Below are 55636 nucleotides of genomic sequence, written 5' to 3' on the forward strand. Positions count from 1 at the left end.
GCGCTGTGGAGCTACCAAAGCATCACCAATCCGGTGGCCGAGGAAGCGTCCACGATGCAGCGCATTGGCGAAGCGCCGGCGGCAGAACGCAGCAGCGGATTGGCAGAGCCGCCCGCTGAAGGGGGACTGAGCGAACCGCCCGCGCAAAGTGGCTTGCAGGAACCACCGGCCGAAGGCGGATTGAAGGAACCTGCGGCCGAGGGCCTGAAGGAGCCTCCGTCTGAGGGCGTGAAAGAGCCGCCCGGCGCCGCGTCCTCTCCAGCTGCAGCAGCCGCACCGGGTGCACAGGTTCCCATGGCCGCTGCCATGGATAAAGTGCCGGCGCCAGCCTCTTACTGGATCAGCGTGGGCGTAGGAGCCGCCGTACTCGCAGCGTTCTATGCGCTGCTGAGTTTCACGCGGCTTGAAATCTTCAAGATGCTGCTGACCAGTTTCTTCCCCCTGCTGATCCTCATCATGGCGGTGCTCGGCTCCATCGTGATGGGCCTGGCCACACCAACCGAGGCCGCGGCAGTCGGCGCACTGGGCGGCTTCCTGCTGGCAATTGCCTACCGGCAACTCACTTTCAGCGTGGTCAAGGAAAGCGTGTTTCTCACGGCCAAAACCTCGGCGATGGTGTGCTGGCTGTTCGTCGGCTCCGCCATCTTCTCTGCGGCGTTCGCGCTGCTGGGCGGGCAGGAACTGGTGGAGCGCTGGGTGCTGTCGATGGACCTGACGAAAACCCAGTTCCTGATCCTGTCTCAGGTCATCATCTTTGTGCTGGGCTGGCCCCTGGAATGGACCGAGATCATCGTGATTTTCATGCCCATCTTCATCCCCCTGCTCGACAATTTCGGCGTTGACCCGCTGTTTTTCGGTTTGCTGGTGGCGCTGAACCTGCAGACGGCCTTCCTTTCGCCCCCGGTTGCCATGGCGGCTTTTTACCTGAAAGGAGTGAGCCCGCCGCATGTGTCGCTCAACCAGATTTTCCTGGGCATGCTGCCCTTCATGGGCATCCAGATCATTGCCATCGTGCTGCTGTACATCTTCCCGGGCATTGGCCTGTGGCTGCCGCAGATGCTGTACGGCCGGTGACCTCGCCGATATTGGCAAATGCAGGAAAAAGGGGCGCTTCGGCGCCCCTTTTTATTTTCCGGGGAAAGCAGTAAGATTGACGTTTACGTAAACGTCAATTAAAAGCGCCTATCACTCGCTCCGGAGACACCCATGACCGATATGTCCGCTGAATACAAGGCACTCGCCAGCTACCGCCCCACCCACAAGGTGCGCTTCATCACGGCGGCCAGCCTGTTCGACGGCCATGACGCAGCCATCAACATCATGCGGCGCATCCTGCAAAGCATGGGCGCCGAGGTCATCCACCTGGGCCACAACCGCAGCGTCGACGAGGTCGTGACGGCCGCCCTGCAGGAAGACGCGCAGGGCATCGCCATCAGCTCCTATCAGGGCGGGCACGTCGAGTATTTCAAGTACATGGTCGACCTGCTCAAAAGCCGCGGTGGCGAGCACATCCAGGTGTTCGGCGGCGGCGGCGGCGTCATCGTGCCGCCCGAAATCCGCGAGCTGCATGCCTATGGCGTCACCCGCATCTACAGCCCCGAGGACGGCCAGAAGATGGGCCTGGCCGGCATGATCGGCGAGATGGTCATGCGCTGCGACAAGGACCTGACCGGCCTCGCACCGAAGAACGTCAAGGCCATTGAAGGCCACGGTGAGATGAACTGGCGGGCCCTGGCCCAGCTAATCACCGCGATGGAGAACGGAAAAGCCGATGCCGCGCTGGTCGGCAAGGTGCGCGAGCAGGCCGCTGCCCGCAAGATCCCCGTGCTCGGCATCACCGGCACCGGCGGCGCAGGCAAATCCTCGCTGACGGACGAACTGATCCGCCGCCTGCGCCTGGACCAGAACGACAAGCTGCGCGTGGCAATCATCAGCATCGATCCGTCTCGCCGCAAGAGTGGTGGCGCGCTGCTGGGCGACCGCATCCGGATGAATGCCATTTCGCCGTGGACCGTTCCAGTTGCCGGCCAGAAGAATGCAGACAGCGGCCAGCGCGTCTTCATGCGCAGCCTGGCCACACGCGATTTCGGCTCCGAAATAAGCCAGGCCCTGCCCGACGTGATCGCCGCCTGCAAATGCGCGGGTTTCGACCTGATCGTGGTCGAGACCTCGGGCATAGGCCAGGGCGACGCCGCTATCGTCCCGCATGTCGATGTGCCCATGTACGTGATGACGCCGGAATTCGGCGCGGCCAGCCAGCTCGAAAAAATCGACATGCTGGATTTCGCCGAGTTCATCGCCATCAACAAGTTCGACCGCAAGGGCTCACTCGATGCACTGCGCGACGTCTCCAAACAGGTGCAACGCAACAAGGAAGCCTGGAGTACGCCAGCCGACAAAATGCCGGTCTTCGGCACCATGGCCGCGCGCTTCAACGACGACGGCGTGACCGCGCTTTACCAGGCCCTCAAGCCGCGCCTGGCCGCCCTGGGCCTGGCGCTCGAGGGCGGCGTGCTGCCCGCGGCCGAGGTGCGCCACAGCACCAACCAGACACCCGTTGTGCCGGCCGCGCGCACGCGCTACCTCGCCGAAATCAGCGACACCGTGCGCGGCTACAAAAAGCGTGCCCGCGCGCAGGCCCAACTGGCGCGCGAAGTGCAGCAGCTCAAAGCGGCAGCCGCCATGCTCAAGATCGACAAGCCCGACCGCGCACCCGCCGCCGAAGCCGCGCTAGACCTGGCCGGCCACCGCAAGGCGCGCATGGATGCCGACGCCCGCGCCCTGCTAGCCCAATGGCCCGACATGCAGGCCGCCTATGCCGGCGACGAATACGTGGTGAAAATCCGCGACAGGGAAATCCGCACCGCATTGACCACCAAATCCCTGTCGGGCACCACCATCCGCAAGGTGGCCTTGCCGCAGTACGAAGACCACGGCGAGATCCTCAAGTGGCTGATGCTGGACAACGTGCCCGGCAGCTACCCCTATACCGCCGGCACATTTGCCTTCAAGCGCGAGGGCGAGGACCCGACCCGCATGTTCGCCGGCGAGGGCGACCCCTTCCGCACCAATACGCGATTCAAGCTGCTCAGCGAAGGCATGGCCGCCAAGCGCCTGTCCACCGCATTTGATTCGGTCACACTCTACGGCAACGACCCGGCCCTGCGGCCCGACATCTACGGCAAGGTCGGCAACTCGGGCGTGTCCATCGCCACGCTGGACGACATGAAGGTGCTGTACGACGGCTTTGACCTGTGCAACCCGTCGACCTCGGTCTCCATGACCATCAACGGCCCGGCGCCAACCATCCTCGCGATGTTCATGAACACCGCTATCGACCAGAACCTGGAGAAGTTCAAAAAAGACAACGGCCGCGACCCAACCGCGACCGAAGCCGCGAAGATTCGCGAATGGGTGCAAGAGAACGTGCGCGGCACGGTGCAGGCCGACATCCTCAAGGAAGACCAGGGCCAGAACACCTGCATCTTCTCGACCGAGTTCAGCCTGAAAGTCATGGGCGACATCGCCCAGTACTTCGTGCATAACCGGGTGCGCAATTTCTACAGCGTTTCCATCAGCGGCTACCACATCGCCGAAGCCGGCGCCAACCCCATCAGCCAGCTGGCTTTCACGCTGTCGAACGGTTTTACCTTTGTCGAAGCGTATCTCGCGCGCGGCATGCACATCGACGACTTCGCGCCCAACCTGAGCTTTTTCTTCAGCAACGGCATGGACCCCGAATACACCGTGATGGGCCGCGTCGCGCGCCGCATCTGGGCGGTTGCCATGAAAGAAAAATACGGCGCCAACGAGCGCAGCCAGAAGCTGAAGTACCACATTCAGACCTCGGGCCGCAGCCTGCACGCGCAGGAAATCCAGTTCAACGACATTCGCACCACGCTGCAAGCCTTGATTGCCATCTACGACAACTGCAATTCGCTGCACACCAATGCGTTCGACGAAGCCATCACCACGCCCACAGAAGAATCGGTGCGCCGCGCCATGGCCATCCAGCTCATCATCAACCGCGAATGGGGTTTGACCAAGAATGAAAATCCCTCACAGGGCGCCTTCATCATCGAGGAGCTCACAGAACTGCTGGAAGAAGCGGTGCTGCTGGAGTTCGAACGCATCGCCGAGCGCGGCGGCGTGCTGGGCGCCATGGAAACCGGCTACCAGCGCGGCCGCATCCAGGACGAGTCCATGCACTACGAGATGCTCAAGCACACCGGCGAACTGCCCATCATCGGCGTCAATACCTTCCGCAACCCGCATGGCGATGCGGTACAGGACAAGCTCGAACTGGCCCGCTCCACCGAAGAGGAAAAGCAGAGCCAGCTCCAGCGCCTGGACGATTTCCACCGCCGCCACGCGGCAGAATCACCGGCCATGCTAAAACGCTTACAGCAGGCCGTGATTGAGAACCTTAACGTCTTCGAAGTGCTGATGGAGGCTGTGCGCGTCTGCTCGCTGGGTCAGATCACCAATGCGCTGTTCGAGGTGGGTGGGCAGTACCGGCGGAATATGTAAGCTGCCGGAAGTTGCCGGCCATTTGACCCATAGCCATATTTTGTCTATCACTGACCGGGTAGAAAACGAGGTCCGACCCAGCGGTCCAGCGACCACGGACCCAGGCCGTAAATGGCCAACCCCGCCAGCAGCGAGCCCCAGAATACATGCTGCTGCAGGGCAGCCGGGGCGATCTCGCCGAGAGAAATAACCGCCACGGCGTTCACCACAAACAAGCCCAGCGGCGAGAAGCGCCCGCCCAGGCCCAGCACCAGCAGAACCGGCAGGGCGATCTCGCCTGCCGTACCCATGGCCGCCGCCAGTGCGGGGGGTAGCAGGGGTACCTTGTATTCGTCGGTGAACAAGGCCACGGTGATCTCCCAGTCCCGGAGCTTGGTCAGGCCCGAGAGAAAGAACACTTGCGCGACGTACAGCCGCGCCAGCAAAGCGGCAAGCGGCTGAAGCGAATCCAGCGAACGGGTCAGCAGGCGCCACAGGCCCAGGCCGCGCTGCACAAGGCCTGCTCGACTTGCATGGGCAGATTGGATGGTGTTCATGAATGTTCCCCTGGGTTGTTATGAAAGTTGGAAGGGTTGGGCCCGGCAGAATGAGCCGGCTGAGAAAGTAAATAGGGCAGCCTGCGCACCCCTGTGACAAGGCCGTCCTGTACGGCCCGGCTTAACCAGTGTTCGAAGCTGAACGCTGCTGCGGCGCCCGATGTGCCAACGGGCGCACATGCCAATGCGTCGTCCAGTGCGGCGTCGAGCGGGCTCCCGGCTTGAAGCGCCGCCAGCAGGGCATATTCAGCCGCAGTGATCACGCACACACGAGGCTTGAAACCCTGCCGCCACACCTGTGCATGCTCTGCCGTGCCGGAGCGCAGCAGCGCACCCGCCTCAGCCAGCGCAGGCTCACCCAGCAGGTGGGCATTGACAATGCTGGCCGCCGGGTAGGCGCTGGCCAGCAGAAGAACACCGGCGCCCAGCGTCAGCGTGACCTCCGCAGGATCGACAGAGGAGAGCAGTGAAAAAGAGTGCGGGTCAGCCTGGGCATCGGCGGCCGTGGCGGCCTGGTGCAGCGCCCATTCAATGCGCGCGACGTCGCCCAGATAGGGCTCGTCCGCCAGTTGCGGCGCCGCTTCCAGAAACGCCGCGAGGCCATCGCCCCAGCAAGCGACATCGCCGCGGCCGGGAGGATGGCGCCGCCAGAAATGCCGCGCGAGCGGCGCAAAACTTTCATCCCCGATCAGCTGCGCAAGGACCGGGTAGGCTGCGCCCAGCGCCCGCTCCGCCAAAGCAAGCCCGTTAGCCTGGTAGGCCTGCAAACCCCTGCGTGTCAGCCGTCCATGGGCTCCGCCTTGCTGGAGATGGGGCCAAAGGCCGCTGTCGTCACGCTCACCCAGCAGGGCCTGCAACAACGCTTGCTGCTCCTGGGCCAATGTGTCGATCGTGTTCACGCGCCCACCGCCTGCGACGCGTCCGCGGTGATGTTGCGCGCACTGGCGGCTTCATCCAGCAACACCGCCAGCGGCGGGATATCGGTATCCCACTCCACCAGCGCCGGCACGCCGCCAAAGCGCTGCTGGGCGTGGCGGTAGATCTGCCAGACGTCGGTGCATACGCGGCCGCCATGGTCGTCGATCACGATATCGCCGCCGTCGTGGTGGCCGGCCAGGTGAAGTTCACCGACGCAGGCGGGCGGGATCTGCTCCAGCCACCGCAGGCAGGCGCCCAACGGGTCGGCCGCGCTCCCGGCAAGGCGGGCATTGAGCGCATTGACATAAATATTGTTCACGTCGACCAGCAGGCCGCAACCCGTGCGCTCTACCAGCTCACGAAGAAATGTGGTTTCCTCGCGGTCGGAACTGTTGAAGTGAAGGTAGGCCGACAGGTTCTCCACCAGCAGCGGCCGTTTCAGGCGATCCTGCACGCGCTGCACGTTAGCGCACATCACATCGAGAGCGGCATTGTTAAAGGCCAGGGGCAGCAGGTCTGCAGCGTGCAGTACGCGGCCCGGCGGCGCGCCGCGTGCAAAACAGGCGTGGTCGGAAATACGGACCGGCTCGATGCGCGCCGCCAGGCGGGCCAGCTGGTCCAGGTGCCAGTCATCGATGCCGCATGCCGAACCCAGGGCCAGTCCCACACCGTGCAAGCTGACGGGGTAGTGTTCACGCGCCTGACCCAATACAGCCAGCGCGGCACCCCCATCACCAAAAAAATTTTCTGAATGAACCTCGATGAAATCAAGGGCTGGCAAGGACTCCAGCAGTTCGCCGTAGTGGGAATGCCGCCAGCCAATGCCGCAAGTGATGGTACCTGGGGGATGTGAGGAAGACATGATGGATGCTGCTCAGGTCTGGCGTGAAGGTCTGCAGGAAGGGCGGCCGGCCATCCGGCATCGCCCTTTTCCTTATCCTGGCGAGGTGTGTGGTCAGCTCTTCTTTTCCATGGCCTTCATCTTGGCCTGCTCTGCGGTCATGCCCTTCATGCCGGCACACGTGCCCTTGGCAACATATTTCCATTCGTTGGCATCTGCGCTGACCTTGGACTGGCCGGCGCACGAGTGGGTTCCGCTGAGGTTGGCGCAGTCGTTCTGGCCAGCAGTGGTGATGCCGTAGCATTTTTCTTTTTCCTGGGCGGCTGCGGGTGTTGCAACCAGCATGGTGGACAGCAGGGAAGCGGCTGCAGCGGCAATCATGGCGCGTTGGTTCATGGTGAAAACTCCTGTTAATTCGTGAATTGTGAAAGTTGAACAACAACCACGGCAGAGGTTTTTCTGTGTGGTTGCGAGTTAGTCTGGTGAGCTCTGTTTTTCTTACGCCACTTCAAAAAAATTTGCGTGGTGGTGACCGAGCCTTTCGTCGATGCGTGTTTTGCTAGAGCAAGTCGGCGATGCGGTCCCAGGCCTCAGGAGGAATGCGCCCCACATAGCGCTCGACGACCTTGCCGGCCTTGTCGACCAGGAATGCGGCCGGCAATTGCGCGGGCTTTCCCACGTTGTCCTTGTAACCCCCGTCTCCCGTCCAGAGCTGCACGAAGCGCTGCTTCAGGGGGACTGTTCGGGAGATGATGCGCTCGTAGTCGAGGAAATCCTGCATGCGTGTGTCGGTGTTGACGGCGACCAGTTCAAAAGGTTTGCCTGCCCAGCCCTCGTAGTTGTTACGCAATTCCGGCATCTTGTCGCGGCAGACCGCGCAGCCGGTTGACCAGAACATCACCAGCACCACCTTGCCCTTGAGCGAAGACAGCTTGAAAGGAGCGCCTTCTATCGTCTTTCCCTCGATCTGCGGCATGGCGGTGAGTGCCGCCGCAGGAGGTGCGCCGGCGACCGCGGGGGCTGCCGGAACCTGCGCGAAAGCCGATGCCATCGACATCACCGACGCAAGAGACAAAAGCAGGGCCCGCGGATAAATGCCCTTGAGTCGGTAGGTAGTTTTTGACGGTGGTGTGCGTTCGGTCGGGTGCATGGCAATGTCCTTGGTAGTGATCTACTTGAGGTAGTAGTCGCCGCCCGGCAGAATTTCTTACGCAAATTTGGATTTTTGCGAGTGATGGATGCTTAGCCTGCCATTCATGGCCATTTTGAGGGGCATGGGGCGGCTCATTCCGCACCCGGTTACCGTTCAACCAAGGAATTTGAATTGCAACTCGCTCAGAAGGTGGCTTGGTTCTGAGGGTCTGCGTAGTCCAGTCTGAGGGGTTCACTCCGATATCAGACGGCAAATGACAGCAGAGTGAGCCCGTCAATCTCATGAGGCACCCAGGCGCTCCTTTGCAGCAACTCGCGCCTAATCTTTCGACTAGTTTTGAGCACGCTGCGGTAAGCGCATGATCACTGGCACGTCTACAAAGCCCAGAGCCCATGCAGGCCAGGGGCCGACTCCATTGTTGCCCGTTAGAGCTTCAGGGTCAGCCGTCTCCAGGCGCCTTCAAGCTGCTCATGCACCGGCACTCCACCGGAAAAACTGAGCGTACGTTGTTCGGCCGCCGGCAGCAGCAGGGCCAGACTGTCCTGCGCAGGCGGCCGCGTACCATCACGGAACACCGCGATATGCAAGCCTTGCGCAGTGGACTCAACATGCAGGCGCCATTGCCCAAAAGCGCCGCTGCGCCAAGCCTGGGTATGGCCGTCGTCTTCAAAACACGTGGCCTCGAAACTGCCGTCATTCTGGAAGGGAAACACCTGAAAGCCGCGCAAATCCTCGACATTCGCGAAATGGGTCTCACCGAGGTTCAGGGGTATGGCGCAGCCTTCGCGCGCGAGCAGCGGAGGCGGCCCATCCAGCGGTGCCTCCAGCGTGATCCATTGGCCGGCATTCAAGCGCCGCGCCGTGCGCATTTCGTACCAACCCCCGGTACCGGGCAACCAGACACGGCGCTGCGCCTGCCCGGGCTCGACCACCGAGGCCAACAGCAGGTTGGCGCCCAGCAGCATGTCGTCGTTTTCCTCCAGGCAATGCGCGTCTTCAGGAAAATCGTGGTACGTCGGCCGGATGATGGGCTCGTACGTGCTGTGGTAACGCCACACTAGGTCGTACAGGTAAGGTATGAGCCGGTAGCGCAGGCGGATCAACTCGCGCACCTGCGGCGTCGCTTCGGGGTACATCCAGGGCTCATTGACGGTTTTGTCGTCGTTCCATGAATGGATGCTGAAGCGCGGCAGGAAGATGCCGTGCTGCACCCAGCGCAGCAGCAACTCGGGCCCCGGCGCGGGACCTGAGAAACCGCCGATGTCATGCCCGGTGTTGGACACGCCGGACATCGCAAGGCCCAGGCCCATGCGGATGTTGTAGCGCAGGGTTTCCCAGTCCGTGTAGTTGTCGCCCGACCAGGTCTGCACATAACGCTGCATGCCGGCGGCGCCTGAGCGCGACACCAGGTAGGGCCGCTCCGCCGGCGCGAACTCGGACTGCGCGGCGTGCGAAGCCTGCATCATCAGCAGGGTCTGCAGCGGGCGCGCCTCGCGCGCAGGGCGCGGCATGCCGAATCCGTGGGCCACGGCCTTGTCGCTCCAGATCTCGTACTCGTTGTTGTCGTTCCAGGTGGCGGGGATGCCGTATTCGAGCAATTGTTCGGTGACTTGCTGCTTCCACCACGCGATGGTGGCGGGGTTAGTGAAGTCGAGGTAGGCACCGGTGCCGTCCCAGAACTGTATGGCGGTGGGCTGGCCGTCGGGGTCCTGCACCAGCAGGCCGGCCCGACTGGCCTCTTCGAAGCGCGGATGGGTGCTGAGCAGCGCAGGCTTGATGTTGGGCACCAGGCGCACGCCGCGGTCCAGGTAGCTCTTTACGAAGCGCGCAGGGTCGGGAAATTTCTCGCGATTCCAGTTAAAGACGTAGCGGCCGTTGCCGATAGAGGTGTAGCCCGACGAGAGGTGGAATGAGTCGCAGGGAATGTCATGCTCTTCGCAGCGCTCGAGGAACTCGCCCATGCGTTCCTGCGCGTTCGGTGCGTCGGTGTAGGTCATGGTCGAACCCGAATAGCCCAGCGCATAACGCGGCGGAAAGATGGGCCGGCCGGTGAGCCAGGTGTAGCGTCGCGTGATGGCGGCCGGGTCGGCGCCAGCGATGTAGTACAGGTCCAGGTCGCCGTGGTCTGCCACGAAGTAGCGGTAGTGGCCGTGGTAGTTGTCCATCTCGCGGCCCATGTCGAAGCTGCAGTCGGACAGGGTGTCGTAGAACAGGCCGTAGCACAGGCCCGCGTCCTGCCGACCACCATCACCTGATTTTCGCGTAATGTAGAACGGGATGTGCTTGTACAGCGGGTCGGTGCTGCGCGCGCTGTACCCCATGGGGTCGAGGTTGCACATGCGGTAGCGCTGGCCGGCGCGGTTGGCGTCACCGGCACGCTCGCCCAGACCGAAGTAAGCCTCGCCGCGTTCGCGCTGCAGGTAGTGGTAGACCTTTTCGTCCCACCAGCCGAAGTTGTAGCTTTGCGTGGAACGGTCGGCGGCGGTGGTCTGCCAGCGGCCCTGGCGCCGGCTTTCCCAACGGCAGAAGAACCCTTTGAGCGCGACGGTCAGGCGCACGGCGCCGGTTGTAAGTTGCAGCTGTTCGCCCTCTTCCTTGAGGTCGAACGCGGGCAGCGAAAAACCGCTCACGTCAAAACGGTCGCGTCCTTCGACGGGCACGTTTTCCAGGCCGGGCGCCACTGTCCAGCTGCGCGGCATTTGCAGTTTGCCTTGCGGCAGCAGCAGCACGCGGACGATGTCTTCTTCGAGCACCCAGATGTGGGCCACGGCGCCGCCGTCGCTGGCCAGCACAAGGTGGTTGTCGTTGCGGGATTGCAGGGCGAATACGGGAGGATGGTCCAGGCGCATGGTGGAGAGTCGAAAGGAATTGGGATCAGCCGGGCACGGCACTCAAAGGCGCAGGCCGTTCGCGTCGAAGTAATGCAGCTGCTCCGCGGGGGCGCTGACCTTGACGGTATCGCCGCGCTTGATCGTGGTCTGGCCGTTCAGGATCAGTTCAAACGGCGCGTCGGGCACCACCTTGCCATGCAGGATGCTGGTGCTGCCGAGCTGCTCGACCTGGGTTACCGAGAGCTGCAGCGGGCCGTCGTCCGACAGCTGCGCGTGCTCGGGCCGTATGCCCACGGTCTGCGCGCCGGGTTTGGCGCCCGGCATCTGCGCCGCCGGCACGAAGTTCATGCGCGGGCTGCCGATGAAGCCGGCCACGAACTGGTTGCAGGGGCGGTTGTACAGCTCCAGCGGCGAGCCGACCTGCTCGATACGGCCGGCGCGCAGCACCACGATCTTGTCGGCCATGGTCATGGCCTCGATCTGGTCGTGGGTGACGTAAATCATGGTCGCGCCCAGGCGGGCGTGCAGGTCGCGGATTTCGGCTCGCATGGAGACGCGCAACTCGGCGTCGAGGTTGGACAGCGGCTCGTCGAACAGGAACAGCTTGGGTTCGCGCACGATGGAGCGGCCTATGGCCACACGCTGGCGCTGGCCGCCGGAAAGCTGGGTGGGCTTGCGCTGCAGCAGCGGCGTGAGCTGCAGCAGAGCGGCGGCGGCGTTGACCTTGCTTTCGATGACCGGCCTGGCCACGCCCAGGTTCTCCAGGCCGAAAGCCATGTTGTCGTAGACGCTCATGTGCGGGTACAGCGCATACGACTGGAACACCATCGAGCAGCCGCGGTGCGCGGCGCTGACATCGTTGACGCGCTGGCCGTCGATGCGGATGTCACCGCTGCTGGCGGGCTCCAGCCCCGAGATGATGCGCAACAACGTGGATTTTCCGCAGCCCGAGGGGCCGACGAAGACCACGAATTCGCCGTCGGAAACGGTCAGGTCCACACCATGGATGATGACGGCTTTGTCGAAGGTYTTGACGACGCTGGCGAGTTCAAGAGTGGCCACGGGAGAATCCTTGGTTTATTTGACGCCGGCGCTGGCGATGCCGGTGGCGATGTATTTCTGCAGGAAGGCAAAGACCAGGGTGATCGGAATCAGGGTGATCACCGTCATCGCCAGCAGGTAGTGCCACTGGGTGTTGAGTTCGCCCTGGAAGGCATTGAGCGCCAGCTGCAGGGTGAAGTGCTCCGACTTGGACAGCACGATCAGCGGCCACAGGAAATCGTTCCAGCGCCACATGAACGAGAAGATGGCCAACACCGCCATCGCCGGCGCGGCCAGCGGCAGGATGATCTTCCAGTAGATGCGCCACTCGCTGGCGTTGTCCATGCGCGCGGCTTCGAGCAATTCGTCGGGAATGGTCAGCATGTACTGGCGCAGCAGGAACACGCCCGTCGGCGTGGCGACTGCGGGCAGGATCACGCCCCAGAGGTTGTTCAGCAGGTTCAGTTCCGAGATCACCAGAAAGGCCGGCACCAGGATGATGGTCGGCGGGATCATCAGCGTAGCGATGATCAGCAGGAACACCGTCTTTTGCCCGGTGAACTGATATTTGGACAGCGCGAAAGCCGCCATCGAATTGAACAGCAGCGTGAGGATGGTGGCCACCACAGTGATGAACACGCTGTTCCACAGGTAAGTACCGAAAGCAAATTTTCCGAACAGCTCGGTGTAGTTACCGCCGGCGAATTTGAGCTCATTCACCGGCTTGCGATCATTGATGTTCACGCGCAGTTCGGTCTGCGGCGCCGCGGGGTCGACCATGGTGGCGACCAGGCCGATGCGGCGCACCTGTGCCAGCACGCGGGTTTTGCCCTGCTCGTCCTTCGCCATGAACAGCGGCAAGGGCTTGTCGTAACCGGCCACCACCGCTTCCTTCTGGCTGTAGGGCAGAAAGGTCGGTGGGAACTGGCTGAGTGCGCTTTCGGTCTTGAAGGACGACATCACGAGCCACAGCACCGGGCCGAACATCACGATGAGGCCGACAAGCAGGTAGGCGTAAGAGACCCAGTCGGTCCAATGCAGGCTGGTGCCGCCGTATTTTCGGCCCCTGGTGCGGGTAAGGAAATTTGCCATTACTGCGTCCTTACTTCTTGATTTTTCCGGCCTCACCGGCTTTGGACAGCCGCAGCTGCGCGAGCGTCAGGGCCATCAGGCCGGCGGCCAGGATCAGCGAAGCCGCGGCGGCCAGGCCGTAGAGGTGGATCTGCTCGGCAAAACCGGTCTGGTAGATGTACTGCACGATGAAAGTGGTGGCCGAACCCGGGCCGCCGCCGGTGAGCACAAACACTTCGTCAAAGCTCTGCACCGCGCGGATCATCACGAGCACCAACACCACGATCAGGTTGGGCATGAGCAGCGGCAGCGTGATGCGCCTGAGCACGCGAAACGGCGGCGCGGCGTCCATTTCAGCGGCTTCGTAAACATCTTTCGGGATGGCCTGCAGGCCGGCCAGCAGGATGAGTGTGTAAAAACCCATGTGGGCCCAAATCGACACCACCACCACCCAGAAAAAAGCCCAGTGCCGGTCAAGCAGCCAGTCCATCGGCTGTGCGCCCATGGCCACCAGGCCGGCATTGAACACACCCTGGCTTTGCAGCAGCCACTTCCAGATCAGCGCCACCACCACCGGCGACAGCAGCACCGGGTAGAAGAACACGCCGCGCCAAAAACCGCGACCGATGATCTTGCGGTTCAGCACCAGGGCCGTGACCAGCGAGAAAAACACCATCAAAGCCACCTGGATCAGGCTGAACTTCACCGTGTTGGCGATGGAGCGCCAGAAGATGTCGGTGCGGCAGGTCTGCAGGTCGGTGTAGTCGCGGCACTCAAGCAGGATGGCGAAGTTCTCCAGCCCCGTAAACGGCCGCTGCATGGGCAGCAGGTTCACCCCGCCGGTCACCGCATACACCAGGTTCACCACGATCGGCAAAAAGGTGAAGAGGCTGATCACCACCAGGTTGGGCCCGACGAACAACCAGCCTATGCGCGAAGCACCCAGCCATTTCTGGCCCAGCCGGAAGACCGGTTCAAACAGGTTGAACAAAAAGCCCAGGAAGGCCGAAAAAACCGACATACAGACTCCGATCAACTGTCATGGCACCGCCTGGCCCCAGTCTTGCCCAGTGACAGCGCGGAACTGGCTCCGCCAGGTCGCAGGTGTCGCCCCCTGCAAGGGGGAGGCGTGCACGCAGTGCGCGCCACGGGGGTGTGCTTTACTTCTCGGCTTGCTTGACCGCCTCGGCCATGTCGGTGCCGATCTTCGTCACGGCCTCGTCCACGCTGATTTCCCCCACGATAGCCTGGGTGACCCGGGTCACGGTCGGCAGCATCAGGGCGCGGTTGTACTTGTAGCCCTGCAGCGCGTAGGCAGCCGGCGCCAGGGTGGGAGTGCCACTGGTAAAGACGGTCAGTGCCGCCTTGGCGGCCGGCCCTGCGCTGGTGTACGCCAAGCCCCGCTTGGCCACCCCGGCGTGGGCTGGAATGGTATTGGTGCGCGAGGCGAATTCGGCGACGTTGGCCTCCTGCGCCATGAAGTCCAGGAAGCGGCCCACTTCCTTCGGGGACTTGGTGGTTTTGAGCGCCACCCAGGCCGCGCCGCCCGGCATGCCCGAACAAGCGGCGGGGCCGCACGGATTAGGCACGGCGACCCAGTCGAAGGCGTTGCCGATTTCCTTTTGCATGCGGTTGATCTGCCAGGAACCCGACAGGATCATCACTACGCGGCCGTTCTTGAACTCGCCCACCGCATCGGCATAGCTGGAACCGCCCGAACCGCCCCAGACGTCTTTCAGCATGGTGCCGTCCTTGTGCCAGGCAACGAACTTGCCCACAGCGGTCTTGTAGCCCGCATCAACCGTGAGGTTGCCCTTGGCATCAAAAATCTTCGCGCCATAGCTGACGGCGGGACCCGCGAAGCGGTGGCCGGAGCGGTCCCAGGCCATGGCGGCCGGGGTCTGCGTGGCCTTGGCCACCTTGCGCGCCGCGTCGGCCCACTCTTCCCAGGTGGCCTTGGGGCCGGGCAGCGGCACCTTGGCCTGCTCGAACAAGGTCTTGTTAACGAAAGGGCCGGTCATGGTCATTTGCGACAGGAAACCGTAGATGCCCTTGTCGCCCGCCTTGTTGCGCATCCAGGGCAAGGTGCTGCCAAAGTTGTCTTCCCAGTACTTGCGGTCCTTCACATGGGCACTGATGTCGATGTAATTTTTCGACAGGCCGCCGATTTCGGCGACACGCGCGATGTCGGGGCCCTGGCCGGCTGCCAGCTGCACCGGCAGCTGCTCGACCACCGTCTTGTAGGGCACGGTGTCAAGGATGACCTTGGCGCCGGGATTCTGCGCCTCGTAGCGCTTGATAAGGTCAGCGGTCACGTCGCACTCATTGCCGTCCTGGTAACACATGACCCGGATGTCGGCGAAGGCGCCGGTAGCCAGCGTGGCGACGGCAACGCCCAGGAGGCCGGCGCGCGTGGCGCGGCTGGCGAGAAAACGAAGCTGGAAGTTCATGGTTGTCTCTTTCTGGAAAAAGGAAGTGGGGCCGATCGATCGCCAGCTTCACGAATGCGCGTCGGCCGCTGGCGCAGGGGACGCCGACCCGCATGGCCGGGATGGGGTAGCCGCGGCACTGTAGATCGCCGCGATCGCGAGCAGGAGCACCGGCAGGGGCCTGCCGTCGCTGTGCGTGCTGCTGGAGGTGAAAACCATGTCGTCTTGTGCCGTTGGTTTGCGATCGTTGCGGTGCTTTGGGCTATTATGGCAAACGTTTGCCTATTCTTGGCAATCGTTTGCCACACTTGTCAGCCACAGCTTTCTCGGTTATATGTTTTGTCTTGGCACGCACTGATCGCGCCGCCGGCCGGCACCCCCGCCGCCCCTTGTTTTCCCAAAATACGACCCATCGATGCTTCGCTCTTCACCCGCCGGACTCCCGCCTCGGCATCCGCATGACCGGCCTTCGCCCCAATTCAACGTTCGCTGCGGCGTCCAGACCCGGCAGGCCTGCCGCCCGCACCGATGACCGACGACATCCCGCGCAGGCGCAAGGGCGTCGGCCCGGTTTCGCTGAGCGAAGTCGCCGTGCAGGCCGGCGTCTCCATCTCCACCGTCTCGCGCATCGTGAACGGCGAGACCCGGCGGGCTTCGCCGGAAACGCTGGCGCGCGTGCGCGAGGCGATCAAGACCGTGGGCTACCACCCGAACCAGCTGGGGCGCGCGCTGCGCAACCGTGAGAGCCGCCTGGTCGCGATGCTGGCCGCCAACCTCGACAACCCGGTGATGGCCACGCTGGCAGCCTCCACCGAGGCCGCGTTGCGCGAGGCCGGCTACACGATGATCCTGTGCGACACGCACGACCGGCCGGAGCTGCAGGACGACTATCTCAACGCCATGCGTTCGCAGGTCGTGCAGGGCTACGTGATGGTCGCGGCCCAGCCCAGTGCTGGCCTGCGCGACTTCGTGGAGCGCGGTGCGCCTATGGTCTTCGTCAGCCGGCGCAGCCCGTTCGGCACCTGCGCCTTCGTGGGGCCGGACAACCTGGCGGCCGGTGCCGCCGCTGCAGACTACCTGCTCGACCGCGGCATCGACGCGCCGGCCGTGGTGTTTCCGTCGCGCGGATCGTCCACGACCCGGGAACGCGTGCAGGGCTTCTGCGAGCGGGCCGGCGCCAGAGGCGTGTCAGCCGACCAGATCCGTCGGGTGGAGGCCCCGGGCATCTCGCACCTGGAAATCGGTTACGCCGCCGGGGCCCAGTTCGCGGCGCCCGGCGCCTGGCCGCGTGGCGCGATGTGCATCAGCGACCAGGTCGCCTATGGGCTGCACCGCGTGGCCCGCGAGAGCGGGATCCGGGTGCCCGGCGACTGCGAGCTGGTCGGCATCGACGGCAACCCGATCAATGCCTGGCTCGCCCCGTGGCTCACCTCGGTCGAAATTCCGCATCAGGATTTCGGACCGGTCATCGTGGACCTGATGCTGAGCCTGTGGGGCGGCGCAGCGCCACGCGAACGCCTTATGCCGCACCGCATGGCGGCTGCGCTCGAGAGCTAAAACAGGCCCAGGCCTGAGCCGCCGTGTCCATGCTGTTCATTCAGACGGGTGATCCCAAACGGCATAAAAAAAGCGCCCCAGGGCGCTTTTTTTATGGATGCAGCTCAAGGGCCGCATCAGCAGACCGGCTCAACCCTGGTGAGGGCGCTTGCCTGGGTTCTTTTTGCTGCGGGTGTGCGAACCGCGCTCCAGGCTGATCTTCTGGCCGCGGCCGGTGGTGATGGTGTAGCCCTTGGGAGGGACTGGCTTGGGGGCGCAGATGTCGGCTTCGACTCTGATTTTCTTGGGCATGGAGGACTCCGGGTTAAAAATGGCGTAGCCCGTGATTTTAAGCCACTCCGGGCATGGGGCCGCGTCCGGGGGTTCTCAGGCGTATAAGGCGGCCGGCGCCTGCTCCCGGGCGCATCGCGCCTGGACCGCCGTCAGCGAGCGCACCACGGGCTCCCAGGTGCTGGCGTAGGCGGGTAGCGCGTCGGGCGCAAAGGCGGTGTGCGGCCAGTCGGAGCCCCAAACCAAATGCTGGCCGAATAGCCCCGCGACCTTGCGGATGGCCACGTCCAGCACCTCATAAGGTGCCGTTGCGCCCAGGCGGTACCAGCCCGAAAGCTTGATCCAGGCGCCCTGCCCGGCGAGCTGTTCCAGCGCCAGCCAGGCCGGGTGATCTGGAGAAACGCCGGCGTGCATGCCGGCGAGGTGGTCCAGCACCGCCGGTACCGGGCTGGCCACATGCAGGGCCGCGATCRCSGGSAGGTCKTSGGGCGMGGCATACCACTGCACATGCCAGCCCAGCGCGCGCAGGCGCGGCGCCAAGGCCTGGAAACTGTCCCGGGCGCCTTCACCCTCCCCGGCCTTCAGGCTGTCCCCGACGGGAGATACCAGGTTAAAACGCACCCCGCGCACGCCGAGGTCATGCATGGCCTGCAGCGCCGCATCGTCGATGGACGGCGGCAGCACCACCACACCGCGATGCCGCCCGCCACCGGCACGCAAGGCGTCGAGCAGCACCGTATTGTCGGTGCCGTAGACGCTGGGCTGCACCAGTACCAGGTGGCCGAAGCCATGGCCTTGGGCGAGTTGCTCGATGTCGGCCAGCGGCCGGTGGGCGGGCCGGTAGTGGCCCGACGCAACAAGCGCAGCGGCGTCAAACACGTGGATGTGGCTGTCCCAGCCGGGCGCCACCAGGTCAGGCGTGGAACTCTGCACCGCTTAACCCGTGGTGATCTTGCGGTCTTTGATGATGCGGCCCCATTTGAGCTGCTGGGCCTTGAGGAAAGCCTGGGTCAGCGCTTCGGGGCCCTCGGGGAATGCTTCGCCGCTCAGGCTGCGGATGCGGCCCAGCACTTCGGGGTCGGCCATGGTCTTGCGGATGGCGGCGATCAGCGCGGCTTTGGACTTGGCGTCTATGCCCGCGGGCGCCAGCACCGGGTTCCATTCGAGCACCTCATAAGCCGGCACGCCGGCTTCTTCCATGGTCGGCATGTCGGGCAGCGAGCGCGTGCGGCGCCGGCTGGTCACCGCCAGCGGGCGCAGCCGGCCCGACTGGATTTGCCCCAGCGAGGAGGCCACGTTGGCGAAGAACAGCGGCACCTGGCCGGCCATCACGTCGTTCATGGCCGGGCCGCCGCCGCGGTAAGGCACGTGCACCAGCTTCACGCCGGCCAGGTCTTCAAACAGAGCGCCGGCCAGGTGCTGGGCCGAACCATTGCCCGAAGAGGCATAGGCGATCTGCCCGGGTTTGGCCTTGGCCAGGCGTATCAGGTCCTTGACACTTTTGGCCTCAAAACCGGGCGTGCACACCAGCACGTTGGGGAACTGCGCCAGCACGGCCAGCGGCGCGAAAGCCGTGTCGGTGTCGTAGGGCAGCTTGGGATAGAGCGCGGGATTGACGGCGAAGGACGAGGCATCGACGAGCAACTGCGTGCCGTCGGGCACAGCGCGCGCCACCTGCGTCGCGGCGATCTGGCCGCCGGCGCCGGGTTTGTTGTCGACCAGCACGGTCTGGCCCAGGAACTCGGCCATGCGCGGCGCGATCAGCCGCGCCATCAGGTCGGCGCCGCCGCCCGCGGCATAGGACACGACCAGCGTGATCGGCTTGCCGCCGGCGATCTGGCCTGCGGCATGGGCGGCAAAGGTCCAGGGTGCGGCGACGGCCGCGCCCGCGGCCTGCAGCACGAGGCGGCGCGAGCGGTTCAAAGGTTGCGCTTTGCTTGCCGGGTGATTGCTTGGGTGTGACATGGGTTTCTCCGGTTTCGGGGGGGGCATTCAAGGGGTGTTCAAGGGACGTTCAGGTGATGGTGACGGTGTAGTGAAAAGCGTGGGCATCGCCCCGCGTGTAGCGCACTTCGACGCAATGGCCGGCGAGGTCGTAGGCGCAGCGCGTGACCAGCGCACACGGATGGCCGGCCGACAGGGCCAGGTGGCCGGCCTGCGCCGCCGTCAGCGCGCCGAAGCCGATTTCATCGACCGCGCGGGCCACGTGCACGCCGCAGCGCTCGGCAAACAGCGGGTAGAGCAGGTCGCCCCAGCTGCCGGCGTCGCCCTCGGCGAGCTCGGCGAACAGGGCCGGCGGCAGCCAGATTTCCTCATAAACACAGGGCTGGCCCGAGAGCGACCGCACGCGTTGCAGCCGCAGCGCCATATCGCCGCGTGCCAGGCCCAGGCGCCGCGCCACCTCGGCGGGCGCCACCAGCAGCCGGCGCGAAATGATGTGCGAGGCCGGCACTTCGCCCGTGCCCTCGCCGAAGCGGAAGAAACGCATCATGGTGCCGCCCGTCATGCCGGCTCGCACAAAGGTGCCGCGGCCGTGGATGCGTTCGATCAGCCCCTGGTCGGCCAGCAGTTCCAGCGCGCGGCGCAGCGTGCCCAAGGCCACGCCGTGTTCGGCGGCCAGGGTCTGCTCAGCCGGCAAGGCGCTGCCCGGCGGCCATTCGCCCGCCACCACACGTGCGCGCAAGGCGGCGGCCAGCGCGGCATAACGGCTTTGGCCCGGTTCGGCGGGCACCACGGTCAGCGAAGGGCTTGCTGGAATGGCCATGACTGATCTAGTCCTATAGATGACTAGATCATGTCATGCATCCCGACTTTTGTTTCCTAGGGTTTTCACGGAGCGCTGCGGCCCATAAAAAAAGGCGGCGCCCATCGGGCGCCGCCTTGCGCGGAAAAGCGTGAACCGCTTATTCGATGGTCGCGCCGGAAGCCTGCACGATGCCCTTCCACTTCAGGTAGTCGGTCTTGAGCAGCGCGGAAAACTGCTCGGGCGTCATGTTCTGCACCTCGGCGCCCTGGGCGTGAATGGCGGCCTTCATCTCAGGCGTGGCCAGCAGCTTGTTGACCTCGGCATTGACAGTGGCGACGATGTCTTTGGAGGTGCCGGCCGGCATGAACAGGCCATACCAGGTGCTGACGTCAAAGTCCTTGTAGCCCAGTTCAGCCACGGTGGGCACGTCCGGCAGCGAGGTGCTGCGGCGGGCCGACGTGACGGCCAGCGGGCGCAGCTTGCCGGACTTGATCTGCCCGATGGCAGAGGGCAGCGACGACACCATCAGGTCCACATTGCCTGCGAGTACATCCATCATGGCCGGGTTCGAGCCCTTGTAGGGCACATGGCGCAGCTTGATATTGGCGGCGCCATTGAAAATCTCTCCTGCCAGATGGATGGTTGTGCCGTTGCCGGGCGAGCCGTAGGTGATGGAGTCAGGCGCGGCTTTGGCGGCCGCCACCACGTCGGCCAGCGTCTTGAAGCGTGATTGCACACCTGTGACGATCACCACCGGCGTGTACGCCACATGGGCCACAGCCACCAGGTCTTTGGTCGGGTCGTAGCTGAGGTTCTTGTAGAGCCAGGGCGCGACCACCAGGTTGTCCTTCTGGCCCATGACCATGTCATATCCTGTAGGCGCTGCGCGTACGGCCTCGGCAATGCCGATGGTGCCGCCGGCGCCGCCGCGGTTGTCGGGAACCACGGTCCACTTGCTGGCCTCCGTCAGTTTGGTGGCCACCAGGCGTGACAGGATGTCGGTGCCGCCGCCGGGCGGGAAGGGAACAATCAGGCGTATCGGTTTGGCCGGGTAGGTTTGGGCCTGCGCGGCGCAGAGCACGAACGCGAGGGCGATGAAAGACAGAATTTTGCGAAGCATGGGGGAAAGTCTCCTGATGGGGGCTGCCAAGCATAAGGCGAATGAAGAAACACCCCCGCATGCGGCCGTTTTTGACCCTCGATTTTATTCGCCACCCTGTCTATACAACGTGGCGGTGCCGCGCGGCCGTAGCGTGATCCGCGTGGGCGGGCGTCTCGATCGGCGATGACCCGGACGGGCTGCAGCGCCTGCCATGCACCACCAGCGCCACCGCAAGCGCCGCTTATGATCAGCCCTTTAAAAAATAAGGGAGGCCTTGCATGTCATCAAACTCTTCCGCCGCGCCGTCCATGGTGCGCACAGGCGCCAAAGCCGGCATGGCGTTTGCCAGCTCCGTCGCCATGGGTGGTTTGCTGGCTTTCCTGCTGGGTGGTGGTGTGTTTTTCTTTTATCTGAGCAGGCTGTCCGGCCCTGGCATGCCTGCCGCTGCGCATGCAGGCGGCGCCGGCGCCATCCTCGCCTTGCTGTTTTCACCGCCCCTGCTGGTCAGCATGCTGCTGCTGGCCTTTGTGCCGATTTACCTGATGCTTGGCGTAGCGCGCGGCCGCGGCCGGGCCATACAGCAAGTCGTGACGGGTCATGGAGAAGCCATGTCGCAGCGCCTGACGGACGCGGTTGCCGGACGTATCGAGGCCATGCCGCGAACCAAGGGCGCGCTCGAACGGGTGTCAGAGGTGCTGTCGGCCGATGCCATTGCCCAACAGGTGGCGCCGGTGTTGGGCAACGGCCGCGCCGTGCGCGGCATGATTAATTTTGTGGTGAACCGCCTGCCGCTGGCTGATGTATTGGCGCAATGGCAGCAGGCCCGCGCCGCCGAGGCAGCACCTGTGCCAGCACCAGGTTCGCCCGACCCGGTGTTGCGCACCCTGCTCGCGCAGCGTATTGACCAGACGCTGCAGGATGCCGCTACGCCTTCCCGCAAGCCGCTCTATATCGCCATGGCCGTCCAGGCGGCGCTACTGGCGGTGGGGATGTGGCTGACGCGTTGACCTCTGGAAAAGCCTAGATCATCTCCAGCGGCGTGGCATGGGAAGGCGGCTTGAACAACGCATCCAGTTCAGCCAGCTGTTCACCGCTGAGCCGGAGTTGCGCTGCCGCGGCGTTCTCGCGCAGCCGGTCCGGATGGCTGGTTTTTGGAATGGCGATGATGCCCTCCTGGGCCAGCAACCACGCGAGCGCAGCCTGCGCAGCCGGTATGTCGTGGCGCCGCGCAAAATGCGCAAGACCGTTGTGGCGCAAGAGGCGCGCCTGCTCAATCGGTGAGTAGGCCATCACGGGCACATTTCGTTCGCGCAGCCACGGCAGCAGATCCCACTCAATGCCGCGGCGCGTGAGGTTGTAAAGCAGCTGATTGGTTTGCACGCCCTGCCCGCCCGGCACCTTCCACAGCTCCTGCATGTCGGCGAGGTCCAGGTTGCTCACACCGTAATGCCGGATCTTCCCGGCTTTTTGCAACGCCATCAGCGCCTGCATGGTTTCGGCCAAAGGCACAGTGCCGCGCCAGTGCAACAGGTAAAGGTCAATGCGGTCGGTGCGCAGCCGGCGCAGGCTGCGTTCACACGCCGCCACTGTGCCCGCCTTCGAGGCATTGTGCGGATACACCTTGGTCACGACGAAGGCCTCATTGCGGCGCCCCTGCAAGGCTTCGCCAACAAGTTCCTCGGACAAACCCTCGCCGTACATTTCCGCGGTGTCGACCAGCGTGCAGCCGAGATCCAGGCCCAGCCGCAAGGTAGCGATTTCATCGGCGCGGCGCGCCGGCGCATCGCCCATATTCCAGGTGCCCATACCCAGGCCGGGGACGGCTTCGCCGCAAGGCAGCAATACGGTTTTCATGAAACTTATCTTAGCGGCCGCCAAAGCCATGCGCCACCAAGGTCAGGCATTTCACTGATGCGCGTATGGAATCAATGGACACCGAAGAATTCATGGTTGCGGCGCGCCCGCGACGTAGCATGGCGGGGCTTTCATTGCGCTCAGGCGCTCACCCGAGGGAGACAACATGAAGATCATCCGCAGCAAGGACTTCACCGCCAAACGCGCCTGGGGCGCCGTGACGGTGGCCAATATGCAGGGCATTACCACCCGGCTTCACTGGACCGACAAGCCCTACAAGTGGCATGTCAACGAAGGAGAAGAAGTGTTTGCAGTGCTCGATGGCCGCGTGGAGATGCGCTACCGCGACAACTGCGGCCAATGTTCGGTGATGCTGGAAACCGGCGATATTTTTTTCGCCAGCGCGGGCACCGAGCATCTGGCATCACCGGTGGGCGAGGCTCGCGTGCTGGTGGTAGAAGTCGAGGGCAGTGACTGAACCGGTCCAGCTTGATCCACTAGCCTAGGAAGCCGCAGGCGGCAGCGGCAAGTTCACCAGCAGGTTCTGCGGCTTCAACCTGACAACGCCTTCCGCGTTCATCATCAGCCCCAGATACACCGGCTTGCCCGCCACATCTGCACGCATCTCCCGTGAGTCGGTGAACTCCAGGCGGAACAGGCTGACCAGGCGCTGCAGACGGTCGGGCGCAACGTCCCTTCCCTCATACAGGTCATTGAGCAACGCTGTGGCCTCCACGTCCAGCCCCACGTGCCAGCGCCAGGCTTCATCGTCCACTTTCTGCACCGGCCGGATGGTAACTTCAACGCCCAGAAAATGCTTCACCCACTTCTGCAACACGCCAGCCAGCGCTTTGAGGCCCGAACGGGCGCGCACCATTGTCAAGACCAGGCCATGGCTCAGGTCGTTGCTCACTTCGTGTGTCAGGTCCAGTAAAAAGCGGTGGCGCCCGGCCTGCTGCCAATAGGCAAAAGCGTTGTCATCGTTGAGTACCTGCAGCTCCACAACAGGCACCGGCGCCTTTGCCTCAGCGAGGAAGCGGCCGAAGTCGCCCACACCGCCGGTCTCGGTGAACATGTCGATCACTTCCTGGTCACCGCTGAGCACCTGGCCGTCCTGGGTACTGATGCGCTGCGGACGGAACAGCATTTCGGCGGCGCGCACTTCATACGCATCGGTAGAGCCTTCCAGCAGGTTGTGGACAACGGCTTGGGCGATCAGGTCAATGAACAGGGGCGGTATGTCGATACGGCCGGTTCCGTCCCGTGGAAACAGGCCCAGGTAATACGCCTCCAGCGTACCGGCGGCGAGCAGGCCATCGCGAAAACGCAAAAACAATGCGTAGTTGTCACGCGCATCCGCATCCTGCAGGGCCGCCAATTCGGCGGGCGCTACCGGTCGGGAGGGTGCAGCCACCAGTGCGGCGTGCATGGCACGTTCGGCATCGCAGGACTCCGCCACCAGCGCGAGCTCTGGCCGCGCGAGGAAGAGCCGCAGATAGTCATCAGAGGGTGCGAGCCAGCCGCGTGCGTTGCGCTGGAGCCGGGAAAAGCCGCTGGAAGGCCAGAAATCTTGCATGGGGCAATCGTCTCATATTGCACGCGCCACTTTTGCACCGCAACGTGGCTGCTCCTTTTTTGATAGCTGCTTGCGCTCATCTGCATTGGCCTGCAGGCATTTTTCTTCAGTGAAAACTTCATCGACCGACAGAGCGGCCGCTACGGGCTTTACATCCCGTTTCATTCCGGTCCTCTGTTTCGCAATCTTTACTGCCTGTTAGCACTCCATCCATCGTCACGCACGTTGTACTGGGTAAGGTCTCCTCATCAGGCTGGCGATCACGACGCGATCACGACGGTTTAGCGTCAACCCGCCTTCCAGTCCATCCATGTCCCGCAAGACAGGAAGAGAGTGTTCAACATGACAGCCATCGACACCGGCGACACAAGTTCGTCCCATACCAACCACATGGCCTTCCGGCCTTCGCACCTTTACGGCTACATCACACTGCTAGCCTTTGCCGTCCTGCTGGCACTGCTGCAGCCCGTCGCCTGGTCGCAGGAGTCCGTCTCCCAGAGCGCCCAGCTGGACCCGCCCGGCCGGGTCGCCCGGCTCAACCTGGCCGAGGGCGCCGTGAGCTTCGCACCGGGCGACAGCGGCAACCCGGCCGAAGCTTCGGCCTGGACACCCGCCGAGCTGAACCGGCCCCTGACTGCCGGTGACCGGTTGTGGACCGGCCCTGGAGCGCGTTCGGAGCTGTACGTGGGTTCCACCGCGGTGCGCATGAACAGCGAAACCAGCCTGGATTTCCAGGCACTGGACGACGACACCACGCAGCTGCGACTGGCCCAGGGCACGCTCAAGCTGCGCGTGCGGACGCTTTATGAAGGCCAGCGCCTGGAAGTGGATACGCCCAACCTCGCGTTTGTGGTGTCGCAGCCGGGCGACTACCGGCTGGACGTCGACCCCGCCGGCAATACGACGCGCGTGGTGGCACAGTCGGGCAGCGGCGTGATCTACGGGGACGGCGTCGCACCTGTCACGTTGCAAAGCCGGCAGCAAGCCAATTTCAGCGGCACGCAACTCACCCCGGCCGCACCGGGCGCTGCCCAGCAGGACGGCTTCGACCTGTGGGCCGCCGACCGCGACCGGCGCGAAGACCAGTCGGTTACGGCGCGTTACGTGCCGCGCGAAACCGTGGGCTACCAGCAGCTCGACAGCTACGGCACCTGGAGCCAGGATCCGTCCTACGGCGCTGTGTGGATACCGCGCGCCGTGCCCGCCAACTGGGCGCCCTACCGCGTCGGCCATTGGGCGTGGGTGTCGCCCTGGGGCTGGACCTGGGTGGATGACGCGCCCTGGGGCTTTGCACCGTTTCACTATGGCCGCTGGGCACAGATCGGCCCGCGCTGGGCCTGGGTGCCCGGGCGGCTGGCGCCGCGCCCGGTCTACGCGCCCGCTCTCGTCGCCTTTGTGGGCGGCAGCAGCGGCGGCGTGGCCTGGAACATTTCCATCGGCGGTGCCCCGCGGCCCGGTGTGGGCTGGTTCCCGCTGGCGCCCGGCGAAGCTTTTCGCCCAGCCTACCGCGTGAGCCCACGCTATGTCACGCAGGTGAACCACAACATCGTGGTCAACAACACCATCAACGTCACCAATGTTTACCGCTACCAGCGCCAGCCTGCGGCCGTGACGGCGGTCAGCCGCGACGACTTCATGCGTGGCCGGCCGGTGCACGGCCAGCAGCTGCGCCTCAGCAATGCCGACCTGAGCCGCGCACAGCTGGTGGCGGACCGCAGCGCGCTGCCGCAGCGTCCTGCCCAGGCCGAGCTGCGTGAGCGGCATCGGCCTGTGGCCGCGGCCGCGCTGCCGCCGCCCGCCGTGGTGGCTCGCCCCGTGCTCAGCAGGCGCGATGACAACCGCGATGCACGGCAACGGCAACAGCCAGGGCCGCAAGCCGATGAGTCCATCGGCCAGGGCGCCCTGCGCGAGCAGGCCCAGCGCGACGAGCAGGCCCGTACCGCGGCGCGCGCACAGGCCGCTACCGACCGCCATGCGGCAGAACAGGCCCAGCGCATCCAGCAGCAGGCCCAGCGCGAGGAGCAACGCCAGCAGCGGGCCCGGCAGGAGCAACTCCAAGCCCCACAGCTGGAACAACAACGCCGCCTGGGTGAAGAACCGGTTGGCCAGCGCGCCCTGCGGGAACAGGCCCAGCGCGACGAGCAGGCCCGTGCCGCGGCGCGCGCACAGGCCGCTACCGATCGCCATGCGGCAGAACAGGCCCAACGCATCCAGCAGCAGGCGCAACGCGAGGAACAACGCCAGCAGCGGGCCCGGCAGGAACAACTGCAGGCCCCGCAGCTGGAACAACAACGCCGCCTGGGAGAAGAATCGATTGGGCAGCGTGCCCTGCGCGAACAGGCGCAACGCGATCAGGAAAACGCGCGCCAGCGGCAGGCCGCGCAAAGACAGCAATTGCATTTGCAGCAACAGAATTTGCAGCAACAGCAACAACGTGCACAACAAGAACTGCAACATCGGGCCCAAGCCCAAGCCCAAGCCCAAGCCCAAGCCCAAGCCCAAGCCCAAGCCCAAGCCCAAGCCCAAGCCCAAGCCCAAGCCCAGGCCCAAGCGCAGGAGCAACAACAGCGGCGGCAACAGCAAGCTCAACAACAAGCCCAACACGAAGCCGCCCAAAACAGGGCGGCCGCACAGGAACGGCAGTCCACCCGCCAGGCCAACGCCGCCAATCCGCGCGGCCCACGCGGCGAGGGCGGACCCAACGGCAACCGCGAACAATAAAAACAAGCAGCAGGCGCGGTTTTTTATCGAAATGTGGCGCCCTTCTTCAAGCAGAGGCCGCGGAACCGGCATCGCCGGCAAACAAGCCCACCTCTGTCCCGCTCACTTCGTGCAGTCTGCCCCCGCCGTACCCTCGGCCCCGTTGAACCCCTGAACTCTTAACCAAGCAGGGGCCGCGGAACCGGCTTTGCCGGGCCGCAGGCGCAGCGCCCCCTTGGGGGGCAGCGACCACACGAAGTGGGGAGCGTGGGGGCTTTAGCTGACGCAAAACTACCTAAGGGTCTGACCGGGTACCGCCGCCGGGGGTGGATAGCTAGGATGACCACCTGTGTTTCACGGGCTCGCKCCTGCTGCCGCATCAGCCGCCGCCGCACCTTGCGCCCGTGTGAACAAACCCATCTTCCGGAGAATCAATTTGTCAGTGGAGTTCATCCTCGAAACACGCGGACTGACCAAGGAATTCAAGGGGTTCGTGGCAGTCAATAACGTGGACCTGAAAGTCCAGCGCGGGCACATCCATGCGCTCATCGGGCCCAACGGCGCCGGCAAGACGACCTTCTTCAACCTGCTGACAAAGTTCCTCATCCCTACGCGCGGAAGCATTGTCTACAACGGCAGCGACATCACGTTTGAGAAACCCGCGCAGACCGCGCGGCGCGGCATCGTGCGTTCATTCCAGATCTCGGCCGTTTTCCCGCACATGACTGTCCTTGAAAATGTGCGCGCCGCCTTGCAGCGAAACCTCGGCACCTCGTTCCATTTCTGGAAAGCGGAAGACACCCTGTTTCATCTCCACGACCGCGCACGCGAACTGCTGGCCGAAGTTGACCTCGGCGACTTCGCCGATGAGCTCACCGTGAACCTGCCTTACGGCCGCAAGCGCGCGCTCGAACTCGCCACCACGCTGGCGCTGGAACCCGAACTGATGCTGCTCGACGAGCCGACGCAAGGCATGGGCCACGAAGACGTGGACCGCGTGACGCAGCTGATCAAAAAAGTCTCGGCAGGCCGCACCATCCTGATGGTCGAGCACAACATGAATGTGGTGTCGTCGATTGCCGACCGCATCACGGTGCTGCAGCGCGGTGCCATCATCGCCGACGGCCCGTACGCCGAAGTGGCGAAAAACCCGCTGGTGATCGAGGCCTATATGGGCACCGCAAACACAGAACTCAAAGGGGCACACTAGATGACCCGCGAACTTCTCAAAATTGAAGACCTGCACGCCTGGTACGGCGAGTCGCACATCCYGCATGGCGTGAACCTCACCGTCAACGAAGGCGAAGTGGTGACGCTGCTGGGCCGCAACGGYGCCGGCCGCACCACCACCATGCGCGCCATCGTCGGCATGACGGGTGCCCGCAAAGGTTCCATCCGCATCAACGGCGAAGAAGCCATCAAGCTGGCACCGCACAAGGTGGCGCGGCTGGGCGTGGGCTATTGCCCCGAAGAGCGCGGCATTTTCGCCAGCCTCTCGGCCGAAGAAAACCTGATGCTGCCGCCCACCATCGGCCCCGGCGGCATGAGCCTGGACGAAATCTACGCAATGTTCCCCAACCTCAAGGAACGCGCCAATAGCCCCGGCACGCGGCTGTCGGGTGGCGAACAACAGATGCTGGCGGTGGCGCGCATTTTGCGCACCGGCGCGCGCCTCTTGCTGCTCGATGAAATTTCCGAGGGCCTGGCGCCGGTCATCGTGCAAAAACTCGCAGAAATGATCCTCACGCTCAAGGCCAAGGGCTACACCATCGTGCTGGTCGAGCAGAACTTCCGCTTCGCCGCCCCTCTGGCCGACCGCTTCTACGTCATGGAACACGGCCGCATTGTCAAACAGTTTGCGCAGGCAGAGCTGACCCAGAACATGGGCATGCTGCAGGAGTACCTGGGGGTTTAAGCCTTCACGCCGGCCCGCCTTGCCGTCGCTTTTTTAACCGTCTTATTTAGCGCCCTTGCATTTTTTCGACCTCACAACCTACATCAGGAGACAACCATGAAACTCAAAACCCTCGCCGCCATGCTTTCCATCGGCTTTGCCGCCGCTGCCTCCGCGCAAACCGGCCCGATCCGCATTGGCATGATCACCGACATGTCCAGCCTGTATGCCGACATCGACGGCCCCGCCGGCGCTGAAATGGTCAAGTGGGCCGTGCAGGACTTCGGCGGCAAGGTGCTGAACCGCCCGGTGGAAGTCCTGTCTGCCGACCACCAGAACAAGCCCGACATCGCCAGCTCCAAGGCCCGCGAATGGATGGACAAGGAAGGCCTGACGATGCTGATCGGCGGCACCAACTCCGGCACGTCGCTGGCCATGTCCAAGGTAGCTGCAGAGAAAAAACGCCCCTTCATCTCGATTGGTGCCGGCTCCGCCCGCCTGACGAATGAAGACTGCACACCTTACACCGTGCACTACGCCTACGACACCGTGGCCCTGGCCAAAGTGGCCGGCACCGCGCTGGTCAAGGCCGGCAACAAGAGCTGGTACTTCCTGACGGCCGACTATGCCTTCGGCCATTCGCTGGAAAACGACGCGGCCACCGTGGTCAAGGCCAACGGCGGCACCGTGGCCGGCGCCGTGCGGCATCCGCTCAACGCGTCCGACTTCTCTGCCTTCCTGCTGCAGGCACAGTCTTCCAAGGCACAGATCCTGGGCCTGGCCAACGCCGGCGGCGACTTCACCAACGCCATGAAAGCCGCCAAGGAATTCGGCATCACCAAGACCATGAAGGTTGCGGGCCTGCTGGTGTTCATCAACGACGTGCACAGCCTGGGCCTGGCCAATACTGAAGGCCTGCAACTGGCCGACAGCTGGTACTGGAACCAGGACGATGCGTCGCGCAAATTCGCCAAGCGCTTTTTTGACAAGTACAAGCGCATGCCTTCAAGCCTGCACGCCGCCGACTACTCGGCCACGGCCAACTACCTGAAGGCCGTTCAAACCGCCGGCACCACCGACACCGACAAGGTCATGAGCACGCTCAAGTCCATGAAGTTCGATGACTTCTACAGCAAGGGCCAGATCCGCGCCGACGGCCGCATGATCCACGACATGTACCTGTTCCAGGTCAAGGGCGCGAAAGAGTCCACCACCCCATGGGACTACTACAAGACCGTGGCCAAAATTCCCGGCGAACAGGCGTTCACCACGGTGGCCGAGTCCAAGTGCTCGCTGATCAAGAAGTAACCTGAGTTCGCGGGTGGCCGTTCGCGCTGGCGGCCGGCCACCTTTTGCATCTGCTTTTGCATTTTCGTTTTTTTGCTTTTTCACTTGTTCGTACTCACGGCGTGAACTGACGGGCTTCCATGGAAATTTTCGGCATTCCCCTTCAAGCGTTCCTGGGCCAGCTGCTGCTGGGCCTGGTCAATGGCGCGTTTTACGCCATGCTCAGCCTGGGGCTGGCGGTGATCTTCGGCCTGTTGGGCATCGTCAACTTTGCGCACGGCGCGCTCTACATGCTGGGCGCCTTCGCCGCCTGGATCATGATGGACCAGCTGGGCCTCAATTACTGGTGGGCGCTGGTGCTCGCGCCGCTGACGGTGGGCGTCCTCGGCATGGTGATCGAGAGGCTCTTCCTCAAACATCTCTACAAGCTCGACCCGCTGTACGGCCTGCTGCTGACTTTCGGCCTTTCGCTGATTGCGGAAGGCGTGTTCCGAGAGCTCTATGGCGTCTCGGGCCAGAACTACAGCGTGCCTGAGTTGCTGTCGGGCGCCACCAACCTCGGCTTCATGGTGCTGCCCAACTACCGCGCCTGGGTGGTGCTGGTGTCGCTAGTGGTCTGCCTGGGCACCTGGTTCCTGATTGAACGTACACGGCTGGGCGCCTACCTGCGCGCCGGCACTGAAAACGCGCCGCTGGTACAGGCCTTTGGCGTGAACGTGCCCATGATGGTCATGCTCACCTACGGCGCCGGCGCTGCATTGGCGGCTCTCGCCGGCGTGCTGGCCGCACCCATCATCCAGGTCAACCCGCTGATGGGCTCCAACCTGATCATCGTGGTGTTCGCGGTGGTGGTGATCGGCGGCATGGGCTCCATCCTGGGCTCCGTCATCACCGGCCTAGGCCTGGGCCTGGTCGAAGGCATGACCCGCGTGTTCTATCCCGAAGCCTCCAACATCGTGGTGTTCGTGATCATGGTTCTCGTCCTGATGATTCGCCCCGCCGGCCTCTTCGGCAAGGAGGCTTAGGATGTTGGCCCCCACGCTTTTCACTTCGTGTAATGCGCTGCCCCCCGGGGGGGCGCTGCGCCTGCGGCCCGGCGAAGCCGGTTCCGCGGCCCCGGCTGGACTTAAAACCTTGCGTCCCGATTCGATGGATATCTGATGAATAACGCAAAAAAATTGACCCGCATCACCTACATCGCGCTGCTGGCGCTCCTGCTGATCGCGCCGCTGATTGGCCTGTACCCCGTCTTTGTGATGAAGCTGCTGTGCTTCGCGCTGTTCGCTTGCGCCTTCAACCTGCTGCTGGGCTTTACCGGCTTGCTGTCCTTCGGTCACGCGGCCTTCTTCGGCTCGGCGGCGTATATCACCGGCTGGTTCATCAAGGCACATGGCTGGACGCCAGAGCTGGGAATTTTGGCCGGTACCGTAGGGGCGGGTTTGATTGGCCTTGTGGTCGGTGCTGTTGCCATCCGCCGCCAGGGTATTTACTTTGCCATGATCACGCTGGCCATCGCACAGATGGTGTTCTTCGTGTGCCTCCAAGCGCCCTTCACCGGGGGCGAGGACGGCCTGCAGGGCGTGCCGCGCGGCAAGCTGCTGGGCCTGCTGTCGCTGGAGTCGGACACCAACATGTATTACGTTGTGGTGGCACTCTTCGTGCTGTGTTTCCTCTTTATCTCGCGCATCGTGAATTCGCCGTTCGGCCAGGTGCTCAAGATGATCCGCGAGAACGAGCCACGCGCCATTTCGCTGGGCTACCAGGTCGACCGCTACAAGCTGCTGGCCTTTGTGCTGTCGGCGGCGCTGGCAGGCCTTGCCGGCTCGCTCAAGACGGTGGTCATGGGGTTTGCCACCCTGTCTGACGTGCACTGGTCCATGTCAGGTGAAGTAATTTTGATGACACTGCTGGGCGGTGTGGGCACCTTCTTCGGCCCGGTCATGGGCTCCGGCATCGTGATTTCACTGCAGAACCTGCTGGCCGACAAAGTGGGCTCCTGGGTCACCGTGATCATCGGCGCGATCTTTGTGGTCTGCGTGCTGGCCTTCCGCAAGGGAGTGGTCGGTGAACTGCAGGCCTTCCGCGAACGCCGCCGTGCCGCGGCGAAGGCGGCTTCGGCACAGTCCTGACCTGCCCTTTCAGGCGCGCCGTCCGCTATTGTTTTAGTAGCTGCTTGCGCCCGTCACCATTGGCCCGCAGCCTGCTTTTATAAAAATCAGTTGCCACGGAACTCGCGCCGGTACATCGACGGCGAGGTTCCGAGCGTCGCCGCAAAGTGCTGCCGCAAGGACACCGCCGAGCCGAATCCCGCATCCTCGGCAATCTGGTCCATCGAGCGGCCGGTTGATTCGAGCTGCCGCTGTGCCAGCGCCAGGCGCTGGCTGGTCAGCCACTGGCCTACGGTGGTGCCGGTGATTTGCCGGAAGTGCCGCGTGAAAGTACGCCGGCTCATCAAGGCGCGCGCCGCCAGCGTATCGAGGCTGTGAGGCTGGCGCAGGTTTTCCTGCACCCAGGCCAGGATGGCCGACAGCCGGTGATCAGAGCCGGTGGCCGGCAGGGGTTGCTCCACGTACTGCGCTTGCCCGCCCTGCCGCTGCGGCGCCACCACCATGCGGCGCGCCACGCGGTTGGCCACCTCGGCTCCAAAGTCCCGGCGCAGCAAATGCAGGCAGCAGTCGATTCCGGCGGCCGTGCCTGCCGAAGTGAGCACGTCGCCATCGTCCACATACAGCACATCGGGCTGCAGCCTGACCTGCGGATAGCGCTCGGCAAAGGCCGGCGCCAGCGCCCAGTGCGTGGCGGCGGGCCGGCCGTCCAGCAAGCCGGCCTCGGCCAGCACAAAAGCGCCCAGGCACAACCCGACGATGCGCGCGCCGCGCTTGTGTGCAGCGCGCAACGCCTTGAGCAGGGCGTCAGACGGCCGCTCCATCGGGTCCCGCCATGACGGCACGACCACGGTGTGCGCCCTGGCCAGCACGCTCAAGCTGTGCTCTACCGCAATGGTGAAGCCGGCCGTGGTGCGCAGGTTGCCTGGGGTTTCCGCGCACACCAACAGCTTGAAGCGCGGCAGGTCAGGCCCCGAAAAATCGTTGCCGAACACCATGCACGGCACGGAAAGATGAAACGGGCTGATGCCGTCAAACGCCACCACGGCAACCGTGCCGGGCTGGCTTGTGATCTGTGGCTTGGTCTGTGGCTTGGTACGTGGTTTGGCGACGGCTGGCATCTGTGGAAGTGTTTTTTTCGACATGGCCCGATTTTATCGAATATTGTCAATTGGGCCACTTTCCGAAAAAAGTGCCGCGCCCAACAATCACACCATCAGCATCCGTTGATCACCTGATTCAGCAACAACCCGCAGGAGAAAACCCATGGCCATCCAGAACCCAAAACCCGCAGCCCCACGCCGCGCCCTCGTCGTCATCGACGTGCAAAAGGAATATTTCAGCGGCGGCGGCCTGCTCATCGAATACCCACCGGTCGAAAAAACCCTGCCCAACATCGGCCGCGCCATGGACGCCGCGCGCGCAGCGGGCATTCCGGTGGTGGTAGTGCAGCACAGCGAATCGGCCGCGTCGCCGCTGTTCGCCAAAGGCTCACCCTTGTGGGAACTGCATGAGACCGTGGCCAGCCGACCACGTGACCATTACATTGAAAAAGCCTGGCCCAGCGTCTACACCGGCACCGATTTTGCCGAATGGCTGGAGAAGAAAGGCATCGACACACTCACCGTGATCGGCTACATGACACACAACTGCGACGCTTCCACGATTTTTGAGGCCACGCACCAAGGCCTGCATGTGGAGTTTTTACAGGATGCCAGTGGCGCACTGCCGTATGCTAACGAAGCCGGCCGGGCCAGCGCCGAAGAAATCCACCGTGTGTTCAGCGTGGTGTTTCACTCGCGCTTTGCCGCCACGGGCTCCACCGATGCCTGGATCGCCGCGGTCCAGGCCGGCGGACGGCTGGAGAAGAACAACGTCCTCGCCTCGAACCGCGCGGCGCTGGCGGCACGCTAGCGGCCAGGGCCGGCTATCGGTGCCCCGGGCTCAAAGGCCGTCGGTTGACAGCGCATGGCTCACGCGCTGCGGCACGACCAGCTGCCCATAGCCATCGGGCACAGCCTGAATCTGGATGATGGGCGCACTGGACGTGACGCTGCCGAACAGCATCGCAAAAGCCGCGTCGGCCGCATCACGGCCGGTGGCAAACCGCACAAAGCCCATGGGAATAGCGGTGCCTGACGGGTCAAAGAGGTACCAGCGGTGGCCCAGGTAGACCTCGACATAGGCATGGAAGTCGGTGGGGCCGAGCGCAGGGTCGGCGCCGTAGTCGATGCCGGTGGCAAAACGCGCCGGCAGGTTGACGGCGCGGCACAGCGCAATCATCAGATGCGCGAAGTCGCGGCACACGCCGACGCGCTCCACCACCGTGTCGATCGCCGAGGTGCTGCCGTGCGAGCTGTTGGACTCGAAACTCACGCGCTGTTGCACCCACTGGCAGATGGCCTCCGCCCGGCTGTAGCCTTGCTGCAAATGGCCGAACTCGTTGGAGGCCAGTTTCTGCAGCCGGTCGGACTGGCAGTAGCGGCTCGGGTAGATGTAGGGCAGCACGGCGCCGGGGAGCTGGCAGACCGGCACCTCGCCCAGCTCACCGGGCGCCGCCGTGTAGTGGTAAATGTCCACCGTGGCGTCATAGCGCACCTGCAACGCGCCGGGCTGGGCCTGCAGGCGCAGGTAGCGGTTGCGGCTCGCCGGGTCGGTGTCGATGGTGAAGGGAACCGGCTGGCTGACCTGCAGGTTTTCGGCCTGCACGATCTGCTGCTGCGTGTGTGCAGCGTGCACGTTGAAGATGAAGTCGCCGCCCGGAGGCGCGACCTCGTAGTTGAGTTCGACGGAAAACTGGAGCCTGACCATGGATTCTTTCCTTGCCGGCTGCGCAAGAGGCAGGCCTGGAACAGGCCCGCCGCCGCGCAATCGTCAATCAATGAAGGGAGCCTCTCAGCGTGGGCGCTCGCCGCAGGCGGGCACGTGCGCAAAAGCACGCTGATCTGGTGTAGCGGTCATTGTGGACCCCTTTGAGGTCGGCACCGGCAATTTGCGGTTTTGGCGTCCGCCATGAATACGCGGCGTCCGGCTTGCGGGTGGCATGGGCGCCTACACGTCAGTGCTGCCGCCATGACCCCACACTTCATTTGCTATTAATTCAATAGCTGCTTGCGCACACCCTATATGGGCCGGAGGCTATTTAGCCTGTAAATCCGGTCAACGACCCTCAGGCTCGTCATCCAGCAGCCGCACTTTCACGCTTTTGCCCTTGACCCGCCCGGTGGACAGCTTGTGCAGGGCTTCGGCGGCAATCGCTCGGTCCACCGCCACATAGGTGGAGAACTCGTTGACGTTGATCTTGCCGACCTGCTCACGCGTGAAGCCGGCCTCGCCGGTCAGGGCGCCCAGCACGTCGCCGGCGCGGATTTTTTCCTTGCGGCCGCCGACGATCTGCAGCGTCACCATGGGCGGCAACAAAGGCTCATTGCTGGCCGGCGTCAGTTCGCTCAGTTTGTGCCACTGGGACTCCGCCTTTTGCAATACCTCGATTTTCCCGACATAACCCATCTCGTCCATGCTGGCCAGGCTGATGGCCCAGCCTTCTTCGTCAGCCCGGCCGGTGCGGCCGATCCGGTGGATATGCACCTCGGCGTCCGGCGTCACGTCAACGTTGATGACCATCGCAAGCTGCGCGATGTCCAGGCCGCGCGCGGCCACGTCAGTGGCCACCAGCACTGAGCAGCTGCGGTTGGCAAACTGCACCAGCACCTGGTCGCGCTCGCGCTGCTCCAGCTCGCCGAACAGCGCCAGCGCGCTGAAACCCTGCGCTTTCAAATACGCCACCAGCGCGCGGCACTGCGACTTGGTGTTGCAAAACGCCAGTGTGCTGGCCGGTCGGAAATGCCGCAGCACCTGCGCGACGGCGCCCAGGCGGGCTTCGTCATGGTCGCTATCGGGCACCTGGTACCAGCGCTGCTGGATTTTGGTTTTTTCATGCTGCGCCTGGACCGTGATGGTTTGCGGCGTCTTCATGAACTGCTGGCTCAGTTTGGCAATGCCTTCAGGATAGGTCGCCGAGAACAGCAAGGTCTGCCGCTCTTTCGGGCACTGTTTGGCCACGGTGGTGATGTCTTCGAAAAAGCCCATGTCCAGCATGCGGTCGGCTTCATCGAGCACCAGGGTGTTCAGCGCTTCGAGGTTGAGGTGGCCGCGCGCCAGGTGGTCCATGATGCGGCCGGGTGTGCCGACCACAATGTGCGCGCCGTTTTCCAGGCTCGCGGTCTGGTTGCGCAGCGGCACGCCGCCGCACAGCACCACCACCTTGATGTTTTCCTCGGCACGCGCCAGGCGGCGGATTTCGGTCGCGACCTGGTCGGCCAGCTCGCGCGTGGGGCAGAGCACCATGGCCTGCACCGCAAAGCGCCGCACATTGAGGTTGGCCAGCAAGGGGATGGCAAAGGCGGCGGTCTTGCCGCTGCCGGTTTTGGCCTGGGCAATCAGGTCTTTGCCCAGCAGCGCCACCGGCAGGCTGGTAGCCTGGATGGGTGTCATGCTGAGGTAGCCGAGCTGCTGCAGGTTGGCCAGTACAGCGGCGTTCAGGGGGAGGCTGGCGAAATCGGTGCTGCCGGCGGAAGAAGGGGATGGAGAGGAACTCATCCCCCATTATCGGTGCCAGCCTTCAGCAGCCTGAACATGGCTACATTTGCGGCCCATGGTCTTTGCCGCCAAGGATCTGCCCCGTGACGTTATCGACCACCACCGGGCTTTCGAAATAGGTGACGGTTGGCTCCGTGCCGTACTTCTCCCGAACGAATGCTCGCCATGATGCTGTGTACATGGCCTCGGCCTCTGCGCGCGAATTCCACAGATAGACGCCACCTGCCGTGAGCCCGTCCAGCGAGAGCACGTAGGTCTTGCGAAACAAACCTTGCACGTCCTGGTATTTTGGCGCGGTACCCAGAAAGATGCTGCGAGCTTCCTCGAGAGTGAGGGGCTTGGGCAGAGTGAATGTGGTGAAAACGGTCATCATGGGAGGGACAGGACGCCGCAACCGCGCGGGGCGCCCACAAAGTAGATGGCAGCTTGCGGCGTGACAAAGGACTGGCCGCTTTCCAGCACGATGTCGCTGTCGCGCCGGCCGGCCAGCGCATCGCTGGTGATCCAGAGGCAACCGCCGGTGCAAGCCAGCATCTGGCCGCGCGGCAGGCGCATCGGTTTCGGGATGGACCCGAGCCTCATCGGGGTTTGCAGGGTTTGTGGGACATGCATGGCGGACTCCTGGGAAGTGTGGTTTGATTCTTCTTTGGAACCGGTCCGCGCGGCCGGATGCTTTGTCATACGGGGTATTCCAATCATTCATGCCATGCTGAACAGCCCTTCCACCAGCGCCTTGCGCGCCATGTCGCTTGATGCCATCCGCGGCTTCGAATCCGCCGCGCGGCACCTGAGCTTCACAGCTGCCGCCGAAGAGCTGTGCATCACGCAATCCGCCGTGAGCAAACAGGTCAAAAGCCTGGAAGATGCGCTGGGCGTGGCGCTGTTCCTGCGCGGCGGCAAGGGCCTGAGCCTCACACCCGAAGGGCGCCAGCTCTTTGAAGCGGCCCGCGCGTCGCTGGCCCAACTGGCCTCGGCCGTAGACCGCCTGCTGGCGCTGGACAGGACGTCGGTATCGGTCAGCACCACACCGTCCTTCGCCGCACTGTGGCTGGCACCCAAGCTCGCGCAGTTCCAGCAACTTGAACCGGCCATCGACGTGCGCGTTGACGCTACGGAAGCGCGGGCGAACCTGGAGCGCGAGGGCCTGGACCTGGCCGTGCGGCTAAGCCCCTGGCAGCCCGGCACCGAAGGCCCGCCCCCGCTGCTGCAGGAGCAGGCTCTGTTGGTGGCGGCGCCGGACGTTGCAGCACGCATCAAAACGGCTGAAGCCATCTTGCGCACGCCCTTGCTGGTGTATTACGACCCGGCCACACGCTTTCCGTGGATGTCGTGGCCAGCCTGGTACGGGCGCCTGGGCCTCAAGCAATCGGCCCAGCAGCCTTGCCTTTATTTTTCACAGTACGAGCATGTGCTGACCGCCGCCGTGCAGGGCGGCGGCATTGCCATCGGACGCACGCCGCTGGTGTTGCCGCTACTGCGCAGCGGCCAGCTCACGGTCGTATTGCCCGGCGAGACGGTCGCCGGTTTGGGCTACCGCATCGTGACCTCTGCCCACAGCGCAGAGCGGCCCGCGGTGCAGAAGTTTCGCGCCTGGCTGGAGCGCGAACTCGCGCTCGAAGCGATAGGCTAGGCCCAGGTGCCCGTCGCCTCAAGCACGGGCGAGAGTTCCGCCTCACCCCAGCGCAAAGGCAGCGAATCCTCCACCAGCCTCATCGATTGCACCTTCAGGCGCATGAGGCGCTGCGCCCCAGCAAAGGAATCCACCTCGGGCCCATCCCAGATGATGTCGGCCGTGACGGCCAGGTACAGCAGATCGCCGGTGTCGAAGTCAATGAACAGCAGCCCAGCGCGCGGGTTGACCACGAGGTTGCCCAGGGTGTTGAAAAAGTAGTTGCCGACAAAGTCGGGCACGGTCAACAAGCCGCCTCCCTCCACGCGAACAAAACCGGGCTTGCCGCCGCGGTGCGAGACGTCGACGCCACCGGCGCGGCCGGCTTGCTCACCGTCACCTGCATAAGCGGTGGCGATGAACAGCGTGTCGGCCTGTTCAATCATGCGGCGCGCCGCGTCGTTCAGCTGCGCCGACTCATGCACCACCGGCCCATTCGCGGATGCGGGACGGTCCACATAGACCGGCTCGCGCGCCTGGATGTACTTGGGGCAGTTGCCAAAGCTCTGGCTCAGTTCCACCGCGAAACCCGAGGCATTGGCGCCGCGAATGATGCCGTTCATGCGGTTGCGCCTGCGCGTGTGCGGCTCGATGCCCAGCAGACCTATCGGCGCCCCATCGCCCAAGGTCTCTTGCAGAGGGTCGCCCGCGAGCGGCTGGGCGCGCAACAGCAGATGGTGCGCATCGGGCGAATGGATAAAGCCCGGCGGCTGGGCCAGCACTGAGGCCCAGGGCTGGCCGCTCGCGTCCACCGTACCGGCGACCACAAAAGGCAGCTGCTCAAAAAACTCGCGGTGCTGGTCGGGCATGAAGTCGCGGATCACGCGCGGGCCGATCTCCGCCATGCGCGCGCGCACGGCCGCGCCCACGCGCGCTTGCGCGGCGCGCTCGCCTTCGTGGAAAGTGGCAGCGCTCATGCGGCCAGCCCTATCGGCGTCCTGACCATGGGCACAAAGCGCGGCAAGGCCTCGATGCGGGCCAGCCAGGCGCGTATGCGCGGGTAGGCTTCCAGCGAAACCTTGCCTTCGGGCGCATGGGCCGAATAGCTGTAGTTGGCGATGTCGGCCAGCGTGGGGGTGCTGCCCGCGAGAAAAGCTGACTGGCCCAGTTGCTGCTCCATCACCGCGAACAGGGCATGCGCGCGCTCGATGGCTTCGGGGCTTTCCGGCCGCTTGAACAGCTGGATGACGCGCGCCGCGGCCGGGCCATAGGCAAGCTGCCCGGCCGCGACTGACAGCCAACGCTGCACCGCGGCGGCGGCCAGCGGGTCGCGCGGCAGCCACTGCTCGGCATCCGGTGCGTAGCGTGCGTTGAGGTAGACCAGGATGGCGTTGGAATCAGCCAGCGTGACTTCACCGTCCTGGATCACCGGCACCTGGCCGAAAGCGTTCATGGCCAGGAAGGCCGGCGTCTTGTGTCCTTTGGTGGCCAGGTCGATCTCGATGCGCTCAAAGGGCAGGCCCAGCAGCGAGAGAAACAGTTCCACCCGGTGCGAATGGCCCGAGATGGCGACGCGGTACAGGCGTATGGGCTGGGCGGGCTGGGCTTTGGCGGCGGGTGTGCTCATGGTGGGCTTTCGACAGGTTGAAAAATCTTGCTTTCGGAACTGGATTCTGTTTGAACCGTTATTCTGAATAAATGGCTCTGAAGGCATTTAACTAATCCGTTAAATGGATGAATCTCCGAAACAGGCGTAGCATGTCGCCATGGACAAACTCCGGGCCATGCAGGCCTTTATCCACATTGCCGAACAAGGCAGCCTCACCGCCGCCGCCCAGGTCATGGAATCTTCATTGCCGGCGATGGTGCGCACGCTGGCCGGCTTTGAGGCACAGCTGGGCGTGCGCCTCTTCAACCGCACGACGCGCCGCATCTCACTGACCGAGGAAGGCCGGCGCCACCTCGAAAGCTGCCGGCAAGTCCTGTCCACACTTGCAGACGCTGAAGCGGCACTGACCGCCGATGCAGCCGAACCTGCGGGCCACCTGACCATTACCGCCCCCATGCTGTTCGGCCAGATGCATGTGGCGCCGGCCGTCACCCGCTTTGTGCAGCAGTACGAGAAGATGCACTGCTCCATGGTGCTGCTGGACCGCGTGGTCAACCTGCTTGAGGAAGGCATCGATGTGGGCATACGCATCGGCGAGCCCGAAGACTCCAGCCTGGTGGCGCAGAACGTGGGCCACATACGCCGCCTCGTGGTGGCCAGCCCGGCCTGGGTTCGCCGCCACGGTGTACCCAAACACCCCAAGGACCTGCTCAAGGCCAACTGCGTGCGACTGACGGACCATGCCCCCACATGGGGCCCGTTCATGGACCAGGGCCGGCCGCTTCGGCTTGCCGTCAGTGGTAATCTGGAGTTCAACCAGATCGCACCGGCCGTGGCGGCCTGCGCGGCGGGTGCGGGATTCGGTTCGTTTTTGTCCTACCAGGTGGCGCCGTTTTTAAAGAACAAACAATTGCGCACCGTGCTGGAGGATTTCGAGCCGCCGCCCCGGCCGATCAACATTGTTTACCCGCACGCCCGGCTGCTGCCCATGCGCACGCGGGTGTTCATTGAGTGGATGAAAAAAGAGCTCCGGGAATTCCAGTCTTGAGGACCGGGATCCAGGCACCCGAAAAAGAACAACGGCCAGCAGGCAGTAAACAGCAGAACAAGGACAGCGCATGCAAACTTTTGACTTCGACCTTTTTGTGATCGGCGGCGGCAGCGGTGGTGTGCGCGCCGCGCGCATGTCGGCCCAGCGCGGAGCGCGCGTGGGCCTTGCCGAGTTCGCGGCCATGGGCGGCACCTGCGTGAACGTGGGCTGCATTCCCAAAAAACTCTACAGCTATGCCGCTCACTACGGGGACAGCTTTGAAGAGTCGCGCGGTTTCGGCTGGGCCGGTGAGGCGCCAGTGTTCAACTGGGACACGCTCAAGGCCAACCGTGCCCGCGAGATTTCGCGGCTCAACGGTATCTACCTGCAGCTGCTTGAAAGCGCTGGCGTGAAGATCATCACCGGCTGGGCCCGGCTGGTGGACGCGCACACCGTCGAGGTCGATGACAAAAAATTCACGGCCAGACACATCCTGATCTCCACAGGCGGCACCGCCACGGTGCCAGCCCTTCCGGGACGCGAGCATGTGGTGACTTCCGACCACATGTTCGACCTCAACCCCTTCCCGAAGCGCCTGCTGGTGGTGGGCGGCGGTTACATCGCCTGCGAATTCGCCTCGATCTTCAACGGGCTGGGCTCACAGGTCACCCAGGTGCATCGCCGCGACATGCTGCTCACGGGGTTCGACGACGATGTGCGGCGCTTTGTTGCTGCCGAGATGGCCAAGACCGGCATCACCCTGAAGCTGGGGGCGGAGGTTTCCGCCATTGCCAAAACCGGCTCGGGCCTGCAGGTGACGCTCAAGGACGGCGGCAGCCTGGAGGTGGACACCGTGCTCTACGCCACGGGCCGGATTCCCAATGCGAATGGCATCGGCCTTGAAGCCGCCGGCGTGGCCGTCAACGCGGCCGGTGCGATCCAGGTCAATGCGCACTACCAGACCTCGGTGCCGTCCATCTATGCGCTGGGCGACGTGACGGCGCGCATGCAGCTGACACCCGTGGCGCTGGGCGAAGCCATGGTGGTGGTGGACCAGCTCTTCGGGCCGGCCGCCGGCAAGAAGCCGCGCAGCATGAGTTATGAATTTGTGCCGACCGCTGTCTTCACCCACCCCAACATCGGCACCGTGGGCTATTCAGAGGCCGACGCGCGCGCGAAGTTCGGCAAGGTCACGGTGTTCCGCGCCGACTTCAAGGCCCTCAAGCACACGCTGAGCGGCAGCACCGAACGCACGCTCATGAAGCTGCTGGTTGAAGACGCCACCGACCGCGTGGTCGGCCTGCACATGGTGGGGCCGGACGCCGGCGAAATCGTGCAGGGCTTTGCCGTGGCCATGAAAGCCGGCGCGACCAAGGCGATTTTTGACAGCACCATCGGCATCCACCCAACCGTCGCCGAGGAGTTCGTGACCATGCGCGAACCGGTCAAGGACTAGCAACGCATTTCACGGCCAGTTCAGTGCAGGATCTGCGACAACCCGATGCGCTGGCGGCCATGACATGTCAGTCAGTGTCAGGATCGTCAGGCGTATCTGAATCCGGCTCGCGGTCTTTCAGGCGTTCGTCCAGACGCTGGCGGATGGTGCCGGCTTCCCCCAGGAACTGCGCCAGGGGCACCGCCGGCGCCATGCGCAGGGACGGCGGGTAGAGGGTGGACATGTAGAGCTTGTTGGACAGCCGCTTGTTCTGCAGCCAGTTGGTGCCCAGCATGGCGACGATGCCCAGCACGGCCACGCCGGCCACCAGGCCCGCGAGCCCGCGGCGGCGCTGCGGCACGATGACCGTCAGGTGCACATAGATGGCAGCGGCCGCACCCAGCAAGAGCAGCGGCGTCTCAAAACGTGCAAGGCTTTCGAGCGAGAACATGAAAGCCAGCAGGCCGGCCAGCGTGGCCACCAGCTGTATCGCCACCGAACTTGTGCAGGCAATCCGGACATGGCGCCAGAACTGCAGGTGGCCGGTAAAAAGCTTGGTGGCCAGGGCCCACAGCCCCGCCCACACGGTAATCGCCATGGCCACCATCGCCATCAGCCCGGGCAATTGCCGCGCCAGCTGCGACGGCTCGGTCAAGGTCAGCCACGATTGCCCCACTACCAGCGCCAGCATGGCTGCCAGCGCCAGCAGGGTCCAGCCGGTGGTGCGCCACGGAAAGTGCGGCAGGGGCTCTTCCGCAGGCACCGGCGCTTCCGCCAGACGCAGGCCCAGTTTCAGCCGGCCCAGGGTCAGGGCCTCTCCGGCGGGCCAGCTGAACTGCGTGTTTCGGGCATGCTGCGCGCGGTTCAGCGCCACGCCATTGGCCGTGTCCAGCACCTCCACGGTCACTTCACCTTCCGGCGTGCGGTCTATGCGCAAATGTTCAGCCGCCACATGGCTGTCATCCAGCACCAGGTCGGCTGTGAGCGCGCGGCCCACAGTCACGGGCCAGTGGCGCACGTCAAGGCGGCCCACCAGCGCGCCATTGCGGTCGGTAGCCTGCAGCAAGGCGAGATTGCCGGCGCTCATGGTGCGGCCTCCCATTTAAAACCGCCCAGGTAATGCGCGACCAGCTTGAGGCCGTTGTCAAAGCTCACGCCCTGCGCGTCCATTCGCCCCTGCACACCGCGGGTGGACTGGTTGACGGACATGGTCAGCACCGACACGTCATACAGGCCCGGCAGCTTGCGGTAAGCACTCATGCACACCACGGCGCGCATGGGCATGCCGCCCGTTTCGACGAAGCGTTCCGAGCACTCGGCCGGCGTGGCCTTGCGCGAACCCCGGGTAGAGAAGTACTCATTGCCGAAGCTTTGCGAATACATGACGGCGAAACGCAAAGGGCCCAGCTTGGGCGCGTTGTAGGCTTCGTAGCGCAGGCGGATGTAGCCGGTGTTGAAGTCGCCCGCGAACACATGGCTGTCGATCTGGCAGTCGGTGCGCTCCAGGTCGAAGGCCTTGAAGTCAGGCTCGCGACCGCGGCCCCAGCAGCGGGCCAGCGCGTCATCGGGCACGGGCACGCTGTAGCCGCCGTGTTTTTGCGCGGTGAGCGGCACCGCGGTGAACTTTTGCGTCAGCAGTGCCTGGTGCTCGCCCAGCTGGCGCGCGACCTCGGCATGCGCCGGTTTGGTAATGGGCTTGGCCGAAGCGGCCTTTGCCAACAATGCCTGGGCGAATTCGGCGGGAATCAGGAAACTCAACAGGTCGCCGTCCAGCCGCTTGGACACGTTGACACCGACCACCTGGCCGGCGTCGTCCAGCGCGGGGCCGCCGCTCATGCCGGGGTTGAGTGCACCGCCGAAAAAGATGCGCGGGTAAAAGCTGCGCTGCACCAGGCCGTTGTAGGTGCCCTCCGTCACGGCAAAACCGATGTCCAGCGGATTGCCCAGTGAATAAATGCGTTCGCCCCGCGCCAGGGGCCTGTCGGCGCCCCGAAAAGCCAGCTGCGGCATGCCGGTGGCCGGCGTCTTCACGCGCAGCAGGGCCAGGTCGTTGCGCACGTCAAAGGCCAGCAACTCGACTTCGGCTTCCTTGCCGTCCACCGGCACGTAAACGCCGCGGTAGCGCTCGGGCTCCAGGGCCAGCTGGCTGGCCACATGGAAGTTGGTGATGATGAGCCCGTTGGCCGAGACAAAAAACCCCGAACCCACGCTGGCCTGTGTGTTGGAATTGCGCAGCAGGGTGCGGATCTGCACCAGTTTGTCGCGTGTGGTTTCGTAGGCGCGCTGCGCGTCGCGGGAGATCTGTGCCGGTGCGGCGGCCGGTGCCTGCGGGGCGCGGCCCGGCGCCGGGGCTTGCGCCTGGGCCGCCTGCAGGCACAGGGCGCCCAGCAAGACCGCCAGCGCGTGCAGGTACCCCAAGGGTTTGTGGTGTTTCATCCGGGCATTCTAGGGTGTGCGTGGCGCTTGCCGCACAATGATGTGTAGCCATACGGTGCTACGCTTTGCGCAGACACCCGCTTCATCCCTCGCCATAAAAACAAGGTTTTTGATGCCCTACCTGCCGCCCTTCATTGCCCCCACCCGCTACCGGGACCCAGCCGCCGCACTGGCGCAAGTGCGCGCCATTTATGACCAGCAGATTTCCCACCTGCGCGATGCGATGCAGCGCTATGTGGCCGGCGAGACCCTGCCCGGCCACGTCCGCGCGTGTTACCCCTTCGTACGCATCCACACCGACACGGTGGCCCGGGCCATCCTGGAAACACCCGACATCTCGCAGCTGAGCTTTGGTTTTGTGGCCGGCCCCGGCCGTTTTGAGACCACGCTGACCCGGCCTGACCTTTACGGCAACTACTACCTGGAGCAGTTCCGCCTGCTGATGCAGAACCACGACGTGGAACTGGAAATCGGCACCAGCACGCAGCCCATCCCGATCCATTTCTCGTTTGCCGAGAACGACCACATCGAAGGCAACATGGATGCGGCGCGCCGCATGCTGATGCGCGATGTGTTCGACCTGCCCGACCTGGCCGCCATGGACGACGGCATTGCCAACGGCACCTACGAACCCCTGCCCGGCGAGCCGCAGCCGCTGTCGCTCTTCACGGCGGCGCGCGTCGACTATTCGCTGCAGCGGCTGCGCCACTACACGGGCACCTCTCCGCACTGGTTCCAGAACTTCGTACTGTTCACCAACTACCAGTTCTACATTGACGAATTCGTGCGCCTGGGCCATGAAGCCATGGCCGACCCCCACAGCGAATACACCGCCTTCATCGAGCCCGGCAATGTGGTGACCCGGCGCACCGGCCTGCCCGCCGAGTCCGGCGATGAGCTCGGCGTCCAACCGCCGCGCCTGCCGCAGATGCCGGGCTACCACCTGCTGCGCGCCGACCGCACCGGCATCACCATGGTCAACATCGGCGTGGGCCCGGCCAATGCCAAAAACATCACCGACCACATCGCCGTGCTGCGCCCGCACGCCTGGATCATGCTGGGCCACTGCGCCGGCCTGCGCAACAGCCAGCAGCTGGGCGACTACGTGCTGGCCCACGGCTATGTGCGTGAAGACCATGTGCTGGACGAAGAGCTGCCGCTGTGGGTGCCCATCCCGGCGCTGGCGGAAATCCAGGTCGCGCTGGAAAAAGCCGTGGCCGACGTGACCCACGCCGTGGGCCCCGACCTCAAGCGCATCATGCGCACCGGCACGGTGGCATCCACCGACAACCGCAACTGGGAGCTGCTGCCGGGCAACCAGCCGCAGCGCCGCTTCAGCCAGAGCCGCGCCGTGGCGCTGGACATGGAAAGCGCAACGATTGCCGCCAATGGTTTTCGCTTTCGCGTGCCCTACGGCACCCTGCTGTGCGTGAGCGACAAGCCGCTGCACGGCGAGATCAAGTTGCCCGGCATGGCCAACCACTTCTACCGCGAGCGCGTCGACCAGCACCTGCGCATTGGCATACGCGCCATCGAGCTGCTGCGCGCCGAAGGCATCACGCAGCTGCACAGCCGCAAGCTGCGCAGCTTTTCGGAAGTCGCGTTCCAGTAGACCCGCCAGTTGCTATACTTTTGGTAGCTGCTTGCGCACGACCCCATTGGCTTACAGCCTTATTTTTTATAAACATACCTGCCCATGGAAAATCTTTCACCACTCGTTCCCGTCACAGAAGCCAGCCATGGTGTGGTGATCGACCTGATCTACGCAGGCACCAACAACTTCACCGGCCAGGTGATTTACGACAGCCCGCTTTGCTTCTTGCATCCGCAGGCAGACGCCGGCCTGCGCAAAGCCATCACGGCCGCGAAAAGCATGGGCTTTCAGCTCAAGATTTTCGATGCCTTCAGGCCGCAGGAAGCGCAGGAGGCACTTTGGGCCGTGGCGCCCAACCCCGCCTACATCGCCGATCCGGCCAAGGGCTCCAACCACACGCGGGGCGTGGCGCTTGATGTGACGCTGCTGGGGCCCGACGGGCAGGAGCTGGACATGGGCACGCCGGTCGACACCATGACGCACGGGTCCCATCACTTTCACCCGGCACACCCCGTCGCCATACAGGTCAACCGCATGCGGCTGCTCACGGTCATGCTGGAAGCGGGCTTTGTGCACCACCCCAACGAATGGTGGCACTACCAGTTGCCGGACGCCAAAAGCTTTCCGCTGATTGACAGCCACGACTTCATGCACTGCGCGGCCGATCGCCAGCGGCCCAGCGAACTCAAGGCCGCCTGATCTCGCCGGCCTGATCGGCAGGAGCTCCGCCCGCCGGCAGCTCCGCCAGCTGCCGCGACTCGGCCGATTCCGTACGCACCAGCGGCAGGTGCTGCGGGTATTCGCGCTGCATGAAGTCCACCAGCGCCTCGCGCACCTTGCAGCGCAAGTCCCAGTTCAGGCTGGAGTTGGCGGACGTTACCAGCACCCGCAGCTGCATGCTGCGCTCGCCTGACTCCACCACCTGCAACAGGCACAGCCGCTTGTCCCACTCGGGCGCTTCCTCGCAGGTGCGCCGCGCCGTCTCGCGCAGCGGGGCCAGGGGCATGCGGTAGTCAACCCAGAGAAAGACAGTGCCAATGATTTGCGCGCCGGTGCGCGTCCAGTTCTGGAACGGGTTCTCGATGAACCACTGCAGCGGAATGATCAGCCGGCGCTCGTCCCAGATTTTCAGCACCACATAGGTGCCGGTGATCTCCTCCACCCGGCCCCATTCGCCCTGCACGATGAGCACGTCGTCAAGGCGTATGGGCTGCGCCAGCGCCAGTTGCAGCCCGGCGATCAGGTTGCTGAACACGGGCCGGGCTGCCATACCGATCACCAGGCCCGCCACGCCTGCCGACGCCAGCAGGCTGGCGCCGAACTGGCGGGCACCCGGAAAGGTCATCAGCATCAGGGCCAGGCCGGTCAACAGCACGATGAACATGGCGGTGCGGGCCAGCATGCGGGTCTGCGTGTGGATGCGGCGGGCGTTGAGGTTGTCTTCCACATCCACCGGGTGCAGGCTGATCACGCCCATCGCGGCCCCGCGCGCCGCGCGCATGCCCGCCCAGGTCAACGCGGCCAGCAGCAACAGGCCATTGGCGTGGCGCACGCCGCTGATCAGCGGAAAGGTATCCGGCGCACCATGCCAGACCGCCTGCAGGGCAATCAGGGGCAGCAGCACCTGCACGGGGGAGCGGCACTGTTCGGCGACTTTGGCCATCACCGGCATGGAGCGCGTCAGGCGCAGGACAACGGCCGCGCCGATGGTGTGCACCACCAGCGCCAGGGCAACGCTGACGCAGGCTGCCAGCAGCACGTGCAGCGAAGAGTCGTCCGCCCAGGAAAGGAGTTCTGCGAGGTTCATTCAGTGGCCTCCTTGCTCGCCGCAGCCTTGCAGCCTGACCCGGTTGTCAAGGGAGAAACGGGAGTTCCAGGGATGGCCATACGCGGAATGAAGTGAGGGCAAGTGAGAGGAAGCGAGATGAAGTGGCAATTGGAGGGGAATGCAGAAAGTAGAACGCCGAGAGGCCGAAGGCCCTGGACCCGGGACCAGCCTGCGCGTGTCTTTTTTGCGCTCGCTTTTGACTTCGTTCTGACTCTACTGCAGCAAATCTGGCCACCAAGTAGGACGCATGCCAGTCTTTCCCCCTGCAAACCACCAGCCCATTGCAATCAGATGATAATTATTCTCAATTAGCTTTAACCCTCTTAACCTTTGCGGTGCGAAGCACCGCCCTGAAAGACACCATGCCCCCCATCAACCCGGCCGCTGCTCCAGAGTCCACAGCTGCATCCCCTTCGCCCGAGGCTGCACCGCGCAAGCGCCGTCCACCGCGGCGCGTGCAGGTTACCCGCGTGCAGACCCTGAGCCCGCTGATGCGCCGCATCACGCTGCAGGGCGCCGAACTGGAAGGCTTTGAGGTGGCCGACCCGGCCAGCTACATGAAGCTGATCTTTCCAGAGCCGGGCCAGACCGAGCCCGACCGCCCGCTGCCCGACGGCCCGCGGGCAAAGTCCATGCGCACTTACACACCGCTGGCGGTGCGCAACGATATGCATGAGGTCGATGTCGACTTTGTGTTGCACGGCGACGGCCCCGCATCTACCTGGGCCGCCCAGGCGCAACCGGGCCAGGTGCTGTTTCTGATGGGCCCCGGCCCTGGCTACAAAGTTCAGCGGGATGCGCCTGCGCATTTTTTGATCGGTGACGACAGCGCCTTGCCCGCGTTTGAAACCATCCTGGCCAGCTTGCCCGCGAGCGCGCAAGTTCAGGTGCTTGTCGAAGTGGTGGATGCAGCTGAAGAGCGCCCGCTGCAAAGCACCGCCAAAGTGAATGCCCAATGGGTCGCCCGTGGCGCCGACAACAACAAGGCCGGCCAGGCACTGGAAGCCGCGTTGCGCAAAGCCGGCGCACCCGCACCCGGCACGCGCATTTACCTGGCCTGCGAGGCGGCGGCCATGCGCCGACTACGCCAGTTGCTGAATGAGGAGCTGGGTGTGGAACGCAGCAGCATTGTGGGCCGTGGCTACTGGAAGCTGGGGACCATCAACCACCCGGACCATGATTACGGCGAGGGTGACTGAGCTCCGGGCGAAGCCAGGGCGGGTAAGGGCACCATGGTCACATGGGTGAAGCGCCCGGCGTCATAACGTATCAAGCGACATACCCGACGCCGCTGCTGCCGGCAAGACCGGTCGTGCACCTAGCTTGGTAGCCCCAACCTTCCGGATAAAAGAATTAATCCTGCGAGAGGTACTTTCCACAAGAGCCCAATCCCAGGCTGAGGGGGGGCCATATACATCTTCATAGGTCTCACGCCACTTCATGGCGCGTTTCTCGGAATTGTGGTTTGTACAGGACGCAACAATGCCCGTTGGGGATTCGCCTCCCAGCTGCAGGGATATCAGGCCCCACCCACCGGCGGCAAAACGCACAGGCTCATCAGGACGGATCAGCTCTTTGGGTATCTGCTCCACCACAAGCTCACCGGCAGATTCAGGCAACAGCATCAAGAGAACCGAGGGTGAATTGCCGCGGCAGTAACCTAACGGATGGTGCCCTTTCAGTTCAGCGACGGATCGAAACTCGGACAACGCTTTTCCATATTCCGAGTATTTTTCAAAAACACGGCAACCCGCTTTTTCAAAAACAAAGTCGAGAACAATTTCCAGGTCGGGCTTCAGAGCGTAGAAGTCGCAGTTCGGCATGCTTGTGGTTTTCTCACCTGTTTTGGGTGCGGCAGTTTATCACCGCTCATGCGCCCCCCTGCTGCATCTGTCGCGCTTCGCACTGCATTTACAGCATCAGCGAGCCTGCCGCGCATAACTTACCGTCAGCATCTCCCACTGATGCCCCTCAGGCTCGTTCCAGTAGATGCCCTTGCCGCCAAGGTACGTGCTGACCTGCATGTCCATGGGGCCGCGCACCGAGCTGCGGTATTCAATGCCGGCTGCCTGGATGCGCGCCAGGATGGCATCGAACTCCTGGTCGCTTACGCGAAAGCAGAAGTGCTCGACAGGAAATTCTTCATCGGTATCGATGAAGTCCAGCGTCAGGCCTTCGTTGATGTAGACGGCTGAGAAGGGCCCGATGGTGGTTTCAGCCCACGGAACRCCGAGCAGCTCTGCCAGAAGTTTGGCAGAAGCCACCTTGTCTCGCGCCGATACGATGAAGTGGTCCAGGTGAATGGTCATGGCAGGCCTCTTGAAGGTGATGGCCTGTTTTATAGCGCGGGCGGGCCGCGCCTGTACACCGACGCGCGTAACAACCTTCATGGCGGCAGGCTGTCGCCTTTCGGGCAGTTTTTATATGGAAGAAGGCTGCAGGCCAATAGGAACAAGCGCAGCCAGCTATCTAATTGATAGCATTAAGGGGAGACCCTTAATCCGCCCCATCACAGATCGAAAAACACAGTCTCCCTGCCGGCTGCGCTGTCCTGCATGCGGATGTCGAAGCGGTAGACCGGCCCGGCGCCCGTCATGCTGCGCTGGGCAACCAGCGTGTTGCGCCGTTCGGCCGGCACGCTGGCCAGCACGGCGTCTTTGGCATTGGCGTCCACCTCGTCATCAAAGTAGATACGCGTGAAGGTGTGCACCAGGAGGCCGCGCATGGTGACGCAAACGTTGATGAAGGGTGCCTGCCCCGCTGCGGCACCGGGCTTGACGGTGAAGAACTCGTAGTGGCTTTGCGGCAAAGTGCCGGTGCCGCAGCGGCCAAAGCCGGTGAAGCCGCGCGCTTCGGCGTCGGACACTGAAGCAATGGGCTGGCCGCTGCCGTCGGGCTGGGCGATCTCGACCATCGCGTCCATCACGGCATTGCCGGCGCCGTCAAACACCTGGCCGGTAATGCGGATGTGCTCGCCTTTCGCGGTGGGCTGTGCCAGCACGGGCGTGAACAGGCTTTTAAGGTCGTAGCCGTATTGCGTAGGCGTAAGGCCGTAGGCAAAGAAGGGGCCGACAGTCTGCGAAGGAGTTTGTTTAAGTGGGCTTGTAGTCGTCATGGTGTTGTCTTCCTGCCGCTTATTCAAAACGCGTGGCTTTGGGGCCGCGCAACACGATGTCGAACACATAGCCCAGCGCGTAGTCGGCCTGGGTCACGTCGAGGCTGAATTTGGAAACCATCAGTTCGCGCACGCTTTCGGGCGCGCCCATGTACATGGGGTCGTAGCCCAGCAGCGGGTCACCGGGGAAATACATCTGCGTGACCAGGCGGCTGGCAAAGTAATCGCCAAACAGCGAGAAATGAATATGCTGCGGCCGCCACGCGTTGGGGTGATTGCCCCACGGGTACGCGCCGGGCTTGATGGTCTTGAAGCTGTAGCGGCCTTCGTTGTCCGTCATGCAGCGGCCGGCGCCCAGGAAGTTCGGGTCCAGCGGTGCGTCGTGCTGGTCGACCTTGTGCACGTAACGGCCTGCCGCGTTGGCCTGCCAGACTTCCACCAGCGTGTTGCGCACGGGGCGGCCGTCCTCGTCCAGCACGCGGCCGGTGACGATGATGCGTTCACCGAGGGGGTCGCCATTCATCACGGCGTTTTTGGTCAGGTCGTTGTCGAGCGGGCCGAACTGCCCGGCGCCGTAAACCGGCGCGTTGAGTTGCGCGAGCGCCTGCTTGATGGGCACCAGCGGCTGCTTGGGGCCGCGCAGCAGCGTGGATTTGTAGCCGGGATAAATATGGGGCGAATGGCTGGTCCAGTCGCGGGGGGCCAGAAAGCTGTTGTTCAGGTCGGCGGTCATCGTGTCTCCAGGGGTTGCATGCGCTGGCGCCCTGTAGCAGGCGCGCTTTTCTGCGCTGACATGACTTTAATCGGCCTCAATGGTTATGTATATTGACATTTTCTCGACTTATCCATAACCAAATGGTCAAATCGGCACATGGTCGATGAGCGCATCAAATACCGGCACCTGCAGTGCTTCCTGGCGGTGGCGCAGCACGGCAGCCTGCAAAAAGCCGCCGACGTGCTGGCCATCACGCAACCCGCGGTGTCCAAAACGCTGAAAGAACTGGAGGGCCTGCTGGCGGTGCGGCTGTTTGAGCGCGGGCGCAAGGGCGCCGTGCCCACACGCGAAGGCGAAGCCTTTATGCGGCATGCCGGCGCCAGCGTGAGCGCGCTGCGCGAAGCCGTCGCCAGCGTCGCGCAGACACGGCGGCAGGGCAGCGCGGTGATCGCCATCGGTGTGCTGCCCACCGTGGCGCCGTGGCTGATGCCCTTGCTGCTGGCGCGGCAGGAGGCCCAAACAGGGCCGGGGGCGCACACCAGCCTGCGCATCGAAACCGGCGCCAACCCCGCGCTGCTGGCCAGCCTGCGGCAACGCGAGCTGGACCTGGTGATCGGACGGTTTGCCGAGCCGGCGCACATGGTGGGCCTGACGTTTGAACACCTGTATGCAGATCCGCTGGTGCTTGCGGTACGCCCCGGCCACCCCTTGCTGGCGCAGGCCGGACGCAAGGCAGAACACAAGGGGGATGCGCTGGCCGGCTTGCAGGGCTTCACCACGATATTGCCCACGCAGGGCACGGCCATACGCCATAGCGCCGACAGCTTTTTCCTCACACGCGGCCTGCCGCCGCCCGTACGCCTGGTCGAAACGCTGTCGGTGTCCATCGCACGCGGCTACACGTTGCAAAGCGACGCCGTCTGGCTGGCGCCGCTGGGGGCCGTGCGGCCGGACCTGGACAAGGGAACGCTGGTTCGCCTGCCCGTCAGCATGGCGGGCACCGAAGAGCTGGTGGGGTTGACGCTGCGCGCCGACATGGTGCCCAGCGAAGCACAACACCAGCTGATCGCCACCATACGCGTGCTGGCGGCAGAACGCCGCAGCGAAGCCCCCGCCCTGCTTTAGGCTTCTAGGCTGGCTCGGCTTGCACCGCAAAACGGGCGGTCAGCTCACCCAGGCCTAGTTCCTCAAGCACCTCACGCAAACGCGTCTGGGCGGCACGGGTTTTGCCGGCCTGCGGCTGCGCGGGCCGGCTGGCAAGAATGAGTTCATTCTTCATCGAATGCTCCCAGCCCACGAGCTCGGTCACGGTGACCTGGTAGCCATGGGCTTCGAGCTGCAGGCAGCGCAGCACATTGGTGATCTGGCTGCCGAATTCGCGCGTGTGCAACGGGTGCCGCCAGAGCTCGGCCAGCGGCGTGCGGGACAGCGACAGCGCACGGCTTTTCTTCAGCACGCCAGCCACTTCAGCCTGGCAGCACGGCACCAGCACCATGTGGCGGGCGTTTTTGGCCAGGCCGAAAGCAATGGCGTCATCGGTGGCGGTGTCGCAGGCATGCAGGGCGGTGACGATGTCCACAGTGGGCGGGAGTTCGGCCGAATTGGTGGCCTCCTGCACCGAGAGGTTCAGGAACGACATGCGCGCAAATCCCAGCCGCTGGGCCAGCGCGCGAGACTTCTCGACAAGCTCGGCGCGCGTTTCAATGCCGTAAACATGGCCCGCAGTTTTTTCGCCGTGGTGCGCGACATTAAAAAACAGGTCATACAGGATGAAGCCCAGGTAGGACTTGCCGGCGCCGTGGTCGGCCAGGGTGAAGGCAGCTTTCTCTGCCGCCACCTCATTGAGCAGGGGCTCAATGAACTGGTACAGGTGATAAACCTGTTTGAGCTTGCGCCGGGTGTCCTGGTTGAGCTTGCCCTCACGCGTGAGGATGTGCAGCTCCTTGAGCAGCTCGATCGACTGGCCCGGGCGGAGTTCTTCAATGACTTGCGGAGCGGGCGCGGGCTTGCCGCCACTCTTGGGTGGTTTTGCGGCGGGCGCGGTACGGGGGATTTGCATGCTCTCAAGTTTAGTGGCGCGCCCTCGTTGCCGGCAGCCCCGCTACAAAGCCCCTGAAAAACGCCAGACGGAACATCCCGAAACAATTAACTTGCACACAATTCAATTGCTCGCTATAATTCAACCCATGCCGAACAAAACCGACACCGCGAATGCCACTGACGCCATGCTGCAGCTGGACAACCAGTTGTGTTTTGCGCTGTATTCCACCTCTTTGGCCATGACCAAGCTGTACAAGCCCCTGCTTGAAGAGATGGGCCTCACCTATCCGCAATACCTCGCGATGCTGGTGCTGTGGGAACAAGACGGCCTGACGGTCTCGGAGCTTGGCGAACGTCTGTACCTGGACTCGGGCACGCTGACACCGCTGCTCAAGCGCATGGAATCGGCCGGGCTGGTTTCGCGCATCCGTGCGGTGGAAGACGAGCGCCGCGTTCACATCATGCTGACGGCCGCGGGCCGCAAGCTCAAGGCCAGGGCCGCCAAGATTCCGGGCTGCATCATGAGCGCCACCCAATGTTCTGTCCCCGAGCTGGTTTCGCTGACGCAGCAAGTCCAGTCGTTCCGCCAGCGCCTCACGGCCTGACACATCCATTTCTGTTTTTTTAACCCGTCCCGCTTCGGGGCATTCTCCAAAGGAAACCACCATGACCACACTCGAAAAAGTTCTCTACACCGCCCACGCCCACACCACCGGCGGCCGTGACGGCAAGTCCAAGACCGACGACGGCCGCCTGGACGTCACGCTGAGCTCGCCCGGCACCGCCGGCACCGGCACCAACCCCGAGCAGCTGTTCGCCGCAGGCTATGCAGCCTGCTTCATCGGCGCGATGAAGGCTGTTGGCGGCATGAAGAAGATCGACGTGCCTGCAGACGTTTCCATCGACTCCAGCGTTGACCTCGGCAAGATCCCGAACGGCTACGGCATCGCCGTGCGCCTGGACATCACCCTGCCCGGCATGGACCGCGCGGCTGCACAAGCCCTGGTGGACGCAGCGCACCAGGTCTGCCCTTACTCGAACGCGACCCGCGGCAATATCGACGTTGTGATCACTCTGAAGTAATCGACATCACTGTCACCAAGGCGGCCCGCCGGTGTTGAACCSGCGGGCCGTTTCATTTAGGGTGCTGTGCATGAACGACACCGCCCTCACAAGCTCCTTCCA

Annotated in this window: 54 protein-coding genes (1 of these 54 cut by a window edge); 22 read left to right on the forward strand and 32 right to left on the reverse strand. The window is 64.0% G+C overall.

Annotation, left to right across the window (positions count from 1 at the left end):
• The coding region (locus AC1D0Z_RS02735) for a TRAP transporter large permease subunit (protein WP_477656706.1) at positions 1-1074 on the forward strand (1074 nt) is incomplete at its 5' end.
• Between the two features lie 132 nt (positions 1075-1206).
• A complete protein-coding gene (icmF, locus tag AC1D0Z_RS02740; RefSeq protein WP_477656707.1) occupies positions 1207-4530 on the forward strand; it encodes a fused isobutyryl-CoA mutase/GTPase IcmF in 3324 nt (1107 codons plus the stop codon).
• Between the two features lie 47 nt (positions 4531-4577).
• Here icmF and AC1D0Z_RS02745 read toward each other — a convergent pair whose 3' ends face one another.
• The 10 genes from AC1D0Z_RS02745 to AC1D0Z_RS02790 all read right to left on the reverse strand — a co-directional run bounded on the left by AC1D0Z_RS02745 (position 4578) and on the right by AC1D0Z_RS02790 (position 15371).
• Positions 4578-5066 carry a DoxX family protein gene (locus AC1D0Z_RS02745; protein ID WP_477656708.1) on the reverse strand — a complete coding sequence of 163 codons (489 nt, stop codon included), beginning with the start codon at positions 5064-5066 and terminating at the stop codon, positions 4578-4580.
• Positions 5063-5965, reverse strand: a complete 903-nt coding sequence (locus AC1D0Z_RS02750; RefSeq protein WP_477656709.1) for an HvfC/BufC family peptide modification chaperone — start codon at positions 5963-5965, stop codon at positions 5063-5065. The genes AC1D0Z_RS02745 and AC1D0Z_RS02750 overlap by 4 nt, the downstream gene beginning before the upstream one ends.
• Entirely contained in the window at positions 5962-6846 is an 885-nt protein-coding gene (locus AC1D0Z_RS02755) for an MbnB/TglH/ChrH family RiPP precursor modification enzyme (protein WP_477656710.1), read from the reverse strand. Before AC1D0Z_RS02755 ends, AC1D0Z_RS02750 begins: the two co-directional genes overlap by 4 nt.
• Before the next feature lie 93 nt (positions 6847-6939).
• Positions 6940-7221 (reverse strand): BufA1 family periplasmic bufferin-type metallophore, encoded by a 282-nt coding sequence (locus AC1D0Z_RS02760; RefSeq protein ID WP_477656711.1) that lies wholly within the window; start codon positions 7219-7221, stop codon positions 6940-6942.
• A 163-nt stretch (positions 7222-7384) separates the two neighbouring features.
• Positions 7385-7975 carry a peroxiredoxin family protein gene (locus AC1D0Z_RS02765; protein ID WP_477656712.1) on the reverse strand — a complete coding sequence of 197 codons (591 nt, stop codon included), beginning with the start codon at positions 7973-7975 and terminating at the stop codon, positions 7385-7387.
• Between the two features lie 428 nt (positions 7976-8403).
• A complete protein-coding gene (locus AC1D0Z_RS02770; protein ID WP_477656713.1) occupies positions 8404-10827 on the reverse strand; it encodes a TIM-barrel domain-containing protein in 2424 nt (807 codons plus the stop codon).
• A gap of 42 nt (positions 10828-10869) precedes the next feature.
• Positions 10870-11871, reverse strand: a complete 1002-nt coding sequence (locus AC1D0Z_RS02775) for an ABC transporter ATP-binding protein (protein ID WP_477656714.1) — start codon at positions 11869-11871, stop codon at positions 10870-10872.
• A 15-nt stretch (positions 11872-11886) separates the two neighbouring features.
• Entirely contained in the window at positions 11887-12942 is a 1056-nt protein-coding gene (locus AC1D0Z_RS02780; RefSeq protein ID WP_477656715.1) for a carbohydrate ABC transporter permease, read from the reverse strand.
• Positions 12943-12952: 10 nt separating this feature from the next.
• Positions 12953-13942: a carbohydrate ABC transporter permease gene (locus AC1D0Z_RS02785; protein WP_477656716.1), complete on the reverse strand. Its 990-nt coding sequence runs from the start codon at positions 13940-13942 to the stop codon at positions 12953-12955.
• 139 nt (positions 13943-14081) lie between these two features.
• Positions 14082-15371 carry an ABC transporter substrate-binding protein gene (locus AC1D0Z_RS02790; RefSeq protein WP_477656717.1) on the reverse strand — a complete coding sequence of 430 codons (1290 nt, stop codon included), beginning with the start codon at positions 15369-15371 and terminating at the stop codon, positions 14082-14084.
• 507 nt (positions 15372-15878) lie between these two features.
• Here AC1D0Z_RS02790 and AC1D0Z_RS02795 point away from each other — a divergent pair.
• Positions 15879-16907, forward strand: a complete 1029-nt coding sequence (locus AC1D0Z_RS02795) for a LacI family DNA-binding transcriptional regulator (protein ID WP_477656718.1) — start codon at positions 15879-15881, stop codon at positions 16905-16907.
• Positions 16908-17036: 129 nt separating this feature from the next.
• Here the strand turns inward: AC1D0Z_RS02795 and AC1D0Z_RS02800 are convergent, their stop codons facing one another.
• The 5 genes from AC1D0Z_RS02800 to AC1D0Z_RS02820 all read right to left on the reverse strand — a co-directional run bounded on the left by AC1D0Z_RS02800 (position 17037) and on the right by AC1D0Z_RS02820 (position 21043).
• Positions 17037-17198 (reverse strand): hypothetical protein, encoded by a 162-nt coding sequence (locus AC1D0Z_RS02800; protein WP_007863796.1) that lies wholly within the window; start codon positions 17196-17198, stop codon positions 17037-17039.
• Positions 17199-17273: 75 nt separating this feature from the next.
• Positions 17274-18110 (reverse strand): amidohydrolase family protein, encoded by an 837-nt coding sequence (locus AC1D0Z_RS02805; protein WP_477656719.1) that lies wholly within the window; start codon positions 18108-18110, stop codon positions 17274-17276.
• A 3-nt stretch (positions 18111-18113) separates the two neighbouring features.
• Positions 18114-19142 carry a tripartite tricarboxylate transporter substrate binding protein gene (locus AC1D0Z_RS02810; protein ID WP_477656720.1) on the reverse strand — a complete coding sequence of 343 codons (1029 nt, stop codon included), beginning with the start codon at positions 19140-19142 and terminating at the stop codon, positions 18114-18116.
• A gap of 49 nt (positions 19143-19191) precedes the next feature.
• Positions 19192-19941 carry a GntR family transcriptional regulator gene (locus AC1D0Z_RS02815; protein ID WP_477656721.1) on the reverse strand — a complete coding sequence of 250 codons (750 nt, stop codon included), beginning with the start codon at positions 19939-19941 and terminating at the stop codon, positions 19192-19194.
• A 139-nt stretch (positions 19942-20080) separates the two neighbouring features.
• Positions 20081-21043, reverse strand: coding sequence for a Bug family tripartite tricarboxylate transporter substrate binding protein (locus tag AC1D0Z_RS02820; RefSeq protein ID WP_477656722.1), 963 nt, complete (start codon positions 21041-21043; stop codon positions 20081-20083).
• A gap of 260 nt (positions 21044-21303) precedes the next feature.
• On the opposite strand from AC1D0Z_RS02820, the gene AC1D0Z_RS02825 reads away from it, so the two are divergent.
• Positions 21304-22032, forward strand: a complete 729-nt coding sequence (locus AC1D0Z_RS02825; protein WP_477656723.1) for a hypothetical protein — start codon at positions 21304-21306, stop codon at positions 22030-22032.
• A 13-nt stretch (positions 22033-22045) separates the two neighbouring features.
• On the opposite strand, the gene AC1D0Z_RS02830 is transcribed toward AC1D0Z_RS02825, so the two are convergent.
• Entirely contained in the window at positions 22046-22879 is an 834-nt protein-coding gene (locus AC1D0Z_RS02830) for an aldo/keto reductase (RefSeq protein WP_477656724.1), read from the reverse strand.
• A 166-nt stretch (positions 22880-23045) separates the two neighbouring features.
• Between AC1D0Z_RS02830 and AC1D0Z_RS02835 the strand changes: the two genes are divergently transcribed.
• The gene (locus AC1D0Z_RS02835) at positions 23046-23357 is read left to right on the forward strand and encodes a cupin domain-containing protein (RefSeq protein ID WP_477656725.1); all 312 of its coding nucleotides are present in this window, start codon (positions 23046-23048) and stop codon (positions 23355-23357) included.
• A gap of 24 nt (positions 23358-23381) precedes the next feature.
• Here AC1D0Z_RS02835 and AC1D0Z_RS02840 read toward each other — a convergent pair whose 3' ends face one another.
• Positions 23382-24455, reverse strand: a complete 1074-nt coding sequence (locus tag AC1D0Z_RS02840) for a DUF6352 family protein (RefSeq protein WP_477656726.1) — start codon at positions 24453-24455, stop codon at positions 23382-23384.
• Between the two features lie 342 nt (positions 24456-24797).
• Between AC1D0Z_RS02840 and AC1D0Z_RS02845 the strand changes: the two genes are divergently transcribed.
• From AC1D0Z_RS02845 to AC1D0Z_RS02870, 6 genes are all read left to right on the forward strand, one after another.
• On the forward strand, positions 24798-27176 hold the full coding sequence (locus AC1D0Z_RS02845) for a DUF6600 domain-containing protein (protein WP_477656727.1): 2379 nt from the start codon (positions 24798-24800) through the stop codon (positions 27174-27176).
• A 415-nt stretch (positions 27177-27591) separates the two neighbouring features.
• Positions 27592-28365: an ABC transporter ATP-binding protein gene (locus AC1D0Z_RS02850; RefSeq protein WP_477656728.1), complete on the forward strand. Its 774-nt coding sequence runs from the start codon at positions 27592-27594 to the stop codon at positions 28363-28365.
• A complete protein-coding gene (locus AC1D0Z_RS02855) occupies positions 28366-29070 on the forward strand; it encodes an ABC transporter ATP-binding protein (protein ID WP_477656729.1) in 705 nt (234 codons plus the stop codon).
• Positions 29071-29166: 96 nt separating this feature from the next.
• Entirely contained in the window at positions 29167-30357 is a 1191-nt protein-coding gene (locus tag AC1D0Z_RS02860) for an ABC transporter substrate-binding protein (RefSeq protein ID WP_477656730.1), read from the forward strand.
• Between the two features lie 119 nt (positions 30358-30476).
• Positions 30477-31361: a branched-chain amino acid ABC transporter permease gene (locus AC1D0Z_RS02865; RefSeq protein ID WP_477656731.1), complete on the forward strand. Its 885-nt coding sequence runs from the start codon at positions 30477-30479 to the stop codon at positions 31359-31361.
• A 135-nt stretch (positions 31362-31496) separates the two neighbouring features.
• Positions 31497-32465, forward strand: a complete 969-nt coding sequence (locus AC1D0Z_RS02870) for a branched-chain amino acid ABC transporter permease (RefSeq protein WP_477656732.1) — start codon at positions 31497-31499, stop codon at positions 32463-32465.
• 86 nt (positions 32466-32551) lie between these two features.
• Here the strand turns inward: AC1D0Z_RS02870 and AC1D0Z_RS02875 are convergent, their stop codons facing one another.
• Complete coding sequence (locus AC1D0Z_RS02875) at positions 32552-33586, reverse strand: GlxA family transcriptional regulator (RefSeq protein ID WP_477656733.1); 1035 nt, start codon at positions 33584-33586, stop codon at positions 32552-32554.
• A gap of 121 nt (positions 33587-33707) precedes the next feature.
• Between AC1D0Z_RS02875 and AC1D0Z_RS02880 the strand changes: the two genes are divergently transcribed.
• Complete coding sequence (locus AC1D0Z_RS02880) at positions 33708-34355, forward strand: cysteine hydrolase family protein (RefSeq protein ID WP_477656734.1); 648 nt, start codon at positions 33708-33710, stop codon at positions 34353-34355.
• Positions 34356-34385: 30 nt separating this feature from the next.
• Here AC1D0Z_RS02880 and AC1D0Z_RS02885 read toward each other — a convergent pair whose 3' ends face one another.
• The 4 genes from AC1D0Z_RS02885 to AC1D0Z_RS02900 form a co-directional block, all read right to left on the reverse strand.
• Positions 34386-35252: a transglutaminase-like domain-containing protein gene (locus AC1D0Z_RS02885; RefSeq protein ID WP_477656735.1), complete on the reverse strand. Its 867-nt coding sequence runs from the start codon at positions 35250-35252 to the stop codon at positions 34386-34388.
• Between the two features lie 348 nt (positions 35253-35600).
• Positions 35601-37040, reverse strand: a complete 1440-nt coding sequence (gene dbpA, locus AC1D0Z_RS02890) for an ATP-dependent RNA helicase DbpA (RefSeq protein ID WP_477656736.1) — start codon at positions 37038-37040, stop codon at positions 35601-35603.
• A 40-nt stretch (positions 37041-37080) separates the two neighbouring features.
• Entirely contained in the window at positions 37081-37410 is a 330-nt protein-coding gene (locus tag AC1D0Z_RS02895) for a hypothetical protein (RefSeq protein ID WP_477656737.1), read from the reverse strand.
• Positions 37410-37652: a DUF2917 domain-containing protein gene (locus AC1D0Z_RS02900; protein WP_477656738.1), complete on the reverse strand. Its 243-nt coding sequence runs from the start codon at positions 37650-37652 to the stop codon at positions 37410-37412. The genes AC1D0Z_RS02895 and AC1D0Z_RS02900 overlap by 1 nt, the downstream gene beginning before the upstream one ends.
• A gap of 94 nt (positions 37653-37746) precedes the next feature.
• Here AC1D0Z_RS02900 and AC1D0Z_RS02905 point away from each other — a divergent pair, with 94 nt between their 5' ends.
• A complete protein-coding gene (locus AC1D0Z_RS02905) occupies positions 37747-38670 on the forward strand; it encodes a LysR substrate-binding domain-containing protein (protein ID WP_477656739.1) in 924 nt (307 codons plus the stop codon).
• Here the strand turns inward: AC1D0Z_RS02905 and AC1D0Z_RS02910 are convergent.
• Together AC1D0Z_RS02910 and AC1D0Z_RS02915 are read right to left on the reverse strand one after the other, a co-directional pair.
• Positions 38667-39626, reverse strand: coding sequence for a flavin-nucleotide-binding protein (locus AC1D0Z_RS02910; protein ID WP_477656740.1), 960 nt, complete (start codon positions 39624-39626; stop codon positions 38667-38669). The two genes, AC1D0Z_RS02905 and AC1D0Z_RS02910, sit on opposite strands and share 4 nt — an antisense overlap.
• Positions 39623-40276: a glutathione S-transferase family protein gene (locus tag AC1D0Z_RS02915; RefSeq protein ID WP_436156850.1), complete on the reverse strand. Its 654-nt coding sequence runs from the start codon at positions 40274-40276 to the stop codon at positions 39623-39625. Before AC1D0Z_RS02915 ends, AC1D0Z_RS02910 begins: the two co-directional genes overlap by 4 nt.
• A gap of 139 nt (positions 40277-40415) precedes the next feature.
• On the opposite strand from AC1D0Z_RS02915, the gene AC1D0Z_RS02920 reads away from it, so the two are divergent.
• On the forward strand, positions 40416-41306 hold the full coding sequence (locus AC1D0Z_RS02920) for a LysR family transcriptional regulator (RefSeq protein ID WP_477656741.1): 891 nt from the start codon (positions 40416-40418) through the stop codon (positions 41304-41306).
• 70 nt (positions 41307-41376) lie between these two features.
• Positions 41377-42744 carry a glutathione-disulfide reductase gene (gorA, locus tag AC1D0Z_RS02925; RefSeq protein WP_477656742.1) on the forward strand — a complete coding sequence of 456 codons (1368 nt, stop codon included), beginning with the start codon at positions 41377-41379 and terminating at the stop codon, positions 42742-42744.
• A gap of 67 nt (positions 42745-42811) precedes the next feature.
• On the opposite strand, the gene AC1D0Z_RS02930 is transcribed toward gorA, so the two are convergent.
• Together AC1D0Z_RS02930 and AC1D0Z_RS02935 are read right to left on the reverse strand one after the other, a co-directional pair.
• Positions 42812-43810 carry an FHA domain-containing protein gene (locus AC1D0Z_RS02930; RefSeq protein WP_477656743.1) on the reverse strand — a complete coding sequence of 333 codons (999 nt, stop codon included), beginning with the start codon at positions 43808-43810 and terminating at the stop codon, positions 42812-42814.
• Complete coding sequence (locus tag AC1D0Z_RS02935; RefSeq protein WP_477656744.1) at positions 43807-45159, reverse strand: S1 family peptidase; 1353 nt, start codon at positions 45157-45159, stop codon at positions 43807-43809. The genes AC1D0Z_RS02930 and AC1D0Z_RS02935 overlap by 4 nt, the downstream gene beginning before the upstream one ends.
• A 112-nt stretch (positions 45160-45271) precedes the next feature.
• On the opposite strand from AC1D0Z_RS02935, the gene AC1D0Z_RS02940 reads away from it, so the two are divergent.
• Positions 45272-46771, forward strand: a complete 1500-nt coding sequence (locus tag AC1D0Z_RS02940) for an AMP nucleosidase (RefSeq protein ID WP_477656745.1) — start codon at positions 45272-45274, stop codon at positions 46769-46771.
• An 84-nt stretch (positions 46772-46855) separates the two neighbouring features.
• Positions 46856-47452 carry a D-alanyl-D-alanine dipeptidase gene (ddpX, locus tag AC1D0Z_RS02945; RefSeq protein WP_477656746.1) on the forward strand — a complete coding sequence of 199 codons (597 nt, stop codon included), beginning with the start codon at positions 46856-46858 and terminating at the stop codon, positions 47450-47452.
• Here ddpX and AC1D0Z_RS02950 read toward each other — a convergent pair.
• Positions 47439-48560, reverse strand: a complete 1122-nt coding sequence (locus tag AC1D0Z_RS02950) for a mechanosensitive ion channel family protein (protein ID WP_477656747.1) — start codon at positions 48558-48560, stop codon at positions 47439-47441. The two genes, ddpX and AC1D0Z_RS02950, sit on opposite strands and share 14 nt — an antisense overlap.
• Before the next feature lie 383 nt (positions 48561-48943).
• Between AC1D0Z_RS02950 and AC1D0Z_RS02955 the strand changes: the two genes are divergently transcribed.
• Entirely contained in the window at positions 48944-49780 is an 837-nt protein-coding gene (locus AC1D0Z_RS02955) for a siderophore-interacting protein (RefSeq protein ID WP_477656748.1), read from the forward strand.
• Positions 49781-49840: 60 nt separating this feature from the next.
• Here AC1D0Z_RS02955 and AC1D0Z_RS02960 read toward each other — a convergent pair whose 3' ends face one another.
• From AC1D0Z_RS02960 to pcaH, 4 genes are all read right to left on the reverse strand, one after another.
• Complete coding sequence (locus AC1D0Z_RS02960; RefSeq protein ID WP_477656749.1) at positions 49841-50404, reverse strand: hypothetical protein; 564 nt, start codon at positions 50402-50404, stop codon at positions 49841-49843.
• A 96-nt stretch (positions 50405-50500) separates the two neighbouring features.
• Positions 50501-50890 (reverse strand): VOC family protein, encoded by a 390-nt coding sequence (locus AC1D0Z_RS02965; protein ID WP_477656750.1) that lies wholly within the window; start codon positions 50888-50890, stop codon positions 50501-50503.
• 200 nt (positions 50891-51090) lie between these two features.
• On the reverse strand, positions 51091-51696 hold the full coding sequence (pcaG, locus tag AC1D0Z_RS02970) for a protocatechuate 3,4-dioxygenase subunit alpha (protein ID WP_477656751.1): 606 nt from the start codon (positions 51694-51696) through the stop codon (positions 51091-51093).
• 19 nt (positions 51697-51715) lie between these two features.
• Positions 51716-52429 (reverse strand): protocatechuate 3,4-dioxygenase subunit beta, encoded by a 714-nt coding sequence (gene pcaH / locus AC1D0Z_RS02975; protein ID WP_477656752.1) that lies wholly within the window; start codon positions 52427-52429, stop codon positions 51716-51718.
• Positions 52430-52567: 138 nt separating this feature from the next.
• Here pcaH and pcaQ point away from each other — a divergent pair, with 138 nt between their 5' ends.
• On the forward strand, positions 52568-53536 hold the full coding sequence (gene pcaQ / locus AC1D0Z_RS02980) for a pca operon transcription factor PcaQ (protein WP_477656753.1): 969 nt from the start codon (positions 52568-52570) through the stop codon (positions 53534-53536).
• A 4-nt stretch (positions 53537-53540) separates the two neighbouring features.
• Here pcaQ and AC1D0Z_RS02985 read toward each other — a convergent pair whose 3' ends face one another.
• Positions 53541-54470 (reverse strand): class I SAM-dependent methyltransferase, encoded by a 930-nt coding sequence (locus tag AC1D0Z_RS02985; RefSeq protein ID WP_477656754.1) that lies wholly within the window; start codon positions 54468-54470, stop codon positions 53541-53543.
• 127 nt (positions 54471-54597) lie between these two features.
• Between AC1D0Z_RS02985 and AC1D0Z_RS02990 the strand changes: the two genes are divergently transcribed.
• The 3 genes from AC1D0Z_RS02990 to AC1D0Z_RS03000 form a co-directional block, all read left to right on the forward strand.
• Positions 54598-55056: a MarR family winged helix-turn-helix transcriptional regulator gene (locus tag AC1D0Z_RS02990; RefSeq protein WP_477656755.1), complete on the forward strand. Its 459-nt coding sequence runs from the start codon at positions 54598-54600 to the stop codon at positions 55054-55056.
• Between the two features lie 61 nt (positions 55057-55117).
• Entirely contained in the window at positions 55118-55534 is a 417-nt protein-coding gene (locus AC1D0Z_RS02995) for an organic hydroperoxide resistance protein (protein ID WP_457281342.1), read from the forward strand.
• Between the two features lie 70 nt (positions 55535-55604).
• A protein-coding gene (locus tag AC1D0Z_RS03000; protein ID WP_477656756.1) for a DUF2855 family protein crosses the window boundary here: on the forward strand, positions 55605-55636 show its start. It continues 1075 nt past the right edge of the window; the window shows 32 of its 1107 coding nt (coding positions 1-32); the start codon lies at positions 55605-55607; the stop codon falls past the right edge of the window.

The sequence above is a fragment of the Polaromonas sp. P1_E3 genome, from assembly GCF_056405935.1.

Excerpts from the sequence above, each read along its gene's own strand:
- AC1D0Z_RS02780 (WP_477656715.1), bottom strand. The coding sequence starts at position 12,942 with ATGGCAAATTTCCTTACCCGCACCAGGGGCCGAAAATACGGCGGCACC.
- AC1D0Z_RS02845 (WP_477656727.1), top strand. The coding sequence starts at position 24,798 with ATGACAGCCATCGACACCGGCGACACAAGTTCGTCCCATACCAACCAC.
- AC1D0Z_RS02985 (WP_477656754.1), bottom strand. The coding sequence starts at position 54,470 with ATGCAAATCCCCCGTACCGCGCCCGCCGCAAAACCACCCAAGAGTGGC.
- AC1D0Z_RS02900 (WP_477656738.1), bottom strand. The coding sequence starts at position 37,652 with ATGCATGTCCCACAAACCCTGCAAACCCCGATGAGGCTCGGGTCCATC.
- pcaH (WP_477656752.1), bottom strand. The coding sequence starts at position 52,429 with ATGACCGCCGACCTGAACAACAGCTTTCTGGCCCCCCGCGACTGGACC.
- gorA (WP_477656742.1), top strand. The coding sequence starts at position 41,377 with ATGCAAACTTTTGACTTCGACCTTTTTGTGATCGGCGGCGGCAGCGGT.
- AC1D0Z_RS02840 (WP_477656726.1), bottom strand. The coding sequence starts at position 24,455 with ATGCAAGATTTCTGGCCTTCCAGCGGCTTTTCCCGGCTCCAGCGCAAC.
- AC1D0Z_RS02795 (WP_477656718.1), top strand. The coding sequence starts at position 15,879 with ATGACCGACGACATCCCGCGCAGGCGCAAGGGCGTCGGCCCGGTTTCG.
- AC1D0Z_RS02860 (WP_477656730.1), top strand. The coding sequence starts at position 29,167 with ATGAAACTCAAAACCCTCGCCGCCATGCTTTCCATCGGCTTTGCCGCC.
- AC1D0Z_RS02920 (WP_477656741.1), top strand. The coding sequence starts at position 40,416 with ATGGACAAACTCCGGGCCATGCAGGCCTTTATCCACATTGCCGAACAA.
- AC1D0Z_RS02790 (WP_477656717.1), bottom strand. The coding sequence starts at position 15,371 with ATGAACTTCCAGCTTCGTTTTCTCGCCAGCCGCGCCACGCGCGCCGGC.
- AC1D0Z_RS02995 (WP_457281342.1), top strand. The coding sequence starts at position 55,118 with ATGACCACACTCGAAAAAGTTCTCTACACCGCCCACGCCCACACCACC.
- AC1D0Z_RS02745 (WP_477656708.1), bottom strand. The coding sequence starts at position 5,066 with ATGAACACCATCCAATCTGCCCATGCAAGTCGAGCAGGCCTTGTGCAG.
- AC1D0Z_RS02895 (WP_477656737.1), bottom strand. The coding sequence starts at position 37,410 with ATGACCGTTTTCACCACATTCACTCTGCCCAAGCCCCTCACTCTCGAG.
- AC1D0Z_RS02835 (WP_477656725.1), top strand. The coding sequence starts at position 23,046 with ATGAAGATCATCCGCAGCAAGGACTTCACCGCCAAACGCGCCTGGGGC.
- dbpA (WP_477656736.1), bottom strand. The coding sequence starts at position 37,040 with ATGAGTTCCTCTCCATCCCCTTCTTCCGCCGGCAGCACCGATTTCGCC.
- AC1D0Z_RS02870 (WP_477656732.1), top strand. The coding sequence starts at position 31,497 with ATGAATAACGCAAAAAAATTGACCCGCATCACCTACATCGCGCTGCTG.
- icmF (WP_477656707.1), top strand. The coding sequence starts at position 1,207 with ATGACCGATATGTCCGCTGAATACAAGGCACTCGCCAGCTACCGCCCC.
- AC1D0Z_RS02875 (WP_477656733.1), bottom strand. The coding sequence starts at position 33,586 with ATGTCGAAAAAAACACTTCCACAGATGCCAGCCGTCGCCAAACCACGT.
- AC1D0Z_RS02940 (WP_477656745.1), top strand. The coding sequence starts at position 45,272 with ATGCCCTACCTGCCGCCCTTCATTGCCCCCACCCGCTACCGGGACCCA.
- AC1D0Z_RS02755 (WP_477656710.1), bottom strand. The coding sequence starts at position 6,846 with ATGTCTTCCTCACATCCCCCAGGTACCATCACTTGCGGCATTGGCTGG.
- ddpX (WP_477656746.1), top strand. The coding sequence starts at position 46,856 with ATGGAAAATCTTTCACCACTCGTTCCCGTCACAGAAGCCAGCCATGGT.
- AC1D0Z_RS02930 (WP_477656743.1), bottom strand. The coding sequence starts at position 43,810 with ATGAGCGCCGGCAATCTCGCCTTGCTGCAGGCTACCGACCGCAATGGC.
- AC1D0Z_RS02815 (WP_477656721.1), bottom strand. The coding sequence starts at position 19,941 with ATGGCCATTCCAGCAAGCCCTTCGCTGACCGTGGTGCCCGCCGAACCG.
- AC1D0Z_RS02915 (WP_436156850.1), bottom strand. The coding sequence starts at position 40,276 with ATGAGCACACCCGCCGCCAAAGCCCAGCCCGCCCAGCCCATACGCCTG.
- AC1D0Z_RS02770 (WP_477656713.1), bottom strand. The coding sequence starts at position 10,827 with ATGCGCCTGGACCATCCTCCCGTATTCGCCCTGCAATCCCGCAACGAC.
- AC1D0Z_RS02950 (WP_477656747.1), bottom strand. The coding sequence starts at position 48,560 with ATGAACCTCGCAGAACTCCTTTCCTGGGCGGACGACTCTTCGCTGCAC.
- AC1D0Z_RS02990 (WP_477656755.1), top strand. The coding sequence starts at position 54,598 with ATGCCGAACAAAACCGACACCGCGAATGCCACTGACGCCATGCTGCAG.
- AC1D0Z_RS02910 (WP_477656740.1), bottom strand. The coding sequence starts at position 39,626 with ATGAGCGCTGCCACTTTCCACGAAGGCGAGCGCGCCGCGCAAGCGCGC.
- AC1D0Z_RS02960 (WP_477656749.1), bottom strand. The coding sequence starts at position 50,404 with ATGCCGAACTGCGACTTCTACGCTCTGAAGCCCGACCTGGAAATTGTT.
- AC1D0Z_RS02885 (WP_477656735.1), bottom strand. The coding sequence starts at position 35,252 with ATGGTCAGGCTCCAGTTTTCCGTCGAACTCAACTACGAGGTCGCGCCT.
- AC1D0Z_RS02765 (WP_477656712.1), bottom strand. The coding sequence starts at position 7,975 with ATGCACCCGACCGAACGCACACCACCGTCAAAAACTACCTACCGACTC.
- AC1D0Z_RS02760 (WP_477656711.1), bottom strand. The coding sequence starts at position 7,221 with ATGAACCAACGCGCCATGATTGCCGCTGCAGCCGCTTCCCTGCTGTCC.
- pcaQ (WP_477656753.1), top strand. The coding sequence starts at position 52,568 with ATGGTCGATGAGCGCATCAAATACCGGCACCTGCAGTGCTTCCTGGCG.
- AC1D0Z_RS02820 (WP_477656722.1), bottom strand. The coding sequence starts at position 21,043 with ATGCTTCGCAAAATTCTGTCTTTCATCGCCCTCGCGTTCGTGCTCTGC.
- AC1D0Z_RS02865 (WP_477656731.1), top strand. The coding sequence starts at position 30,477 with ATGGAAATTTTCGGCATTCCCCTTCAAGCGTTCCTGGGCCAGCTGCTG.
- AC1D0Z_RS02825 (WP_477656723.1), top strand. The coding sequence starts at position 21,304 with ATGTCATCAAACTCTTCCGCCGCGCCGTCCATGGTGCGCACAGGCGCC.
- AC1D0Z_RS02880 (WP_477656734.1), top strand. The coding sequence starts at position 33,708 with ATGGCCATCCAGAACCCAAAACCCGCAGCCCCACGCCGCGCCCTCGTC.
- AC1D0Z_RS02955 (WP_477656748.1), top strand. The coding sequence starts at position 48,944 with ATGCCCCCCATCAACCCGGCCGCTGCTCCAGAGTCCACAGCTGCATCC.
- AC1D0Z_RS02905 (WP_477656739.1), top strand. The coding sequence starts at position 37,747 with ATGCTGAACAGCCCTTCCACCAGCGCCTTGCGCGCCATGTCGCTTGAT.
- AC1D0Z_RS02810 (WP_477656720.1), bottom strand. The coding sequence starts at position 19,142 with ATGTCACACCCAAGCAATCACCCGGCAAGCAAAGCGCAACCTTTGAAC.
- AC1D0Z_RS02935 (WP_477656744.1), bottom strand. The coding sequence starts at position 45,159 with ATGAAACACCACAAACCCTTGGGGTACCTGCACGCGCTGGCGGTCTTG.
- AC1D0Z_RS02830 (WP_477656724.1), bottom strand. The coding sequence starts at position 22,879 with ATGAAAACCGTATTGCTGCCTTGCGGCGAAGCCGTCCCCGGCCTGGGT.
- AC1D0Z_RS02785 (WP_477656716.1), bottom strand. The coding sequence starts at position 13,942 with ATGTCGGTTTTTTCGGCCTTCCTGGGCTTTTTGTTCAACCTGTTTGAA.
- AC1D0Z_RS02800 (WP_007863796.1), bottom strand. The coding sequence starts at position 17,198 with ATGCCCAAGAAAATCAGAGTCGAAGCCGACATCTGCGCCCCCAAGCCA.
- pcaG (WP_477656751.1), bottom strand. The coding sequence starts at position 51,696 with ATGACGACTACAAGCCCACTTAAACAAACTCCTTCGCAGACTGTCGGC.